Source organism: Rhodococcus sp. I2R (assembly GCF_020889545.1).
Lineage (GTDB): Bacteria > Actinomycetota > Actinomycetes > Mycobacteriales > Mycobacteriaceae > Rhodococcoides.
In genome coordinates this window covers 1-57,420 of the sequence record NZ_JAHUTG010000018.1, presented here as the reverse complement: position 1 = coordinate 57,420, position 57,420 = coordinate 1, and the positions used below count along the sequence as shown (strand labels likewise).

Annotated in this window: 53 protein-coding genes and 3 pseudogenes (1 of these 56 only partly in view); 32 read left to right on the top strand and 24 right to left on the bottom strand. The window is 65.9% G+C overall.

Annotated features, from left to right (window positions below; translation table 11 throughout):
• From KVY23_RS18080 to KVY23_RS18040, 9 genes are all read left to right on the top strand, one after another.
• On the top strand, window positions 1-534 hold the 3' portion of the coding sequence (locus KVY23_RS18080; RefSeq protein WP_230557672.1) for an alpha/beta fold hydrolase. The gene continues 1,272 nt to the left of window position 1, outside the view; 534 of the gene's 1,806 nt are visible here — the last part of the coding sequence; the start codon falls outside the window, past its left edge; it ends in the stop codon at window positions 532-534.
• The gene (locus tag KVY23_RS18075; protein WP_230557671.1) at window positions 531-2,195 is read left to right on the top strand and encodes a lipopolysaccharide biosynthesis protein; all 1,665 of its coding nucleotides are present in this window, start codon (window positions 531-533) and stop codon (window positions 2,193-2,195) included. The genes KVY23_RS18080 and KVY23_RS18075 overlap by 4 nt, the downstream gene beginning before the upstream one ends.
• Window positions 2,192-3,475, top strand: coding sequence for a hypothetical protein (locus KVY23_RS18070; RefSeq protein ID WP_230557670.1), 1,284 nt, complete (start codon window positions 2,192-2,194; stop codon window positions 3,473-3,475). The genes KVY23_RS18075 and KVY23_RS18070 overlap by 4 nt, the downstream gene beginning before the upstream one ends.
• Window positions 3,472-4,170: a DUF998 domain-containing protein gene (locus tag KVY23_RS18065; RefSeq protein WP_230557669.1), complete on the top strand. Its 699-nt coding sequence runs from the start codon at window positions 3,472-3,474 to the stop codon at window positions 4,168-4,170. The genes KVY23_RS18070 and KVY23_RS18065 overlap by 4 nt, the downstream gene beginning before the upstream one ends.
• Window positions 4,163-5,095 carry a glycoside hydrolase family 16 protein gene (locus tag KVY23_RS18060; protein ID WP_230557668.1) on the top strand — a complete coding sequence of 311 codons (933 nt, stop codon included), beginning with the start codon at window positions 4,163-4,165 and terminating at the stop codon, window positions 5,093-5,095. The genes KVY23_RS18065 and KVY23_RS18060 overlap by 8 nt, the downstream gene beginning before the upstream one ends.
• A 59-nt stretch (window positions 5,096-5,154) precedes the next feature.
• A complete protein-coding gene (locus tag KVY23_RS18055; RefSeq protein WP_230557667.1) occupies window positions 5,155-6,456 on the top strand; it encodes a glycosyltransferase family 2 protein in 1,302 nt (433 codons plus the stop codon).
• A complete protein-coding gene (locus KVY23_RS18050) occupies window positions 6,437-8,668 on the top strand; it encodes a hypothetical protein (RefSeq protein ID WP_230557666.1) in 2,232 nt (743 codons plus the stop codon). Before KVY23_RS18055 ends, KVY23_RS18050 begins: the two co-directional genes overlap by 20 nt.
• Before the next feature lie 222 nt (window positions 8,669-8,890).
• Entirely contained in the window at window positions 8,891-9,739 is an 849-nt protein-coding gene (locus KVY23_RS18045; protein ID WP_206511159.1) for a glycosyltransferase family 2 protein, read from the top strand.
• Window positions 9,736-10,734, top strand: coding sequence for a glycosyltransferase family 2 protein (locus KVY23_RS18040; protein WP_230557665.1), 999 nt, complete (start codon window positions 9,736-9,738; stop codon window positions 10,732-10,734). Before KVY23_RS18045 ends, KVY23_RS18040 begins: the two co-directional genes overlap by 4 nt.
• Here the strand turns inward: KVY23_RS18040 and KVY23_RS18035 are convergent.
• Both KVY23_RS18035 and KVY23_RS18030 read right to left on the bottom strand, forming a co-directional pair.
• Window positions 10,731-13,145, bottom strand: a complete 2,415-nt coding sequence (locus KVY23_RS18035; protein ID WP_230557664.1) for a beta-mannosidase — start codon at window positions 13,143-13,145, stop codon at window positions 10,731-10,733. The genes KVY23_RS18040 and KVY23_RS18035 overlap by 4 nt on opposite strands.
• Window positions 13,142-14,164 (bottom strand): DUF1839 family protein, encoded by a 1,023-nt coding sequence (locus KVY23_RS18030; RefSeq protein ID WP_230557663.1) that lies wholly within the window; start codon window positions 14,162-14,164, stop codon window positions 13,142-13,144. The genes KVY23_RS18035 and KVY23_RS18030 overlap by 4 nt, the downstream gene beginning before the upstream one ends.
• 352 nt (window positions 14,165-14,516) lie before the next feature.
• Here KVY23_RS18030 and KVY23_RS18025 point away from each other — a divergent pair, with 352 nt between their 5' ends.
• Complete coding sequence (locus KVY23_RS18025; protein ID WP_230557662.1) at window positions 14,517-15,461, top strand: endonuclease/exonuclease/phosphatase family protein; 945 nt, start codon at window positions 14,517-14,519, stop codon at window positions 15,459-15,461.
• Between the two features lie 5 nt (window positions 15,462-15,466).
• On the opposite strand, the gene KVY23_RS18020 is transcribed toward KVY23_RS18025, so the two are convergent.
• Window positions 15,467-16,882 carry an Hsp70 family protein gene (locus KVY23_RS18020; RefSeq protein WP_230557661.1) on the bottom strand — a complete coding sequence of 472 codons (1,416 nt, stop codon included), beginning with the start codon at window positions 16,880-16,882 and terminating at the stop codon, window positions 15,467-15,469.
• A 135-nt stretch (window positions 16,883-17,017) separates the two neighbouring features.
• On the opposite strand from KVY23_RS18020, the gene KVY23_RS18015 reads away from it, so the two are divergent.
• Window positions 17,018-17,521, top strand: coding sequence for a low molecular weight phosphatase family protein (locus KVY23_RS18015; RefSeq protein WP_075837400.1), 504 nt, complete (start codon window positions 17,018-17,020; stop codon window positions 17,519-17,521).
• 120 nt (window positions 17,522-17,641) lie between these two features.
• Here KVY23_RS18015 and KVY23_RS18010 read toward each other — a convergent pair whose 3' ends face one another.
• The gene (locus KVY23_RS18010) at window positions 17,642-17,965 is read right to left on the bottom strand and encodes a hypothetical protein (RefSeq protein ID WP_230557660.1); all 324 of its coding nucleotides are present in this window, start codon (window positions 17,963-17,965) and stop codon (window positions 17,642-17,644) included.
• Window positions 17,966-18,064: 99 nt separating this feature from the next.
• Here KVY23_RS18010 and KVY23_RS18005 point away from each other — a divergent pair, with 99 nt between their 5' ends.
• On the top strand, window positions 18,065-18,505 hold the full coding sequence (locus KVY23_RS18005; RefSeq protein ID WP_230557659.1) for an SRPBCC family protein: 441 nt from the start codon (window positions 18,065-18,067) through the stop codon (window positions 18,503-18,505).
• Window positions 18,506-18,528: 23 nt separating this feature from the next.
• Here KVY23_RS18005 and KVY23_RS18000 read toward each other — a convergent pair whose 3' ends face one another.
• Window positions 18,529-19,011 carry an ATP-binding protein gene (locus tag KVY23_RS18000; RefSeq protein WP_230557658.1) on the bottom strand — a complete coding sequence of 161 codons (483 nt, stop codon included), beginning with the start codon at window positions 19,009-19,011 and terminating at the stop codon, window positions 18,529-18,531.
• Between the two features lie 18 nt (window positions 19,012-19,029).
• Window positions 19,030-19,410: an STAS domain-containing protein gene (locus KVY23_RS17995; protein ID WP_230557657.1), complete on the bottom strand. Its 381-nt coding sequence runs from the start codon at window positions 19,408-19,410 to the stop codon at window positions 19,030-19,032.
• A 97-nt stretch (window positions 19,411-19,507) separates the two neighbouring features.
• Here KVY23_RS17995 and KVY23_RS17990 point away from each other — a divergent pair, with 97 nt between their 5' ends.
• Window positions 19,508-19,897 (top strand): CrcB family protein, encoded by a 390-nt coding sequence (locus tag KVY23_RS17990; RefSeq protein ID WP_206511155.1) that lies wholly within the window; start codon window positions 19,508-19,510, stop codon window positions 19,895-19,897.
• Window positions 19,894-20,256, top strand: coding sequence for a CrcB family protein (locus tag KVY23_RS17985; RefSeq protein WP_230557656.1), 363 nt, complete (start codon window positions 19,894-19,896; stop codon window positions 20,254-20,256). The genes KVY23_RS17990 and KVY23_RS17985 overlap by 4 nt, the downstream gene beginning before the upstream one ends.
• Here KVY23_RS17985 and KVY23_RS17980 read toward each other — a convergent pair.
• From KVY23_RS17980 to KVY23_RS17970, 3 genes are all read right to left on the bottom strand, one after another.
• Complete coding sequence (locus KVY23_RS17980) at window positions 20,241-20,810, bottom strand: YdcF family protein (RefSeq protein ID WP_206511153.1); 570 nt, start codon at window positions 20,808-20,810, stop codon at window positions 20,241-20,243. The two genes, KVY23_RS17985 and KVY23_RS17980, sit on opposite strands and share 16 nt — an antisense overlap.
• A 220-nt stretch (window positions 20,811-21,030) precedes the next feature.
• On the bottom strand, window positions 21,031-21,231 hold the full coding sequence (locus KVY23_RS17975; protein WP_206511573.1) for a hypothetical protein: 201 nt from the start codon (window positions 21,229-21,231) through the stop codon (window positions 21,031-21,033).
• An 80-nt stretch (window positions 21,232-21,311) separates the two neighbouring features.
• A complete protein-coding gene (locus tag KVY23_RS17970) occupies window positions 21,312-22,664 on the bottom strand; it encodes an MFS transporter (RefSeq protein WP_230557655.1) in 1,353 nt (450 codons plus the stop codon).
• 41 nt (window positions 22,665-22,705) lie between these two features.
• On the opposite strand from KVY23_RS17970, the gene KVY23_RS17965 reads away from it, so the two are divergent.
• Window positions 22,706-23,254 (top strand): hypothetical protein, encoded by a 549-nt coding sequence (locus KVY23_RS17965; RefSeq protein WP_230557654.1) that lies wholly within the window; start codon window positions 22,706-22,708, stop codon window positions 23,252-23,254.
• Here the strand turns inward: KVY23_RS17965 and KVY23_RS17960 are convergent.
• Window positions 23,251-23,550, bottom strand: a complete 300-nt coding sequence (locus KVY23_RS17960; protein ID WP_075838047.1) for a hypothetical protein — start codon at window positions 23,548-23,550, stop codon at window positions 23,251-23,253. The genes KVY23_RS17965 and KVY23_RS17960 overlap by 4 nt on opposite strands.
• Before the next feature lie 119 nt (window positions 23,551-23,669).
• Here KVY23_RS17960 and KVY23_RS17955 point away from each other — a divergent pair, with 119 nt between their 5' ends.
• Window positions 23,670-24,221: a hypothetical protein gene (locus KVY23_RS17955; RefSeq protein ID WP_230557653.1), complete on the top strand. Its 552-nt coding sequence runs from the start codon at window positions 23,670-23,672 to the stop codon at window positions 24,219-24,221.
• Here the strand turns inward: KVY23_RS17955 and KVY23_RS17950 are convergent.
• Window positions 24,218-25,624: a PLP-dependent aminotransferase family protein gene (locus tag KVY23_RS17950; protein ID WP_230557652.1), complete on the bottom strand. Its 1,407-nt coding sequence runs from the start codon at window positions 25,622-25,624 to the stop codon at window positions 24,218-24,220. The genes KVY23_RS17955 and KVY23_RS17950 overlap by 4 nt on opposite strands.
• On the opposite strand from KVY23_RS17950, the gene KVY23_RS17945 reads away from it, so the two are divergent.
• The 10 genes from KVY23_RS17945 (at window position 25,623) to KVY23_RS17905 (ending at window position 29,959) form a co-directional block, all read left to right on the top strand.
• Entirely contained in the window at window positions 25,623-26,570 is a 948-nt protein-coding gene (locus KVY23_RS17945; protein WP_230557651.1) for a DMT family transporter, read from the top strand. The two genes, KVY23_RS17950 and KVY23_RS17945, sit on opposite strands and share 2 nt — an antisense overlap.
• Before the next feature lie 133 nt (window positions 26,571-26,703).
• A complete protein-coding gene (locus KVY23_RS17940) occupies window positions 26,704-27,282 on the top strand; it encodes a hypothetical protein (RefSeq protein ID WP_230557650.1) in 579 nt (192 codons plus the stop codon).
• A 134-nt stretch (window positions 27,283-27,416) separates the two neighbouring features.
• Window positions 27,417-27,542 (top strand): hypothetical protein, encoded by a 126-nt coding sequence (locus KVY23_RS24975; protein WP_268995235.1) that lies wholly within the window; start codon window positions 27,417-27,419, stop codon window positions 27,540-27,542.
• 27 nt (window positions 27,543-27,569) lie between these two features.
• Window positions 27,570-27,908, top strand: coding sequence for a ribosomal protein L7/L12 (locus KVY23_RS17935; RefSeq protein ID WP_230557649.1), 339 nt, complete (start codon window positions 27,570-27,572; stop codon window positions 27,906-27,908).
• Window positions 27,909-28,056: 148 nt separating this feature from the next.
• Entirely contained in the window at window positions 28,057-28,440 is a 384-nt protein-coding gene (locus KVY23_RS17930; RefSeq protein ID WP_206511580.1) for an STAS domain-containing protein, read from the top strand.
• Window positions 28,437-28,589 (top strand): hypothetical protein, encoded by a 153-nt coding sequence (locus tag KVY23_RS17925; protein ID WP_230557648.1) that lies wholly within the window; start codon window positions 28,437-28,439, stop codon window positions 28,587-28,589. Before KVY23_RS17930 ends, KVY23_RS17925 begins: the two co-directional genes overlap by 4 nt.
• 46 nt (window positions 28,590-28,635) lie before the next feature.
• Window positions 28,636-29,043: a hypothetical protein gene (locus KVY23_RS17920; RefSeq protein ID WP_230557647.1), complete on the top strand. Its 408-nt coding sequence runs from the start codon at window positions 28,636-28,638 to the stop codon at window positions 29,041-29,043.
• Window positions 29,044-29,067: 24 nt separating this feature from the next.
• Complete coding sequence (locus KVY23_RS17915; RefSeq protein WP_230557646.1) at window positions 29,068-29,265, top strand: helix-turn-helix transcriptional regulator; 198 nt, start codon at window positions 29,068-29,070, stop codon at window positions 29,263-29,265.
• A gap of 93 nt (window positions 29,266-29,358) precedes the next feature.
• Window positions 29,359-29,529: a CsbD family protein gene (locus tag KVY23_RS17910; RefSeq protein ID WP_206511584.1), complete on the top strand. Its 171-nt coding sequence runs from the start codon at window positions 29,359-29,361 to the stop codon at window positions 29,527-29,529.
• A 79-nt stretch (window positions 29,530-29,608) separates the two neighbouring features.
• On the top strand, window positions 29,609-29,959 hold the full coding sequence (locus KVY23_RS17905; protein WP_230557645.1) for a hypothetical protein: 351 nt from the start codon (window positions 29,609-29,611) through the stop codon (window positions 29,957-29,959).
• Here KVY23_RS17905 and KVY23_RS17900 read toward each other — a convergent pair.
• The 5 genes from KVY23_RS17900 to KVY23_RS17880 all read right to left on the bottom strand — a co-directional run bounded on the left by KVY23_RS17900 (window position 29,943) and on the right by KVY23_RS17880 (window position 43,634).
• The gene (locus KVY23_RS17900; RefSeq protein WP_230557644.1) at window positions 29,943-30,611 is read right to left on the bottom strand and encodes a S1 family peptidase; all 669 of its coding nucleotides are present in this window, start codon (window positions 30,609-30,611) and stop codon (window positions 29,943-29,945) included. The two genes, KVY23_RS17905 and KVY23_RS17900, sit on opposite strands and share 17 nt — an antisense overlap.
• Window positions 30,608-32,218, bottom strand: coding sequence for a polysaccharide biosynthesis tyrosine autokinase (locus KVY23_RS17895; RefSeq protein ID WP_230557643.1), 1,611 nt, complete (start codon window positions 32,216-32,218; stop codon window positions 30,608-30,610). The genes KVY23_RS17900 and KVY23_RS17895 overlap by 4 nt, the downstream gene beginning before the upstream one ends.
• A 68-nt stretch (window positions 32,219-32,286) precedes the next feature.
• Entirely contained in the window at window positions 32,287-33,153 is an 867-nt protein-coding gene (locus KVY23_RS17890; RefSeq protein WP_230557642.1) for a cyclopropane mycolic acid synthase family methyltransferase, read from the bottom strand.
• Window positions 33,150-42,881 (bottom strand): non-ribosomal peptide synthetase, encoded by a 9,732-nt coding sequence (locus tag KVY23_RS17885; RefSeq protein ID WP_230557641.1) that lies wholly within the window; start codon window positions 42,879-42,881, stop codon window positions 33,150-33,152. Before KVY23_RS17885 ends, KVY23_RS17890 begins: the two co-directional genes overlap by 4 nt.
• Window positions 42,882-43,103: 222 nt before the next feature.
• Window positions 43,104-43,634: a sugar transferase gene (locus tag KVY23_RS17880; RefSeq protein ID WP_268995234.1), complete on the bottom strand. Its 531-nt coding sequence runs from the start codon at window positions 43,632-43,634 to the stop codon at window positions 43,104-43,106.
• A gap of 238 nt (window positions 43,635-43,872) precedes the next feature.
• On the opposite strand from KVY23_RS17880, the gene KVY23_RS17875 reads away from it, so the two are divergent.
• Entirely contained in the window at window positions 43,873-45,660 is a 1,788-nt protein-coding gene (locus tag KVY23_RS17875; protein WP_230557640.1) for a DUF4012 domain-containing protein, read from the top strand.
• A 106-nt stretch (window positions 45,661-45,766) separates the two neighbouring features.
• Here the strand turns inward: KVY23_RS17875 and KVY23_RS17870 are convergent, their stop codons facing one another.
• The 6 genes from KVY23_RS17870 to KVY23_RS17845 form a co-directional block, all read right to left on the bottom strand.
• Window positions 45,767-47,311: an HNH endonuclease signature motif containing protein gene (locus tag KVY23_RS17870; protein WP_230557639.1), complete on the bottom strand. Its 1,545-nt coding sequence runs from the start codon at window positions 47,309-47,311 to the stop codon at window positions 45,767-45,769.
• Between the two features lie 54 nt (window positions 47,312-47,365).
• The gene (locus KVY23_RS17865; RefSeq protein WP_230557638.1) at window positions 47,366-47,764 is read right to left on the bottom strand and encodes a YbaB/EbfC family nucleoid-associated protein; all 399 of its coding nucleotides are present in this window, start codon (window positions 47,762-47,764) and stop codon (window positions 47,366-47,368) included.
• Window positions 47,761-48,054 carry a hypothetical protein gene (locus tag KVY23_RS17860; RefSeq protein ID WP_230557637.1) on the bottom strand — a complete coding sequence of 98 codons (294 nt, stop codon included), beginning with the start codon at window positions 48,052-48,054 and terminating at the stop codon, window positions 47,761-47,763. Before KVY23_RS17860 ends, KVY23_RS17865 begins: the two co-directional genes overlap by 4 nt.
• A gap of 25 nt (window positions 48,055-48,079) precedes the next feature.
• Window positions 48,080-48,628 (bottom strand): hypothetical protein, encoded by a 549-nt coding sequence (locus KVY23_RS17855; RefSeq protein ID WP_230557636.1) that lies wholly within the window; start codon window positions 48,626-48,628, stop codon window positions 48,080-48,082.
• 6 nt (window positions 48,629-48,634) lie between these two features.
• Window positions 48,635-50,413: an alpha/beta hydrolase gene (locus KVY23_RS17850; RefSeq protein ID WP_230557635.1), complete on the bottom strand. Its 1,779-nt coding sequence runs from the start codon at window positions 50,411-50,413 to the stop codon at window positions 48,635-48,637.
• Window positions 50,414-50,515: 102 nt separating this feature from the next.
• Window positions 50,516-51,094, bottom strand: a complete 579-nt coding sequence (locus tag KVY23_RS17845) for a TetR/AcrR family transcriptional regulator (protein WP_230557634.1) — start codon at window positions 51,092-51,094, stop codon at window positions 50,516-50,518.
• 67 nt (window positions 51,095-51,161) lie between these two features.
• Here KVY23_RS17845 and KVY23_RS17840 point away from each other — a divergent pair, with 67 nt between their 5' ends.
• Both KVY23_RS17840 and KVY23_RS17835 read left to right on the top strand, forming a co-directional pair.
• On the top strand, window positions 51,162-52,334 hold the full coding sequence (locus tag KVY23_RS17840) for an NADH:flavin oxidoreductase (protein ID WP_230557633.1): 1,173 nt from the start codon (window positions 51,162-51,164) through the stop codon (window positions 52,332-52,334).
• On the top strand, window positions 52,331-53,074 hold the full coding sequence (locus KVY23_RS17835; protein ID WP_206511882.1) for a glucose 1-dehydrogenase: 744 nt from the start codon (window positions 52,331-52,333) through the stop codon (window positions 53,072-53,074). The genes KVY23_RS17840 and KVY23_RS17835 overlap by 4 nt, the downstream gene beginning before the upstream one ends.
• Before the next feature lie 165 nt (window positions 53,075-53,239).
• Here the strand turns inward: KVY23_RS17835 and KVY23_RS17830 are convergent.
• Window positions 53,240-53,839, bottom strand: a pseudogene (locus tag KVY23_RS17830) (ABC transporter ATP-binding protein).
• A gap of 377 nt (window positions 53,840-54,216) precedes the next feature.
• On the opposite strand from KVY23_RS17830, the pseudogene KVY23_RS17825 reads away from it, so the two are divergent.
• The 3 genes and pseudogenes from KVY23_RS17825 to KVY23_RS25300 form a co-directional block, all read left to right on the top strand.
• A pseudogene (locus tag KVY23_RS17825) lies at window positions 54,217-54,309 on the top strand (3-alpha-hydroxysteroid dehydrogenase); the annotation flags it as partial.
• A gap of 471 nt (window positions 54,310-54,780) precedes the next feature.
• Window positions 54,781-55,866 (top strand): sugar phosphate nucleotidyltransferase, encoded by a 1,086-nt coding sequence (locus KVY23_RS17820; RefSeq protein ID WP_206511884.1) that lies wholly within the window; start codon window positions 54,781-54,783, stop codon window positions 55,864-55,866.
• Between the two features lie 295 nt (window positions 55,867-56,161).
• Window positions 56,162-56,527, top strand: a pseudogene (locus tag KVY23_RS25300) (integrase core domain-containing protein); the annotation flags it as partial.
• Window positions 56,528-56,730: 203 nt separating this feature from the next.
• Here KVY23_RS25300 and KVY23_RS17815 read toward each other — a convergent pair.
• On the bottom strand, window positions 56,731-57,150 hold the full coding sequence (locus KVY23_RS17815) for a hypothetical protein (protein ID WP_230557632.1): 420 nt from the start codon (window positions 57,148-57,150) through the stop codon (window positions 56,731-56,733).
• Window positions 57,151-57,420: the final 270 nt, after the last annotated feature.

The following is a 57,420-nucleotide window of genomic DNA, read 5'->3' as shown; positions in this document are numbered from 1 at the left end:
GAGCTCGGTGTGAACTCGGCCGTCCTGCTCAACACCATCGACTGGACCACCCGCCGCCTCGAGTTCGTCAAGCGTTCGTCGATGCATCAGGACGAGGATGCGGGGATGGCGTCAGCGGCGCTGGACCACTTGCACCACGCAGGCGTGAAGGTCAAGAACCGCCTGCAGTCCTCGATGCCGTACCCGCTGTGGTTCTGGCTCGGTACCCGCGGTCTCATTCAGGTCCCCGAGATCTCGCTCCGCGCACTGGCGGCCAAGAACGTACGGACGACGGTGCTGCTGTCACCGAAGGACACCGAGTGGTTCGTCGAGAATCGCGGGCCCGAGGGAATGCGGCGACTCCGCAAGCGGAGCCGCGGCAACACCGGAGCAGGCCCGGTGGTCAAGTCTTTCGCCGGAGGCGACCACTCCCTGTACGGCCGCGATCTGCGCGAGACCGTTCGACACGAATTGCTGCTGGCCGTCTCGGAGGCCTTCGACGTCGAGATCAGCGCACCGGCGCCACCGGTACCGATCACCTGGACTACTTGGTGAAGCACCGCGCCCCCAGGATCGCCCCTCCGCGGCATCGCAGCCTCGAACGGCTCGAGCGGTATCCACTCGAGCCGGTTCGCTGGGACATGGGTCTGACGGAGCCGATCAAGGGGATCCAGGCCGAGAACCCGTATATCGCATCACGTATCACCCCGACCGGTCCCGACGATGATGCCGATCCTGACGCCGACGCCGACACGAAGAGCTCCGACCGAAACCTGGCGTTGAACTCGCTGGCATTGATGCTCTCCACGGTCGTCACCGGTGGCCTCGGACTACTGTTCTGGGCCGCGGCGGGCAGGCTGTACCCGGTCGCCGAGGTCGGCAGCGCTTCAGCGGTCATCACCTCCGCGGTGATGCTCTCGACGCTGTCGAATCTGAGCCTCGGCTCGATGTACGAACGTTTCCTCCCGGTGTCGGGGTGGATGGCCCGATCGTTCGTCATCCGGGGCTATCTGACCATCACCGTCTTCGCGCTCGTTCTCGGTTCCGGTTTCCTGTTGGTCGCGCCGGTCAGCGAGATGTTCACCAGCACCGCCGAGATCGTGTCCTTTCCGTTCTTCGTCGCAGTCCTCGCAGTGTTTGCGCTACAGGATCAAACCTCGTCCGGCCTCGGCGTCGCCCGATGGGCAGCGGCCAAGAACGTCTTCCATGCCGTGGTGAAATTCGTTCTTCTCCTTGCGCTTTTCGCGACCGCGCAGAGTACTGCCATCATCGCTGCATGGGCGATACCCGCCGTCCTCGCCTCGGTCGTCGTGCTGCGATCGATCCTGCGCGCGCTGCGCACCGAGGCCCGCTACAAGCTCGCCCCCGATCTGCCGCCGCGGCGGGAACTGTGGTCGTACTTCGGTTCGGCGTACGGCATCACGGCGCTCGGATCGCTCGCGCCCCTGTTGGTTCCGATGATCGTGGTCGCGACCCTCGGCGCCGAAGCCAACGCGTACTTCGCGCTCACCTGGTCGATCGTGAGTGCCCTGTACATTCTCATCAGCGTCCTCGTCGGCCCATTCGTGGCGGAGGTCGCCGGCAATCCGGAGCAGTTCAGCCGCCTGACCAAACGCTTCATGACGATGGTGTGCATCGTCGCGTTGGGCGGGTCGTTCTTCCTCGCATTCCTCGCACCGTTCGGACTGGGTCTCATCGGCGAGGGGTACCGCGAGAACGGCACGATCATCGTCCATCTCGCCGCGCTCACCATTCCACTGTCGGTCATCGGCTCGCTGTACGACGGTCTCGCGCGGGTTCAGCGGCGCATGCGTCTGGCGGTGATAGTGCAGGTCATCGCCACCACGATCATCATCACCGGATCGTTGGCACTGTCCGATTCGCTCGGTATCGCCGCCGTCGCATGGGCGTACCTCGCTGCCGAGGCCTTCGGCGCGGTGGTACTCATCATCCCGTTGATTCGGTGGATCAGGGAGCTTTCGCGACGCGGGCAGGCCCCGCCCACGGACGGCCCCACTCCACCGGGGCCGCCGGATCCCCCGTCACCGTTGGAAGATCCGAGCCGCTATCCGGTTCCCGACGCCGCGGCACGCCCACCCGCCCGGGAGTATGCCGGCGCCAACCATATTCGCAACACACCACCCGATGCCGGGCCATGGGGCGTGCATCCGCTCCACCGCGGACCCGCACCCGCTCCCGGAAGGAACACGCCATGAGCCCGTCATCCGAGGTTGTCGCGAGCCGGGGCACCTACAAGGCAAGCGCCATCGACATGTTGCGCTCGAACGCGCGCATAATCTGCGCCCTGGGGCCCGCAGATTTCGGCGGCCTCGACCGAGTGCGGGCCCGCCTGCTGCAACTGGCTTCGGCCGGTCCGGCGGCACGTCTCGGCTTGCATGCCACGTCCACTTCGCAGCATTGGGATTATCGACCTGAGGACATCTGCGCAGACGTCACCGCGATCGACCCGCTCTGTCAGTCCGATCTCGCCAGCGTGATGATCGACTTGGCCACCAACCCGACGGATGCCCCGTTCCGCGCTCGGCTGGGCGGCAACTACCTGATCATCGATCTCTCCCATGGACTCAGCGACGCTGTACTGCCCGTGGCGATCGTCGCCGCGCTCGCCGACCCGTCCGCCGACACCGAGCTACCCGAGTGGGCTACCGTGCGCTCGATTCGAGACCCGCTACCAGGGGCTCTTGGAGGCTGGTTGGTCCGCAACCCCCGCAAGGTCGCAGAAATCCTGCTCGGCAAATTCCATCGCGCTGCACCGGCCGAAACATCCGCCGCGACAACGGAGACGATGGCCTGGACGCGGTCGCCTGCGTTGGCCGTCGCCACGTCCGCGAACGGCGCGACAACGGCTCTGCGCCGATGGCGAGATCGACATGCTCCGGGCATATCGATCAGCGCACTCCAATGTGGTGCGATAGCGCGCGCCCTCAACGAACGCGGCGTCGCCACCACCGACACCACGGGGTTTCTGTTCGATTGCCGGCGCTATCTGAAGGCGGGCACGCCGGTGCTGGGCAATTTCGCCGTCGGAGTCGATTTCGTCGGAGTCGATCCGACGTCACCCGAGGCGGTACACCGTGCCGTCAACAACGCGGTCGAGATGGGTCGCCCCCTCGCTGCCGGCACGCTGAGCACGTTGAAGTATCTGCGGACTCGTTCGGCCCTGCCTTCGAGTGCGGCAACGACCACGACTCCCAACCCCGTTGCCCAACTGACCTTCTCGGATATCGGGCGCATACCCCAGCTCGAAGACATTGCCTGGCGCAGCGACAATCCCTCCCAGTGCGGGTTCTTCACGATCAGTGAACCGACCAGACCTGATTCCATCGTGGTCACCTCCATGCAGATCCGCGGCACCTTCCAGGTGTCGGTTTCCTTTCACGACAACGTCTTCGACGCCGAGACGATCTCTTCGGCGCTCGAGCTCGCACTCACCGACCCGTTCACGTTGCTCAACCCCCAGGAGATGTCGCGATGAGTACGCAGGTCCAGCAGGTCAAGTCGGCGTTGCGGGGCAAACCGACGACGGGTCCCGACGCCTCGCTGTGGGCCCGTATCGGCTACTGGGCCGGCATTTCCGTCGTGCAGTTGCTGGTGGTGGAGTATGTCGTCTCGGCGACGTGGCGCGGCCTCTACAGCTACCGGAGAAATTTCGTCAGCGAGCTCGGTGTGCAGTTCTGCGGCCCTACCGGCAACTGGCCGTGCAGTGCTCTCTACCCGGCCATGAACGTCTCGATCGCGTTGTTCGGTCTCGCGTTGATCGTGGCGGCGCTGTGCTGGCTCGTCACGGGTTGTCTGGATGCGCGCGGTGGAGTTCTGCTCATCGTCGCGGGCATCGGCGGGGTTGTGGCGGGTGTGGTCAGCCAGTCCGCGAACTACGAGATTCACTCGTTCGGCGCGACCGTGATGTTCGTCGTCGGATCGCTGGGAATGATGGTGGCCGGGGGGCACAGGACACTCCCGCGAACCATCCGCATCGCGGTGACAACACTCGGCGGGCTCGGTCTTGCCGCTGGGCTCTTCTATATCAGCGGGCATGAGTTCGGCCTCGGAAGCGGCACCATCGAGCGAGTCGTCGTCTACTCCATCCTCGTCGCGACGGTACTGCTGGCCGTTGCTCACCGTGCGACGGCTCGTCGCCTGAAGATACTGGCCGGCGCCAGAAATGAATGAGCGCCTCCACACCGTGGAGATCTCACGGTTGCCTTCATCGGGACGGCTCCCTCAGTCAGAGCCCGAGCCCCAGCCAGAGCCGAAGCCGCGGAAGATCTGGCCGCAATTGCTGAGCATCGCCGTCGTCGCGGCCACCTTCGCGGTGTCGGGGCTCGTCGCTTATCAGGAGCTGTGGCCGGAGCCTGATCCCGAGCCGGTCGAGACGGTGGACGGGTTCACCGTGTACGACCAGTTCGATCGCGCCGAGGGCACCGCGCTCGATCCGGCCAGGTGGAGTTTCGACACCGGCAAGACCGGGTGGGGCAACGAAGAACAGCAGGACTACACCGATTCGATCGAGAACTCGTATCACGACGGGTCGGGCAATCTCTCGATCTCGGCGCTGCGCTCGCCGGAGGGCTACACCTCCGCGCGTGTGACCACCGAGGACAAGTTCGAGTTCTTGTACGGCCGCGTCGAGGCACGGATCAAGATGCCGTCCGGTCAGGGTCTGCATCCGGCGTTCTGGCTGCTCGGAACCGATATGGACGAGGTCGGGTGGCCCATCTCGGGCGAAATCGACGTCATCGAGACGCTCAACCAGACGGACAACTTCCACACCGGAGTCCACGCCCCGCAGGCAGGCAGTCTGACCAGTCAGAAAGCGGGAGCCTCCGGATACCTCGGCACCCCACTGTCCGAGGGCTATCACGTCTACTGGGTGGAGCGCAGCCCTGGCCGGATCGTCACCGGCATGGACGATACGACGCTGGCGACCATCACACCTGCCGACCTGACCGGCGGCCCCGAATACTGGGTGTTCGACAAGCCCGCCTACCTCCTGTTCAACGTGGCCGTTGCGGGCGAGTGGCCCGGCCCGACCACCGAGGACACCGAGTTCCCCGCCACGATGTCCATCGACTGGGTTCGCTACCGAACCGACTGACAGAGCCCAAGAACCAGCACCCGAAGCACTACCTGGCAGTACCGAAAGGACCCACCGACGTGTTGAAGCCCGCACTGACCAGCCCGCAGCTGCCCGACTGGGACGGCGCCGTCTGGATCGGCCACATCGACATCAGTGAGTCGGGCGCCGCGGCAGGCACGGGTTCTCTCACCCTGGCCGATGCCGACGGGTATTCACGAGCGCGCCTTCTGGTGCGGCGTGGATTGGATCCGCTCGGTTTCGTCGAGTTGCCGATCGTGTCCCACGGCGTCGACATCGCCGAGCTCCTCGCTGCCGTCGGAACGCTCGAGATACCCCAGCAGTATGCAGGCACCGACTCTGCGAACCTTGCAGCGCAGCCGCCGATCTCGGTGGTGATCTGCACACGGGACCGGATCGATCACCTCCGCGGCGCGTTGGCGTCGGTGCTGGCGGTGGACTACCCGGACTTCGAGGTGGTCGTCGTCGACAATGCGTCACCGACCGACGCGACGCGCTCCTACGTTGCCGGCCTGAGTGATCCGCGCGTGCGGGTGGTGTCGGAGCCGATCGCGGGACTCTCGCGTGCACGCAACACCGGACTGCGGGCTGCTCGTCACTCGATCGTGGCGTTCACCGACGACGACGTCTGCGTGGACCCGAGGTGGTTGACGTCCATCGCGCGCGGTTTCGGCCGAGGCGAACGCGTCACCTGCGTATCGGGCATCGTGCCCAGCGGTGAGATCCGCACGCACGCACAGGCATATTTCGATCGGCGTGTCGGCTGGGCGAGTTCGGTGACGCCGCGCATCTACGACCTCGCCCACCCGCCCGCAGACGTTCCGCTGTTTCCGTTCCAGGTGGGCATCTACGGCACCGGTGCGAATTTCGCTGTCGACCGGGAGCGCATGTTCGATCTGGGTGGTTTCGACGAGGCACTGGGCGTCGGGTCACCCACCAACGGCGGCGAGGACCTGGACATGTTCTTCCGCGTGCTCATGGCCGGCGACGAACTGGTCTACGAGCCCGCGGCCATCGTCTGGCACCGCCACCGTGCGGATTCCGACGCGCTTGCGGTGCAGGCGCGTGGGTACGGGCTGGGGCTGGGTGCGTGGCTGACGACGGTGGCCACGAATCGGCGGTCCGCGACGCTCGCCGCGCGGGTGGCGGTGCGCCGGCTCGGCAGTGCTGTCCGGTTGTCCGCGAAGATGAGCCGGGTGGCCTCGCCTCCCGACGACCTGGCCGCCGACCTTCCCGACGGAATCGGCCGTATGGAACTGCTGTCCATCGCCAAAGGTCCTGCTGCCCTGCGCCGTAGCCGGCGCGAAGGTCGACGACGGAGTCCCCTGTCGGAGGTGAGCCGTGAGCCTGTCCTCGACTGACTTCCGCAGCGCTCCCACCGAGCAGCAGCCCGCCCCGCACCCACAACCACAGCAGCAGCAGCCGACCGTGCGTGAGGCGATACCGGCGCCGATTCGTCCGCGTGTACGTTTCGCAGATCTCGCGGTGCTGGCGTCGATCACGGCGTTGGCGGCGATGCTGCCGCTGCCCGCACCGCTACGGGCGGTTCTGTTGGCGTTCACCGTGTTCACCGGTCCGGGCTCGGCGATCATGACCTGGGTCTATGTGCCGCCGCGGGCGCGGTTGGCTGCGGTGCCGATCCTCGGTCTGTCCTCGCTCACCCTCGTGACGCTGGCCGCGATGTGGGGTTATCAGTGGGCACCGCGGTCGATCACCGTCGTCGTCGTGCTCGCCCAGTTGGGTTCCTCGGTGCTGTGGTTCCGCCGACACGACGAGTGGCCGGCTCTGGGCCGCTGGCTCAGCTGGGCGCAGTACGCGTTCTCCCGCGCGCGCATCACGCAACGATTGACGTCCTCGGCCACCACGGTCTGGGACCGCGAGTTCCTCCGCCGCCACGTGGCCGCACTGCTGCTGGCGCTGGCGCTCGTGCTGTGGCTCCCCTCGCTCCCTGGGCTGGAGCGGGCCGGTTACTCGCAGTTCGGGTTGCTTTCGGCCGGCACCGGACCGGTTCTCGTCATCTGCATGGCGTTGATCGTCGGGGCATTCCTGACGGCCATCCGACGCGGGCAGCTCCGCACCGCCGTCGCCGCCATCGGCGCTGCCATTGTCGTACAGCGGCTCACGATCCCCCTCGTCACCGAAGCGCCGGTGTACGAGTGGACGTACAAGCATGTCGCGGTCACCGAGTACATCCTCTCGTTCGGTGCATTGCCCCCCAACGGGATCGACATCTACGCGCAGTGGCCGGGATTCTTCGTCGTGACCGCGTGGTTCAGCGAGGTCACCGGTCTAGGAATCCTGCCAATGGCGCACGTTTTCGCGCCCATGACGCACATCCTGACGGCAGTGTTCGTCTACAGCCTCGCGCGGGTGTTGAAGCTGCGTCCCCGTGTTGCGATCACCGCCGCGATGCTCGCCGAACTCGTCAACTGGGTGGGCCAGGACTACTACGCCCCGCAGGGGTTCGGCTTCGTGCTCGCGGCCGGATTCCTCGTGCTGCTGCTTGCGTCGACGCAGCTGCGCTCGGCCGGTTTCCTCGCCATCCTCCCCTTCGCGGCCTTGGTCCCCAGCCATCAGCTGACGCCGTACTGGCTCTTCGCTGTCGCCGGTGTCCTTCTTGTCACCGGGCGCGCCAAGCCGTGGTGGCTGATGTTTCCTCTGGCACTGGTCCTCTTCGGCTATCTCTATCCGCGATTGAGCATCGTGGCGCCGTACGGTCTGCTGTCCGGGTTCGATCCGGTCGAGAATGCCGCGAGCAACGTCCAGACGGAAGGCATTCTGGGTAAGCAGGTGACTTCGTTGATCTGTCGGTCACTCTCGGCCGGTGTGTTCGGGTTGGCGCTGATCTCTGTCGTGTACGCCTGGCGCACCAAGAAGACGTTCTGGGCTCCGATGGTCATGGCGTTCGGTTCGATCGGTCTGCTCGCCGGACAGAGTTACGGCGGCGAGGCAATCTTCCGTGTCTACCTCTACGCCATCCCAGGATGCGTGCTGTTGATCGCGCCGATGCTCCTGGCAGCGCTGGACGCCGAGCCGGGTGCGGCGAGCTCCGCGTTGCGCCGGGTGGGCGCACGAATCGCGTTCGCGTGCGCAGCCCTGGGCACCATCGGGGCAGCGACGTTCGGGCTGCAGGGTTACTACGGCCTGTGGCCGTTGATCATCGAAAGAGAAGCTCAGATCGAGTTGACGCACGAACTGGTCGCCGATGCACCGGCCGGGTCCGCCTTCACCATGCTCTATCCGGCCGGCTTTCCCATCAGATCGACGGCGAAGTACGTCGAGCAGGCCGAGGCGAACGAGCTCTTCGACGCCCCGTTGAACTACTACGGGCCCGAATACATGCTCGAGTTCCCCACTCCCGTGCAACTCGAGGCGTTCGAGTGGGAGGCCTCCCAGCGGGATACGCCGTCCTACGTGATTCTGACCCGTCAATCGCTCGAGGCCATGAACTACTACGGCTTCATGCGGGACGGCGCGGCCGAGACGTTCGAGCGGTGGTTGATTGCCAATCCGACGTGGTCACTGCTCTATCAGGACGCCGACACCATCGTCTACGAGCGTCCGCTTGCATGAAACCTCGTTGGGTATGACCAAGATCTCCAAACATCCTTGGAGTTTGTTTCAAAGCAGCTTGACAAACTTGTAGCTTCTTTTAAGGTTGTACTCAGTCGATGAAACAGGATCTAGCCGCTAAAGCCGGTTACAGATACTGCCATCCATGGTATTGGCGGGGGTCACGCCATGGATGTTCTGAGATCAGTCGGACTCACTGCACTCTTACCGTCTGGAATGGATATGTTGAACTCCCAAAACCCGCGCATCAGCATTGTCATCCCGACCTTGAACGAGGCCGCCAACCTTCGCCACGTTCTCCCACTACTGTCACACGACTACGAACTCGTTCTGGTCGACGGCGGATCCATCGACGGCACCATCGATGCCGCTCGTGAGATCCGTGGTGACATCCGCATCATCAAGCAAACCCGCAAGGGCAAGGGCAATGCACTGGCCTGCGGCTTCGAGGCCGCCACCGGTGACATCATCGTCATGTTCGACGCCGACGGATCGGCCGAAGCGGACGAGATCCCGCGTTTCGTCGACGCCCTGCTCGCCGGCGCGGACTTCGCCAAGGGCAGCCGCTTCACCGAGGGTGGCGGCAGCCACGACATCACGCCGCTGCGGCGTGCGGGCAACGGCGGTCTGCACCTCGTCGCCAACACACTCTTCGGCACCAAGTTCTCCGATCTCTGCTACGGCTACAACGCATTCTGGCGCGATCTGGTGCCGGTGCTCGACCTGCCTGCAGTGGATCAGGCCGGCGCCGAGGGCGAGATGCTCTGGGGCGACGGCTTCGAGATCGAAACAATCATCAACTGCCGCTTCGCCGAGGCGAATGTACGCATCCAGGAAGTGCCGAGCGTCGAGCTCGCCCGCATCTACGGCCAGAGCAACCTGCGTACCTTCTCCGACGGGTTCCGCGTGCTGCGTACCCTCTTCACCGAGCGGTTGCGTGCACGCCGGTTGGCCAAGAACTCGATCCCGCGCCCCGATCGCCGCACCAACACCGCACGCACCGACATGGACCTCGAGTTCGAGACCTTCGAGGTTCTCGACAACATGCACTGGCAAGAAAAAACGGCGTGACACAGCAGGACTCGCTCGCCGGCAGCAGTTCGAGCGCTCTGTCGTCCACGGTGGTGGTGTGTGCCTACACCCTCGATCGTTGGGATGATCTGAGCGCCGCGGTGGATGCTGTGCTCGATCAGTCGATCGCAGCCTCGGAGTTGATCCTCGTCATCGATCACAACGACGAGCTGGCCGAGCGCGCACGCGCCGAGTTCTCGCCTCGAAGTTCTTCCGTCACTGTCGTCGAGAACCGCCATCCCCGTGGGTTGTCCGGGGCACGTAATACCTCGCTCGATATGGCCACCGGCGACATCGTCGTATTCTTGGACGACGACGCCAGACCGCGTTCGACGCAGTGGCTTTCGTCGATTCTCCACCATTACACCGATCGCGCCGTCTACGCGGTGGGCGGGTCGGCCTACCCGGTGTGGCCTCATACGCGTCCAGCTTTTCTTCCCACTGCGGTGACGGGAGAACCGGGCGAACTGGATTGGATCGTGGGCTGTACATACAGGGGGCAGCCCACGACCACTTCAGCAGTACGCAACCTGATGGGCGCCAACATGTCCTTCCGCCGCGAGCCGGTTGCCGCCCTCGGTGGGTTCGTCTCCGGTATCGGCCGAATCGGACGCATTCCGCTCGGGTGCGAGGAAACGGAGCTGTGCATCCGTCTACGCCAGAATCACCCTGATGCCGAGATCGTGTTCGACCCATCGATCATCGTGGACCACACCGTCAGTGCAGATCGAACGCGGCCCCGCTACCTCCTCACACGCAGCTATGCGGAGGGTGTGTCGAAGGCTGCTATTTCACGGCTCATCGGCGCCGAGGATGCACTTTCGTCGGAGCGTGCGTACACGGCCAAGGTGCTGCCCCGCGCAGTGGGACGTGAAACCTCCGCCGCTGCCCGGGGAAACCCGGTGCGCATGTGGGGTGCCGTCGCCGTCGTCGCCAGTGTGGGTGCAGCCGGAATGGGCTACGCACGCGGTAGGCTCAGCCGTATCTCGAACTAGCGAATCTGGGCCCGCTTGGTCGAGTTGAGTGCTCGCACATGACCTGACGGCTTCGCCGAGCCGGTGAGGGTGAGCGTTCGACTCGCTCCTGGCGCGAGGTGGAACCACGAGTCGCTGATCTCGAAGCCGGCCACATCCACGCAGACGTAGTGCGCTGCCCACTGCGTCGACACGGTCAGCGTCCACGTGCACGGATCCAGCTGCTCGGCCTCGGCCGCCAACCCCACATCGTGCTGACGTGGATGCTGCTCGCCGATGAGGTGAGTGGCCTCGGCCGCTGCCTGCCCCTGCGCGTCGATCAGTTCGGCCACCACCGCCGCATAAGTCTGCGACCCGAATCGGTAAGAGTGGTTGACGTCGGTGAACGAACCGATGATCCGACCGAGCGAGACGCTGACTGCGCTGTGCGGTTCCATCGCGACGGAATGGAAGTGCACCTCGGCTACGGCATCGGCCACGCCGTACAGGCTCACGCGTAGTGTTCCGCGAAACTCCTCGGCGGTGTCGTCGACGAGTTCCACGCGTAGCCCGTCGAGACCGTCGTCGACGAGAAAGACCGTCACCGGACGGCTCAGACGCGCGAGGCTGTACCACGGCGCCTTGGGCAGTCCTGCTGAGTCCAGCAGCCCCCAGCCCGCCCCGGGTACGAGGTCCCGCAGGGTCAGTACGAGTGCGCCGGCGCATTCGGATCCGGCTCTGCGCCAGTGCATGTACGAGGACGTGACGGCCTCGCACACTGCTGCCCGGCCGTAGTCGAGATACAGTTCGGCGTCGTCGCGCCGCACCTGGTGCGGGTCGACGGCGAAGATCTCTTTCACGTAGTGGTCGCGGACGTCCTCGAAATCCCAGGACGAGCCGCGGTCGCGCGGCACGGCAGTTTTCCAGTCCGGGTGATGGCCGGCAACGTTCGCGGTGCCGAACATCGCGTCGACGGCTCGGCGCTCCGGCGGGATGGCGAAGGCGAGGCATTCGGCTGCGAAACGTACTCGCGCCGAGCGCACATCGGACAGCGGCCGCAGATAGCCGCCGACACCGAAGTAGTGGGCGATACCGTCGCCGACATGGGTGTGCAGTTCACCAGTCGAGGACGAGGGGCTGGATGTGACGTACGGGGTACCGGGAATCTCCTCCGCGAGATAGCCGGGAATACCGCTCTCCAGCAGCGGCATTCGCTGGCCCTCGGCGGGTATACCGAGCATCGTCGGCTGCTGCTGCGTCTCACTTCCCCCGCTGATGACAGCCAGCGCTGGATTGCCCCCGACCAGCCGCGTCAGTGCAGCCAGTTCGCCTTCGACTGCGTGGACGAAGCCTTCGTCCTCCGGCGGATCGGTGGTCGCGAACATGATGTCCTGCCACACCAGGATGCCCAGTTCGGCGCACAGTGACCAGAATTCGGGCTGCTCGTACACCAGGGTGCCGACGACGCGGATCATGTTCAGCCCGGCGCCGCGGACACGTTCGAGCTCGGACCGCATCTGCTCGGCGTCGATCCACAGCCGGATCGGATCCGGCGGCACCCAACACCCGCCACGGGCGAAGACGCGAACACCGTTGACCTCGAACGTCACCGAGGAGCCGGTCCGGTTCAGCGCCACGGTGCGGAAGCCGACCTGCCCTGTGCACTGCTGCCGCCCGTCCACCGCGAGTGTCCACGTGTGCAGCGTCGGGTCACCGTGGGTGTGCGGCCACCAGAGCTCCGCGTTCGGAACCTGCACGGTCACCTCGATCGGTCCGGCGTCGGCGGCGACCGACACGCTCTCGTCGCCGATGCTCACAGTGACCGTGGCTGGGCCGTCGAGTTCGCCTCTCAGGCGCAACAATCCGTGGCCGTCCTCGACGGTCGTGTGTGCGCGCACGTCACGCACTGCGGCATGCGGTCGCAGTATCACCGGCCGCCACAGTCCCACAGGCACCGGAAGGTCACCGTAGACGGGGGCGCGGCCGAGCAGGGTGGCGCGTTCGTGCCGGAGCCCCTGCTGGGCGATCAACGACGAACGCCACCGACCTCGTGGTCGTCTGCCCTGCAGCTGAGCGCTCATCGATTCGACGCGCACCGCGATGGACACCTCGCCGCTGCCCTCGGGAAGTGCGATGCCCTCGGCGAGTTCGATCACCTCCGGGCAGAACATCGAGCGGATGCGCGCCACCTCGGTATCGTTGATCCACACCGTCGCCCGGGTCGCCACACCGTCGAAGGTGAGGGTGTGGGCAGGCCCTGCGGGGAGGACGACGGTGGTGACGAACCACCAGTCCAGGTCGTCGATACCCAGCCGGTCGGCCACAGGTAGCGCCGAGGCCACCGTGCCCGGAACCGTCGCCGGTAGCCACTGCGCATCCTCGGGCAGATCGCGCGGGTGCGCGCAGGTCCCGGGGGCCGTCGAGGACAGCCGCCACGAGGTCAGGTCGGTCACAGAGCTGTCGACACGATGTCCATGGCAGCCGCCCAGCTCGACGCCATCTCGGCGAGCGGTTCATCGACGGAGACGGTGCGTCCGCGGGCTGCTCTCGCCATCCGGAACTGGACCGCTTTGGCGCCCTGCGCCACCTGCATGAAGTGCGGGATCGCGGCCTCGATTCCATCCACACCCCGGCCGTGCAGGTAGCCGACGAGATCGGCGGCCAGTTCGGCTGTGGCGCCGCACTGACGCAGCAGCCCGAAGGACCAGAGGTGGAAGGCGTCGGGACCCGAGGTCTGCACGAGCGGGATGTCGGCGACGACGCGGCGCGCGAGCGTCTCCACCGGGTTACCGGAGGGGCGTCGAGCCGCGTGAGCGCGGGCGACGGCTAGGTCGCGGTCTCCGATACCGTCGGCGATCGCGCTGCGGCTCAGGCGGATCTGCTCGACGTACGGGAGCAGCACTTCCGCGTGCGGCGCAGGTGCGAGGTTGAACACGCCGTCGAAGTCGGCACCGGACAGTTCGAAGTAGCCACGATTGTGGAAGTACCCGAGCACCTTCTCACCGTCGTCGACGAAGTTCGGGACGATGGTGGTCTTGGTGTGCTGGTTTCGGTAGCTTGTGCCCGCGGTGTCCGGGAGCCAGAAGCCGTCCACCTCGACGGTGAGCAGTACGCCATCGCCGATGGCTTCGAGGACGTGGGGCAGGACGGGACGCCAGACGTTCATTTCGCCGACCTCGAGGCCGTAGAGAATACGTAGATCCTCCGACTGCATCTTCACGAAGTCCCATTGGCGACCATCGCAGTCCGCACTGAGCACGAACGCGAGCGCCGGAATCGGATCGGCTCCCAGCGAATGCAGAAGCTCGATCCACAGATCGACGTAGCAGTTGGTTTCGGTCCACACACGATCGTGGGCGTGGATCGCGTGCGTGGAGTACCCGTCGGGTGCGATGTCGAGCACACGCTGAGCGGTGGTTGCCGATTCTTCGTCAGTGGTTCGTCCGGTGGCCAGGGTCGCGCTATTCGCCATGACTGCGCCTTTCGTCACTCTTCGAACTCACGGTCCCCACGCCGATTTGCCCGTATTGCCTGATTCAACCACTCATTCTAACCAATTGGTTTGTTTGATGCTCAATTTCCGACGGTACGATCAATTTGAACCGTTCGACTGTCGACTGACCCGCTTTACGAGCAACTTCAGTATCGAGCGGCGGAAACGAGCGCATTCACACAGCGAACATTCGGTTCCCCGGCGGTAATGCTGATGCGCGGTTCGCGGGTGGTCGCATTTACAAACTGCGTCTGAGCTGGGCATATGCCGAGTCTAGTCACCCCATATCCACCTGAACGCCGAGAACGACTCGAACAGAATCGGAGAAAATGTGCGACGGCTGATTCGCCTCTGCGCCATCGCGCTCGGCTGGACGATCGTGATTCTGGCGGCAGGTCTACTCACGGCCCGCCAGTTCGGTGTGACGCAGATCACGCTGGTGGCGTTTCTGGTGGGCATCCCGTTCGCCGCGCTACCCACCGCGCTCGCCACCGCACTCTTCGCCGGCGCACGTTCGCGCGTCGGCTTCATCACCGCTCTCGCACTCACCCTGATCCTCGCGGGCATCCAGGTACCGCAGTTCGTGGCCGAGGGACGCACCGCGAACGGGCCCGAGATCACCGTCATGACCATCAACGCCGCCCACGGCGAGGCCGACGCCGACGCGATCGTCGACCAGGTCAGAACCAGCGGCGCAGATATCCTCGCCGTTCAGGAGCTGACCGGTGCCCAGGTAGAGGCGCTCACCAGCGCGGGCATCGACGAACTGCTGCCCTACAACTCCACCGAGCCACGACCCGTCGCCGACGGCTCAGGACTGTGGAGCCGAACACCGCTGACCGACGCCACCACCCTGTCGGGTTTCGAGTTCGCCCAGGTGCAGGCGAACACCACCGTCGACGGGGTGGACCTCACCGTCGTCTCGTTCCACGCGATGTCGCCGGCCACCCCCCGCCACACCGTCCAGTGGGCCGAGGATCTCGCTCGCATGCGCGGGCTGATGGATTCATACCCGGGAACGGTCATCGTCGCGGGAGATTTCAATGCCACCTCCGACCACCGTCAGTTTCGTGACCTCGCGAGCGACGGCTTCGTCGACTCGGCCGACGTAGCGGGCTCCGGGCTGTATCGCACGTTCCCGTCGCAGCGACCGCTCGCCCGCCTCGACCACGTCGTCACCAGCGATACCGTCGATGCCACGGAGGTAGGCCCGGTGGCGATTCCGGATTCCGATCACCTCGCTGTCACCGCGCGGCTGCAACTGCCGGCGGCCTGACCTCTCTAGAACCGGGGCAGCTCGAACACAGGAGGCGGCGGCAGCTGGATCTGCGGGAGCTCGATCTGTGGCAGCCCGGGGATCAGCGGCGGCGGAGGCGGTGGGGGCGGGGCGGGCGCCGGCGCGGGCTGCCTGGTGAAGGGTGCCTGTTGCGTTTCGACGGGGGCGGGCGCGGGCTCGGGTTCCACAGGCGGCGGGGGCGGCAGTTCGGTCGTGGTGACGGGCGCCGGACGCGAGGTCGACGGCGCCACGGTCGCGGACTCCTCGGCATCGGCGGGCGCGCCGGTGGCGCCCTCCGATCCGCCGTAGCCCAGTGTCAGTCCCAGCGCTGCGATCGCGGCGAGGCCACCGGCAACGAGGGCGGCTCCGCGGATCTTGCGCTTCGAGGTGGCCGGTTTCTCCGTGGGTTCGGGGCTGAGCCAGTCGGGCGCGCCGCTCAGAGCGGCACCCGTCGCGGCACCGCCCACAGGGCCGACAGGGCCAACAGGGCCAGCCGGTACAGGCGCTGCAACGCGGCGCTCCGCCGGTCGACCGCCCGTGCCGCGGCCGGCTTCGCCCTCGACCGGGGTGGCGAGCAGTGCGGCGCCTTTGGCCGCCACCGATTCGGGGTCCGCCGGCGTCACGACGGGAAGCCCCGTCCAGGACCGCAATATCGATTCCACCAGCGGGATACGCGCGCCGCCGCCGATGAGGAACAGCGCGTCGACGTGCTGGGGCGAGCGGGTGATGACGTCGCGAACCAGCCGCGCCGAGTACTCGATGGGCACGGTCACCAACGCTTCGAACGACTCACGGGAGATGAGGATGACGCCACTCTCTCCCGGCAGGCACACGGCCCCGGACGTCGAGAGTTGTTCCTTGGCGATGCGGCAGCGGGTGGTGAACTCGTCGAGGCCGTAGGCATTGTTCGGGTCGAGGCCCTGCTTGGCCAGTTGGTTGTCGCAGATGAGGCGGTCGAAGTCGGATCCGCTGATGTCGGTGGTGCGTTCGGCGAGGATGACGTTTCCGCTCGCGCGGTCGACCACGCTGATGGTCAGGCCCGAACTACCCAGATCGTAGAGGGCGATGGTCGAGAAGTCGCCGATCTCGCCGGTCGCCTCGAGGTACGCCAAGGCTGCGCGCGCCTCGGGAACCAGTCTGTAGTTGTGCAGGCTCTGCTCGTGCATCGCCTGCTGCAGATCGCCGAACTGCTGCTGGTCGCGGTAGGCGACACCGGTCGCCTCGACATGGCCTTCACCGCTGCCCTGAGCCAGCACGACGCCGATCGACTCGGCCGCCACCTCCTCGGCCCGATCCCAGTGCGCGTCGACGGTGTCGTTGCGGAAATCCAACCGGGATTCGCCGGAAGTGTGCAGGCGAAGATCGGGCCGCGCCATACGAACAGCGCTCGCCCCCACCGACACACCGAGAACCTCAGTCATGACCTGCCTAACTTGGACGCGCGAAGGGACTCGCCGTGAAAGAGATAACGATCGAATCTCGAAGCCCCCGCTCGGCAACACTGTAGCGCGAGCGCCGCCCGAATGCGATCAACGGTGACCGTTACTGTGACTGCTGTGCATGTCCTCTTCATCTGTACCGGGAACATTTGCCGATCTCCGACGGCCGAGAGGTTGTTGCGGGCCTACGCGGCGGAGGGCGGCCACGAGGTGACGGCATCGAGCGCGGGCACGCACGGACTGGTCGGGCATCCGATGGATCCGACGGCTGCGACGGTGCTACAGCAGCTCGGCGGTGAGTCCGACGGTTTCGTTGCGCGGCGCATCTCGGCTCGTATCGCGGAGGACGCGGACATCGTGTTGACGATGACTGCTCGGCACCGAGACGAGGTTCTCGCGATCGCGCCCCGAAAGCTGAGGACCACGTTCACGCTGCTGGAAGCTGCCGCTTTGGTCGACGCCGCCGGTGCGAGGACGGTCGAGGAGATGGCCGATGCCCGCCCGCGCCACGTCGTCGATGTTCTCGATATCGAAGATCCGTATCGGCAGGATCACGGCAGGTACGAGGAGATCGGGCAGCAGATCGCGGACGCGTTGCCGATCGTTCTTCGGGTGCTCTGACGGCACCGACACGGCGTCGTCGAGCAGATTTCTCGGCTGGGCGGCCTCGACGGGTCTGAGGTAACGTTCTCGCATCATTGCCGTCGATGCCGATGCGGCATCCGTGAGATGAGGGCTGAACTACATGCGAGACAGGGTCATCGCTGGTTCGGCGGTGGCAATAGCCGGGCTAGCCGTCGCGACGGGGTTGACGATCGGAGCCCTGGGCGGGGCGTTCGACGACTCGAGCGAGAAGGTGCGGCCGCCGGCGTTGCACAACAATCTCAGTACTGCGGTCAGCGCGACGAGTTCTTCGATGATCACGGTGCCGCCGTCGCCGACATGGGAGGTGGCCGTGCCCACGACGCCACGCGCGACGACGACTGTTACCGAATCGACGACCAGGGATTCCACGGAATCGACCACTCGGTCCTCGCGCCGGTCCACGACCTCCGCCGAGCGCACCACAACAGAATCGAACTCGGATGACTCCGATGACGAGGACTCGACGACGACCACATCCCGTTAGACACCGCACTTCACTACGACAGAATTGGCGCCCGCATGCCCGTCATCGAACACTCAGCCGTGACCGAAGCCCCGCGCGAGCGGGCCTTCGCGTATCTGGACGACTATCGAACCGTGCCCAGCTGGATGTTCGGGATTCGCTCGTTCGTCCCCGTCAGCGATGTGGTGCAGGGTCTCGGCGCGGTGTACGACGCCGAGATGCAGATCGGGCCGAAGGTGCTGCGATCGACTCTGGAGGTCACCGATTGGATCGAGAATCAGTCGCTGACGTTGTCCTCGGTCGAGGGCTTGGCGACGACGTCCACCTGGTCTTTTTCGGATACGGACGACGGAGGCACACGGCTCGACGTCGAGTTCTCGTACAGTTTTCCGGGCGGTCTGGCCGGGCGCGCTCTCGGCGCACTCGTCGAGCCGGTGGTGGGCCAAGCTATTCGCCACACCGAGTCCTCACTCAGGAAGGAACTTCGGAAGCTGTGAGCGGGTGAATCCTTCGATGTGGCTCACTCCGCAGTGAGTGCGTTCCACACCATTCGGACGGTTGTGCCGCGGGAATCGGTCGTCACCGCGGTGCTGTCGGCGAGGGCATGCATGAGGGGAACACCTTTGCCGCGAGTGGAGTCGGGAGGGTGCACGGCCCACTCGCCCCGGTCGGCGACGGTCACCTCGACCCATCCCGTCGTCGGAACACACTGCGCGTGCAGATCGAGGGTGCCGGGTTCACTGTCGGATTCGTAGGCGTGTTCGACGGCGTTGGCCATTGCCTCGTACGCAGCCAGCACCACGTCGTACGCCCTGTCCGGGCTTATGTCGAGATCTGTCAGCCACTTGCTGAGCGCTACCCTCAGTGCCGATGCACGCTCGGCGATGGCAGATTCGCCAGCGAATTCGATGTGCATTGTTACCTCGACAGGTTGCTGTGTTCCTTCACGGGTAGTTCCGGCAGCCAGTGCGTCGTCACCACCGAATGCAGTTGCCATCATCATCCCGTCATACCCAGTAGTTCAGGAATTACCCGTCGTCAACGAACTCAACGCTTCCCCGACGGTGGCGAAGATCCCGAATACCTCGTTCAAGCCCACCATGGCCAGCGGACGACCCGTCGACGGACCATCTGCGACCACAGCGAATCCGGCCGATCCGTTCAACTTCTGATGCGTCGATGCAAGCAGCGACATCCCAGCCGAGGCCAGGAAACTCACGTTCGTCAGATCTACCACCACTGCTGCGGGGGACTTGCCCAGCACGAGCTCGACGGACTCCGATAGTTGAGGGGCGGTGACCAGGTCCAGCTCGCCCGATACCGTCACCACGACCACATCGTCGCGCCAATGAACTGTCACGTCGAAATGCTGAGGGCCGAGGCCCGATTCGTCTGGCGTCACGCGTGCCAACATACCCGAGGGCCGGTCGGCGGCAGTGCCAGTACCCAGCAGCTCCGCCGCACTGCCACCCAGCGTGCAGGCCGTTAGGCTTCATTGGGTGACATCATCCCGCCTTGCCGAGAGCATCACGGTCGGCGTCGGCGGCGCGGTCGGCGCGGTAGTCCGGTTCGAGATCTGGCAGTGGCGCGATTCGCCGAAGTGGCTGCTGGTCAACACGTTCGGCATCAACGCGTTCGGCTGTCTCGTACTCGGTGCGGCGCTCGGCTATCTGTCGGGGACACGGACGCCGGTGCTCCGTGCCGCCGCAATCGGGCTGGCCTGCGGTTTCACGAGTTTCAGCTTCTACGCGCTGCAGGGGGTCACCTACGACGGAGCCTGGAATTCGGTGGTGTACATCCTCGTCACACCCGTGGTGGCGGTCACCGCGTTGGCGGCCGGGGCCCTCATCACGCGCCCGCACACACGCCCGGTCGAAGCGCTCCGGTGACGCCTGTCCTTCTCGTCGCGTTCGGTGGTGCCGCCGGTGCGCTCGTGCACTACCAGCTCACGCATGCCGTCACCGATCCGCGGCGGGCTGCACTGACTACGGTTCTTGCGTGCGCGGTGCTGGGGTTCGTCACCGCGGCTTCGCCGCCGCAGTGGTTTCTGACGTTGGTGTGCTTCGGGTTTCTGGGCGCGCTCGCGCCGATGACGTCAGTGGCGTTGCTGACTGTGACGCAGGTGCGCTGCGGCCGGTACCGCAAGGCCGCGGTGTTTCTCCTGGCGACGGTGGTCGGCGGCATCGCGTGCACGATGCTGGGGTTTCTGCTCTACAGCTCGGGGTTGACGCTCTACCGCAAGTTCTGACAGTCACCCTGGATCGCCGCTTTGGTGAAGCCGGCCAGCTGGTAGAGGTAGGTGTACTCCCAGTGGACCAGCGAGAAGTCGTAGGTACGCGGAACGGCCTGCATGGTGACCTCGCCGGCGAAGCACTGATCGAAGATGTAGCGGGCACGCGGTAGGTGATACCGCCAGCTGACGACGACGACGTGATCCCATCCCCGCTCCTCGGCGAGCTGCTGGGTGAAGATTGCCTCCCCGCGCGTCGTACTCGGTTCGGGTTCTTCGCACAGGACACTGTAGGTGTCGGTTTCGACGCCGCAGTACTTCTTCATGGTCGGGTCGGCAGCGCCGTACGGGTTGGACAGCACGACGGTGTCGGCGACGCCTCGCTCGGCGAGGGATATCCCGTAGGCCTCCCGGCCGTCGTGTTCGCCGCCGAGGACGATGATCGCGTCCGCGGGAGTGATGGGATCGACCGGCGCCTTCGTGAACGCAACGTAGCCCCCGACACCGACAGCCGAAACCAGCAGCACCGGCAGCACGATGGCCAGCACCAGAAGTAGGTTTCGGCGGATCACCCGACAAGCGTAGGCAGGATGGCCGGCCAATGCCGACGCCAGCGACCAACGTCACCCCACCCGCCTACCTACCTACCTACCTACCCGCCCGCCTACCTACCTCCCCACCCACCCGCCTACCGCATGAATGGACCATTCATGCCGCTGGGCCGTTGCAATGGTCCATTCATGCCGCTGGGGCGGGGGGCGGGCGGGCGAACGAGCGAGCGAACAACAGCCCCTACTCGCTCGGCTGGGGCAGGTTGCACTCCTCGATTTCAGGGTTGACGCCGAAGTAGTTCAGCGGCCCGGCCACCACGGTCAGGGCGATGGTCCCGACGCCTGCGCAGTTCTCCGGCGCGCTCGAGGCGTACCCGCGCTGGAACACCGCGAAGGCTCCGATGATGAGCCAGACGACGATGATGAAGGTGATGATTCTCATGGCGTTACCCCTCCCCGCGGCCGCCGATCGGCCACGCGCTGGCCAGCTGGTTACCCCGGGATCGTCGGTGACAAACCCGTTCAGGCGTCGGCCTTCTCGGTCAGCGTGTCCAGTTCGCGTCCCTTGGTTTCGGGCGCCGCGTAGGCCATCCACACCACTGCGAGGACGACGAATGCGGTGACCATCGCGAAGGTCAGCGGCAGCCCGAGGATCGGCCACATCACCGAGCCGAACAGCAGCGGACCGAAACCGGTGGCGATGCGGCTGACCGAGGATGCGTAGCCGAAGCCCGACGCCCGCAGCGGTGTCGGGTACAGCTCGGAGACGTAGCAGTACAGAACGGGGATGGCGACTTGGATGACGAACCCGAATACCGCCAGCCACAGCAGCACACCCGATCCGACGTCGAGCATCACCGCGAACAGCACGAGCGCGCCGCCGGCGAGCGGGGCGGAGATGCCGATGACCCATTTCCGTCCGACGACCTCCACCAGGTACGCCGACAGCGCGACACCGAGGATCCCGACCGCCGTCATCAACGTCGTCCCCGCGAAAGCGGCGAAATCGTCGTAGCCCTGCTCGCGCAGAATCGACGGCATCCAGCTCAGCGCCGCGTAGTACAGCAGCATGATCGAGACGAACAGCAGCCAGGACGCGGAGGTGATGCGCGGGCTGTAACTCCACAGCAATTTCAGCTGGGTCAGCGGAGACCCTGTTGCTCTGGTTTCGGCGAGGATCACGTAGTCCTGCGGCGGCGCGGCGGTGCGGGCGACCATGTCGTCGATGACCGCTCGCGCTTCCGCTTCGCGGCCGGCTTTGGCGAGGTAGATCGGCGATTCGGGGATGCCGCGTCGTACCCAGAACAGCAGCAGGGCCGGCAGGATCATGAACAGCAGCATGATGCGCCAGCGGATGTCGCCGTCGATGGGCACCAGCAGGGTCGCGACGACGCCGCAGAGGGTGGCGCCGATCGGCCACCATCCGTCCATCGCGGAGAGCACCTTCCCGCGGATCCGACGCGGCGAGAACTCACTGACCAGCGCGTAGTCGACGGGGATACAGCCGCCGAGCCCGAATCCGGCACAGAACCGCAGCAGTACGAATATTTCGAAGTTCGGGGAGAATGCCCCGAGCACCGAGAACAGCGCAAAGATCAGCAGTGTTGTCGCGAATGCGCGTTTGCGGCCGAACCGGTCGGCGATCGTCCCCCATACGACGGCGCCCACCGCCATGCCGATGAGGTTGCCCGTGGCGACGAGACCACGTTCGGTTTGTGACAGATCCCAGTAGGTGCCGAGCAGCGGCGTCAGGAAACCGTTGAGTGCCACGTCCCAGGCGTCGAACATGAATCCGAGGCCGCCGATGATGAAGATGCGGCCCTGCACGGCCCATTTCCACGGGAGCTCCTGGACGATCTGTTCACCGGTCTTCACTGGCGAATCCTCTCACCGGGTATCCCTATAGTGTCGTCGACATGCGAACCCCGGTGACGCTGCTACTGGCGGCGAGCCTCGTACTCGGCAGTTGCGCGAGCGATCCGCTGCCCGAGGCGCCGACGAGTCCGCAGGAGGTCCGGTTCGCATCGGGGTCGATCGGCGTCGGAACATCCACCTCGCCGCCGGAGACCCATGATGCCCGCCTGGACGCGGTGCGGATCGACGACGGACAGGTGGTGCTGACGTTCGCCGGGGACGGGACGGTCAACTACGTCGGGTGGTACGTCGACGAGGCCCGCCCCTACAACGACACAGCCCAGACCCACAACGACACAGCCCGGCCCCTCGACACAGCCCGGCCCCTCGAGGTGCCCGGCGCGTCGATTCTGCAGCTCGATCTCATCTCCTCGGCCGCACCGTCCGAGGCCGAGAAGGCAGTGCGGCCCACGTCGGACGGGGACATCTCGGTGCGCGTCGCGGCGCCGCAGGACGGCGTCGTCCAAGTCTTCGTGGGGATCGCGGCGGATCGACCGGAGTTCACGGTGAGCACGGGACCGGATGAACTCACCGCCACTTTCGCGAACTAGTGCAGCCGTTTGAGCACCCGGCTCGGCACCCAGTGCGTCACGGTTTCGCAGCGGTCCTTGGACATGAGCTGGTACGTGACGCGCCCGATCCAGTCGCCGTCGACGGTCATCGACCATTCGGTGAGGTCACCGGGTACGACGGTGCGCACGTCGAAGCCCTCGGCGGTGTAGCGACCGCTGTGGTGCGGCGGGTGCGGGTAGAGCACCGACAGGTCGATCAGTACTTTCACCGCGGGTGTGAGCACCTTGAAGGGACGGCGCGAGTCCGCACCTCCGTTCGAACCATTCACCCTCACTGTTCGACCATACGTTCGAATGACTGCAGACTCAACGCGGCCTCGAACTCGACATCGCGGCACAGAGCTGTGACTGTGTATACCGACCCGCCCGCCCGTCAGTTTGGAGACCACTCACCATGAAGCCCCAGCGTCGCCCGATCATCGTTTTCGCCGCCGCCCTCACCCTGGGCCTCGCAGGCTGTGGATCGGACGGCGGATCGGACGGCGGATCGGACGAGGGTGCCGAGGCCGCGAGTGGCGGCGACCTGTGCGCGCAGCTCGAGAACATCTCCAACTTCGAGATGGAGTCGCAGTCCTCGGCGGCGATCGATCCCGGCGACTGGCCGGCGATGCAGGCGATACTGCAGGAGTACGGGGACGGGCTCTCCGAGCACTACGACCCGGCCATCGAAGCGGCCGAGGATGATCTCGCCGCCGATCTGACCACTGTGCGCGACGCCAGCGCCCAGGTGACCGAGCTGGTCACCGAGTCGCCCTCGTTCGAGGAATACCAGCAGCAGACCGAGGCGAGCATCGACGTCGAAACATTCACCGCGGCAACCGATGCCAGTGCTCGCATCGATCAGTACACACGGGCGAACTGTGATTTCGCCAAGCAGCAAGAGCCGCTCGACGCCGAGCTCGAGGAACTCCCCGGCCAGCAGGTACCGGAGCAGCCGGCGGGCTAGCAGCGAGCGATGATCTCGCCCAGCGCTCGCGCCGCGTCGGGAAAGGTGCCGGGGTTGGGGCCCGCGTAGGTCAACCGGAGGTATTTTCCGGTGGCCTCGGCGGGGAACCAGTCGCTGCCTGCGCCGATGATGACACCGGCCGATCGGCTTTCATGAACGACCCGGTCCATGTCCACGGCGTCCGGGAGCTGCACCCACAGGTTGATCCCGCCGCGCGGGACCGCCTCGATGTGCACCAGCGGTGCGTACTCACGGAGCGAGTCCACGAGCAGGTCCCGACGGCTCTGCAACTGGTGACGAAGGTTGCGCAGGTGCGTCTTCCACGACGGGTGGGTGACGACGTCCAGCGCGACGGCCTGCAGGATCCCGCTGACGTACATCGAGTGGACCTGCGTGTCGGCGAGGATTCTCTCGTGCGCGGGTCCGCGGGCGATCACCGCCCCCACCCGCACCGCAGGTGAGACGCTCTTGGCCAGCGATCGGATGTAAACGACGTGGCCGGCGTCGTCGCGGGCGGCCAGTGGCGTCGAATCGGCGGTGATCCCGAAGTCGTGCATCGCGTCGTCCTCGATGAGAAACGCGGAATGCTCGCGCATGATGCCCAAAACCTGCTCACACAAAGCATCGGACCACTGCGCTCCAGTCGGGCTCGCGAAGTTCGGTTGCGCGTAGAAGGCGCGGGCACCGGTGCGCTCGAAGGCCCGCGCGAGCTCGTCGGGGTCGGGGCCGCTGAACCCACTCGACACCGGAATTACTTCCACCCCAGCTTGTTCCGCGGCCAGAATGGCACCCCAGTAGGTTGGTGATTCGATCAGCAGGGGCCGTCCGATGCCGACGAGCGTACGAAATACCGTGCTCAACCCGGCTTGGCTTCCCGGTTGCACGACGACATCGCCGGGCGCGGGCGGTGTGACTCCGAGCGGTACGGCCGATCCGAGTTCGGTTGCGAACCATGCCTGTAGCTCTCCGAGGCCGGCGGCGGGAGGTCGGTTGATGACTGCGTCGGATCGGGCTGCGCGTGTGAATGCCGCGCGAACGAGGCGTTCGGGCAACAGTTCTCGGTCCGGGTAGCCCGAGTGCAGTGCAATGACGTCGTTGGGCGCGCTCTGCAGCGCGGCGGGCATCTTCGGCATTCGGTGGCCCGGCGTGGCGAGTGCGCCGGTCTGCCAGCCGTAGTCGTTGGGTCGCGCGGTGCGCACTGTTCGAACGAATGTCCCGACGCCCGGCCGGCTTTCGACCAGCCCTGCCGTGGCGAGTGTCCGCAGCGCCTTCTGCACGGTGACGGGGCTGGCTGCGTGCCGCTCGACGAGGGATCTGGTCGACGGCAGTTTCGCCCCGGGTGGTGCTGTGGATATCCAGCTCCGCAGCTCTGCCGCAATACGCGAACTGCTATCGTCATACATGACACAGCAGAGTAGCGCTACTCTCCCGCAGGCGCCAGTGGTACTGCAGCGCTCCGGCCTCGCCTGGGGACTCCTGGGCGTCACCGCCTTCTCTTTCACCCTCCCTTTCACCAGCATGGCCGTCGCCGGTGGCATGTCGCCGATGTTCGTCGGGTCGGCGCGAGCCGTCCTCGCCGCTGCACTGGCCGCGGCCGCCTTGGCGCTCACCCGCCAGCACCTGCCCCAAGGAGTCCAGTGGCTGCGACTCGCCGTTGTCGCAGCAGGCGTGGTCGCGGGCTTTCCGCTGCTGACCTCCTTCGCGCTGGAGACGGCACCGGCGGGTCACGGCGCCGTGGTCATCGGGCTCCTCCCCGCCGCCACTGCCGTCGCCGTGGTGATCCGCACCCGTGAGCAGCCGCCGCGGGCGTTCTGGGTCGCGGCAGGTGTCGGCGCCCTGGCCGCCATGCTGTTCGCTCTCGCTGCCAGGGGCGGCGTGAGCGGGCTGCACTGGTCGGATCTGCTGCTCTTCCTCGCCGTTGTCGCCGGCGCCGTCGGGTACGCCGAGGGAGGGTTGCTCTCCCGCGAGCTCGGCGCCTGGCAGACCATCTCCTGGGCGCTGGTCGTCGCAGCACCGTTGATGGTCGTGCTTGCCGGCACCTCCGTCCTCGGCCGGACCCCCACCGGCACCCCGGGCACGTGGGCCGCGTTCGCGTACCTCGGGGTCGTCAGCATGTTCCTCGGCTTCTTCGCGTGGTACCGCGGACTGTCGATCGGCCCGATGACGCGGGTCAGCCAAGTGCAGCTGGTCCAGCCGGTGATGACGATCTGCTGGGCAGCACTACTGCTCGACGAGCGAGTGACCTGGCTGACGGTGGTGGGCGGCGTGACCGTGATCGCCTGCGCAGCCGGGGCCGTCGTGGTGCGGTCGTCCAACCGTGACGCACGCAGGGAATCGACATCGAAATGATCCGTCAGGACGTATATCGCGGCGGAAACAGCGCCAACGACCGGAAAGTCCCTGACGAGAACGGCTTTGACGTGATGTAGATCCCAGGAGAGTGTGCTCGCGTAAACCTCCGATCGGGTATCGTAACCACATCGTGACAACCGGTCGGTTCGGCCGGGGAGGGCATATGGAGAACCACTTCTTCCGACATCGTTCGGCCGCAGCGCTCGCTGTGCTGGCAGCTGCCGCGATGCTCGTGGGGGCCTGCAGTCCCGACGCCGACGGCCCGGCCTCCCCCACCCGTGTCCCGACGACCGCTGCGACAACGACGGTTGCGACGAGCGTTCCGCCGACCGAGCCGGTGCGGAATTCGCCGCCACTGATTCCGCCGAGCAGCGTCGCCTCGCCCGAGCCGACGGGTGCCATCTACGTCCCGCCCGAGACGCCCGGCCCGGTCACCTGCATCGATTGTCAGCCGACGGTGGAGCCTGTCGCCCCCACCGCGACCGCCCCGCCGCGCGCGGTCGACTCGCGCGGGTTTCCGCTGGGCACGACGTGCGGGCCCGTATCGTGCACGTCACCCGATGGCGTGATCTTCGGCAATCCCGACGTGATCCCACGCCTCGGCACGGAGGACTATCTGTGCACCAGTCCAGAGTGCTCGCCGTTTTCAATCGTGCCCGGCCCGATGCTTCCGTCCACAGGCAGCATGACCGAGATGGATATCAACTGATCCATGCCCGGTAATGATGTGCGTCACGCAGCAAAGCGCCCGTAGCGCCGCTGACGTTGCACATCCGGCCGCGCGTGGGCAGCCGGTCCAGTTTTCGGCCAGCACATTTCGGGGCCGAGCGGGATCATGTTGCAGTGAACAATCACGGCGCCCCTCGCCCTCCCGGTTCGAATCATCCAGCTGAGATCGCCGCCGTCGCCGTACTGGTGGTGCTCGTCGTGTCCGCTCTGGCCGCAGCTGCCGCGACCGGGCGTCTGTAGCGCTGGCCCACTGCTAGGGTCGGGCGCGTGTTCAGCCGCCAACATCCAGTACTGAGACGAATCATCCTCGCCGTCGTATCGATCTGCGCGGTGTTCTTGTTCATCAACGGGCTGATCGAGGGCGACTGGCTCTCGGTCGGACTCAGTGTGGTGGGTGCAGGGTTCCTGCTCGACAGCATGCGCCCAGGCCGCAGACGCAAGGATCTGGCGCGGGTGGATCCCGAGACGGTGCCGTGGGATGCAGTCGCGTCGGCGATCGCGGCAACCGACAGCCGCATCCCGGCCATCAAGTTGCTGCGCCAGCACTACCCCGGCCTGGGCTTGAAGGACGCGAAAGACCTGGTCGACGCCCAACTCCCGACCTGAACCGAGTAGGCAATTCACCGTTGCCATTCCGTGATCGATAGGTGACATTTCCGAGATCTTCTCATTCTGGCGAAGTTACCTTGCGCTGACACAGTTGCTGTCAGTCGGCATTTGACCGACAGCACGTTCTCGACGCAAGGAGTGCACGATGATCACTGCAGCCAACCCCCTGTCTTTCGGCTCTACAGCGATGTCATTGGACGAAGCTCCCCGCTACACGGTCGAGGTCGAGTCCTACTCACCGAGCTACTCCATCCTCCGCGCGTCCGGTGATCTGGATATGAGCTCGAAAGGCGAGCTGCTGTTCGAGGTGGACCGCGCCCTGTCTTCCGGCACCGACGTCGTACTGGATCTGTCCGCTGTGTCGTTCATGTACTCCGGGGCCGCAAACGCGGTCATCGACGCCGCCTCGGCTTCCGATGGGCGCGTGCACATCTTCGCCCCCACCCGCCCGGTAAGGATGATTCTCGACGTCCTCGGTGCAGCCGATCTTGTCGTCGATCACCTCCCCACGCGCGGGAGGTCGTTGTGAGCGCCCCGAGCCCGGACCGCATGCCCGACAACACCGGGCACGAGAATCACCGGGAACCCGAAACCCTCGACCGCGCGCCCAGGTCTTCGTTTCTGCAGATGTTCCTCGAGGCGCGGCCCCCGCGCGAGGAGTCTCGATCCACCGATTGATCCGCACACCGCCGATGTATAGCGTCCTATACATCAAGGAGGCGGTATGACGGTTCGTTGGATTGCGGCGTGCGCGGTGGGGTTCGCCGTCGCGCTGGTGGTCTCGGTGTCGGCGTGGCTGTTCTCGCCTGTCGCTCCCGCCGTTTCCGCTGTCGTTTTCGGAGCCTGCGCGCTACCGCCCGGCCTCGCGCTCGGGTGGCTTCTCTGCGTTGCACCCACCAACTCCGCCTATCGCGCCGATTCCGACGGTGATGTCGAAACCCACTGGATCACAGAAGCTCTCAGCGGAACCGCTACCGACCTGATCGTCGTCATGGGTCTCTGCCTGGTGGCCGTGTCGATCACACGAGCCGATATCCCGACGGTTCTGCTTCTGACCGCGTTGATACTGCTGGCGTTCGCCTCCTGCACGATGCGCTACGCGGTCCAGCGTCACCGCGCACTATCTGCATGAAAAACCCCGCGTGAAAAGCCCCGCATGAGAAACGATGTACGACGCCGGCGCATCGAAAAGGGCTGGTCTCAGGTAGAATTGGCCGAACGTATAGGCGTGACCCGCCTGACGGTCATCTCCATCGAAAAGGAACGCTTCGACCCCAGCCTGCCGGTCGCGTTCCGCATCGCATCGGCTTTCGCCTGCTCCATCGAGGACGTCTTCCAGCCGAACACCGAGTAAGCGTGACTCGCCCCACATCGGCGTTTGTTTTCGGCGCCGAGGACCGACTTACAGTGTGCAAGTTGCATTCACACAATACGGAGAGGTGCAGACATGAGCTTCATCGACAAGGCGAAGAACACCGCAGAGGACGCACTCGGCAAGGCCAAGGAAGTTGTCGGCGACATCACCGACAACAAGGACCTCGAGGCCGAGGGCAAGGGCGATCAGGGCTCGGCGTCCATCAAGAAGGTCGGCGAGAACATCAAGGACACCTTCAAGTAGTTCTCGCCCTCGAACGGGCCACCGGCCGCACCGCCGACAAGCACCACCCAGTCGGCCTCGGGGTGAGAGAATCGGCGCCATGAGTATGTTCCAGCGTGGCGCCGGTATGTTCAACACCCTGCTGCGGCCGGTGCTCGGGGCACCCGTCGTCGGGAAGTTTCTCTCGGGCTCGCTGGCGGAGGTGACCTATGTCGGCCGTAAGTCGGGCCGTCGGGTCGAGCTACTCGTCGCCTACAAGCGGCGCAGCGACGAAGTCCTCATCGCCGTTGCCATGCCCGACAAGAAGACCTGGTGGCGCAACTTCTACCCCGACGGCGGCCAGATCGGCATCGTGCTGGACGGTGTCTTGCGAACCGGACGCGCGCTCGCCCACAAGGACGGCAAGCGTGTCACCGTGAAAGTCGAGCTCGACCCTATCGAACAGGCGTGAAGCCTGCCCCCACCCCGCCTCTGGCGTTCAACCGCGCCAACGACTCCGACGCCGACGCGTACACCGTCGGACCCACCACGGGCACGGTATCTGCGTGGCTGGCGATCCCGACGAGCGTCGTCCCACTCACCAACGCCCCACCCGAGTCGGCCCACAGCGTGGGCGTCGCGGTGACGATGTCGGTGTCGGTGCGGACCTCGAGCACGCTCCCGCAGGTGATCGACGTCGCAGCGCCGCTCTTGCACACCTGTTGTCCGGGCGCTGCGGGTCCGATGTCGGTGACCGTGACGCCGCCGGTCGATGCCACCGGGATCACTTTTTCGGGGTCGAGTTCGATGACCCCGTAGTCGGGTCCCCAGTGACCGATGACGGTTTTTCCCACCGGCCCGGCCGCGGGGCTGCCGATCAGCGTGACCGGCAGGCCGGGTGCGAGCACGCAGTGCCCGGCCGTCAGTCCGACCAGCCGCCCGCCCGAGTCGTAGCCGACCGCGGCGAACGAGCACGCCGTGAGATCGTCGATTCCCCCTGTCGTGACGTATCCAGTGCCGGGGCCGACGAGAACGCTCGGCGCCGCAGCGGCGGGCGCGGCACCTGCCAACCCCAACCCCAACCCCAACCCCAGCGAAACTCCCAGAACGATCCCAACTCTCACTTGCGGTACCGTCGACCGCCCGGCGCAGCACCCGGAGTGCTTTCAGGAGTGCTCGTCTCGGGTGCGGTCGTCTCGGGTGCGCTCGTCTCGGGCGGCGGCGTTGTTGTTGCGCCGTACGTCGGCCGCGCGCTGATGCCGTTCCCGTTCCTGTTGCCGTTCACGGGCGGCGGCGCCGAAGCCGGTGCCGTCGGTTCGGAACCGTTCCAGGCCGTCGAACCGGGAACAACAGGGTTCGGCGTCTGACGCGGAATCGTCTTGTCGGTCTCGTAGTAGTACGAGTAGTTGTCGCTGCCCTTGCGTCCGCTGGGAGTCATGGTGAACACCGCCCCGAGGACGTGGGCGCCGATCTTCTCGAGGTTCTCCACCGAGCGGGTCACCTCGGCTTCGCTGGTGTGACCGAACCGCGCGATGACGAGTGCGCCGTCGCTGTGGGTGGTCAGCAGCGCCGAGTCGGTCACCGGGAGCAGCGGTGCGCCGTCGATGATGACGTAGTCGAACTTGCCGCGGAGTTCGTCGATGACGCGGCGCGAGGCCTCCGACCCGAGCAGCTCGGACGGGTTCGGCGGCAGTGGTCCCGAGGCGAGCACCTCGAGTCCTTCGAAGCTCGACGGCTGCAGCACATCGGACAGTTCGGCCTGCCCGGCGAGGATGGTCGAGAGTCCGACGGAGCCGATGAGGCCGAGGTACTTCGACACTCGTGGGCGGCGCAGATCGCCCTCGACGAGCGCGACGTGGTGACCGGCCTCGGCCAGTACCAGTGCGAGGTTGACCGCGACGGTCGTCTTGCCTTCCATCGGCACGGCGCTGGTGACGACGATGACCCGCGGCGGGTGGTCCACTTCGAGGAACTGCAGGTTGGTGCGCAGTTCGCGGAACGCTTCCGCGCTGGAGGATCGCGCCGTGTCGAACGAGACCACCGCGCTCTCCTTGAACGACTTGTCGAACGGGATGGATCCGACGACTGCGGTCCTGGCGGCAACTTCCAGCCGCGCCCGGCTCTTGATGGTGTTGTCGAGCCGGTCACGCAGCACTGCCAGGGCGATGCCGAGGAGCAGGCCGACGGCTGCACCGAGGGCGAGGTTGCGGGTCGTTTTCGGGCTGATCGGCGTCGAGGATTCCTGGGCCTGCTCCACCACACGCACACCGGCAGCAGGGGCGCCGCCGTCCTCGGGAGTTTCGAGTTCGCGCACCAGCGTCGTCAGCTGCGTCGCGAGGGAGTTCGCGATGTCGCGGGCGAGCGCGGGTGAGTCGTCGACGACACACGTGTCGAGCAGGACGGTGTCCGGCGTCGAGGTCGCGGTCACTCTTGCAGAGAGTTGACCTGGCGTCAGGTCGAGGCCCAGATCGTCGATCGTCCGCGCCGCGAGGGTGTCCCCGGTGACGAGTTCGGAATACGAGGCCACGCGCTGCTGGGAGAACAGGTTGCCCTGGTAGCTCTCACTCACCGAGGATCCGCCCGAGGTGGAGACGAACACGCGGCTGCACGACTCGTACGTCGGTGTCGTCAGCAGGGACACGGCTAGCGCCCCCAGCACTGCGACGGCGACGGTGACGACGATGATCATCCACCGTGCGCGCAGGATGTGAAGGTAGTCCTGGATTTCCACGTGGGCTCCCTAATCTTTTCGGTGACGCTGTAGAGAAATTGGTGTGGTGCTCGGGCTGTCGGGGGCGGTCATGGCGGACTCGCTGTCAACGTGAACTGCACGACGTCGATCCGTTTGTCCTTGAATCTCGAGGAGCATCCGGTGAGGTAGTGAATGTACCGGTCGTAGTTTTCCTCGGAGGACACCTCGATCGCTCGGTCGCGGGCGGCGAGGAGCCGGTCGGTCCATTCGTCGAGCGTGCGCGCGTAGTGCGGTCCGAGGGCGTGTACGCGTTCGACATGGAACCCGGCCTCGGTGGCACGGGTCATCACCATCTCCGATTGCGGTAGCTGCCCGCCGGGGAAGATCTCGCGCATGATGAAGCGGACGAAGTGTGCGTCCTCGCGGGTGAAGACGACACCGCTCGCGAGCACCTCGGCCAGTGGCCGCATGACGATGGTGTGCAACAACATTCGACCATCCGCAGGCAGCGCCGCGTGGAACCGGTCGAAGAACGCCGAATACCGTTGCCGGCGGAAATGTTCGAATGCTCCGATGCTGACGATGCGGTCCACGGGTTCGTCGAATTCCTCCCAGCCCTGCAGCCGGATCTCGACGCCGGGTAGGTCGGCGACGAGCTCTCGTGCGTGGTCGTACTGGTTGCGGCTCAGCGTCAGTCCGATGACCTCGACGTCATGATTGCGCGCCGCGCGTCTGGCGAGAGCGCCCCAGCCACAACCGATATCGAGCAATCTCATGCCGGGTTCGAGGTCGAGCTTGCCGAGCGCAAGATCGATCTTGGCAGTCTGCGCCTGCGCGAGGGTCATATCCTCGCGCTCGAAGTACGCGCAGCTGTAGGTCATCGACTCGTCGAGGAAGAGCTGGAAGAACTCGTCGGAGAGGTCGTAGTGTGCGCGCACCTTGTCGACGTACGGCATCAGTTTCTCGGTGTTCATGAGGCGACACCTTCCCTGACCTGCGTGCCGATCACACGGCCCAGTGCGCGGGCGCCGGCGGTGCCCAGCATGTCCTCGTGGGCGGCGTCGATCTCGCGCACCGAGATATGCCCGCCGATGAAGCGTTCCCACCCTGTGAGAGGTGCCGACCCACGAGCGGCGATGTACACCACATCACCGTCGAAGACCCGCGGGGAGTACTGCGCAACCCACCGGGACGCCATGGTGACCGGGTGGAACATGCGGGTCAGATGCTCGACCGTCAGGAACGCCAGTTCACTGCCGCCGGAACGTACTCCGGAGACGATGTCCTCGAACGTCGACCCGGCGGCCCCGAGCTGACGGCCCAGATCCTCGACGCTGAACTCGGCGGCGTCGGTGGGGGCGGACAGGTGGGCGTCGACGAGTACGAGCTGCGCGACATCCTGCAACCGGGCGGCGACGGCGTGCGCGATGACGCCGCCGAGCGACCACCCGAGCAGGTGATACGGACCCCGAGGTTGCACGGCTCGGATTTCGGCGGCGTAGCGGTCGGCGAACTCGTCGATCGAATCGGGCGGGGTTTCACCGTCCGCGATCCCCGGCAGCTGCAGGCCGTACACGGGCCGATCGGTCTCGGCGAGCAGCGAGTAGTAGCTCCACGCGATGCCGATGGCCGGGTGGATGCAGAACAGCGGTTCCCGGTTGCCGTCACCGCGCAGCGGCAGCATCACGTCGAAAACACCGGCTGCGCTGCCGATCTCGGAGTCCGAGTCCAGTTGCGCCGCGAGCGAGCGCACCGTCGGGAACTGCAGTAGCCACCGGATCGGCACAGTCCGCCCCAGCTGCTCGCTGAGCGCATCCATCACCCGCACCACCGACAGTGAATGCCCACCGAGGTCGAAGAAGTTGTCCTCGGCGCCGATCCGATCGGCGTCCAGTTCCAGTACCGCCGCGAACGCTGCCCGGACGGCGAATTCCAGCTGGGTCGACGGCCGTTCCGGAGTCACCGAGGGCGGCGTCGGAGCGGGCAACCGGCTGGCATCGATCTTCCCGGACATCGACACCGGCAGCGCGTCGACTCTGGTCACCGTGCTCGGCACCATGAACGAGGGGATGGCGCGCGCGAGCCGCTCCCGGACCGCGCGGGGATCGACGTCCCCGACTACGTAGGCGGCCAGCGAATCCTCCCGCCCCACCACACATGCCTGTTCGACGCCGGTGCTGCGCAGCAGTTGAGCTTGGACCTCGGCCAGTTCGACGCGGTGGCCGCGGATCTTGACCTGCGAGTCGACCCGTCCGAGGAATTCCAGTTCGCCGCCGCTCCAGCGGACCAGGTCGCCCGTCCGGTAGAGACGCCCCGCCCCGGTGGCGATATCGGGGACGAACCGCGCCGCGGTCGCACCGGGTTGCCCCAGGTATCCCTCGGCGAGTCCGGGGCCGCCGAGGTAGAGCTCGCCGACGACGTTCTCGTGTACCGGCCGCAACCGGGCGTCGAGCACCACGGCAGTGAAGCCGCTGACCGGGCCGCCGATCGTCACCGTGTCTTGTCCATCGAATTGTTCGGTGGTGCAGGTGCTCATGATGGTGGCCTCGGTGGGACCGTAGGCGTTGAACACTGCATGCCCGTCCGACCAGCGTTGCAGCAGTTCGGAATTGGCTGCTTCCCCGGCCATGATGACCACCTCCACCGACGGCGTCGCCGACGGGTCGGTGATCTGCAGGACTGTCGGCGTCAGGCACACGTGCGTCACCGCAGTCTCGGCGATGAAGGTCTCGAGTTCGCGTCCGGCGTAGATGCCGGGCGGCACCACCACCATGGTGGCCCCGGCACCGAACGCGAGGAACATCTCGAACAGCGAGGCATCGAACCCGGGCGACGCGAACTGCAGTACCCGCGAACCGGTCCGGACCCCGAACAGCTCCCGCTGGCTGTGTACCAGGTCGGCGAGGCCGCGGTGGGTGACCCGAACACCTTTGGGCACCCCGGTCGATCCGGAGGTGTAGATGACGTAGGCGGTGTCGTCGAGGTGACCAGGGTCGTCGAGGTGTGCCGCCTGCACGCGAGAAGTCGAAGCTCCCTCGGTCTCCGAGATACCGGTGATGGTGGTGACGGGCACTGCGCGGGTGATCATCTCCTCGATCCGCTCGGTAGGCAGCGTAGGGTCGATCGGCAGGTACGCGGCGCCGCTCTTCGCGACGGCCCACAGTGCGGTGACGAGATCCGCCGACCGCGGCAGTACTACGGCCACCACCGTTCCCGGCTCGGCACCCTCGCGAAGGATCGTCTCCAGCAACATGTTCGAGCGTCGGTCCAGATCCCGGTAGGTGAGCTCGGTCGTACCGTCGACGACGGCGGTGGCGTCCGGCCACTGCTGCGCGGCCCGCTCGAGCAGGGTGCGCAGGGTGTACTGCTCTGCGACTCCCTCGCGGGATACCCCGCCGCTGCCGGTGCCCAGGAACTCTCGGCTTCCCAGTGCCGCGGTCGGCTGCTGGGCCGCGAGGTGCAGCACCTCGGTGAGCCGCTCGGCGAGGCCGACGCACACCGAACGTTCGAATCGGTCAGCCGCATAGGAGATTCGGCCCGTGAGTCCGTCGATACTGTCGTCGACGACAACCTCGAGATCGAACTGGTTCTCCCCGGTCTCGATGCGCTTCGGTGTCGCCGCACCGGCGCCGAGGTCGAAGGACGGCGACTCGGTGCCGCCGACGGCGAGGAGCACCTGGAACAGCGGGTGGGCGTCGACGGTCCGCGTCGGCGCCGCGGCGTCGACGACCCACTCGAACGGCACCGCAGAGTGCGCGAAGGCGTCCAGGTCGCGGCCGAGCACCAGGGCGACGAACTGCTCGAATGTCAGCGACGGGTCCACCGGGGTGCGTAGCACGACGGTGCCGACGAACATGCCGACGAGCTCATCGAGTGCGGGGTCGGTGCGTCCGGAAACCGGTGTGCCGATGGCGATATCGGCGGTACCGCTGGCCTCGGCCAGCACCGCGGCCAGCGCTGCGTGAACCACGACGAACACGGTCGCGCCGAGGCGGTGCGCGAGGGCGCGGAGTTCGGTCAGCGTGGCGGCATCGATCTCGAACTGCACCGGCACCGTCGGCTCATCCGGCGTCGGAGTGCCCTGGGGCAGGTCGAGGTAGTCGGGCATCCCGGCCAGCGCGGTGCGCCAGTAGTCGAGCTGACGTGCGCCGACGGCCGCGAGGACCTCGTGCTGCCACATCCGGTAGTCGGCGTAATCGATTGCCAGTGGCGCAAATTGGGGCGCGAGACCGGCGCGTCGTGCGGTCACCGCGGTCTCGATGTCGCGGGCGAGCGGGCCCACCGACAGGCCGTCGACGGCGATGTGGTGCGCGACCACCAGCAGCCGCTTCCCGCCGGCGATGCTCAGCCGCAACGGCGGTTCGAGGGTCAGGTCGAAGCCCTCGGTGGCTGAGGTGTTCGTGTGCCGTTCGTCGAGCGAGGACACGACGATCTCGGCGTCGACGAGTGTCGCGACCGGGCCGTCGGCGCTCGATCGGTACACCGTCCGCAGCGGCAGGTGCCGGTCGATGACATCGGTGATCGCCGCGCGCAGCACGGCCCGGTCGGCATCCTCGGGTAGCGGCAGCGTGAACGCGATGTTGTAGGCCGCCGACTCGGGATCGAATCTGTTCTGCAGCCAGATCCGACGCTCCGCCGGGGACACCTGCGTGTATTGGCGCGCCTGCGGCCGGTGGATCAGCGGAGGCAGGATATCGGGCTCGGTCAGGGTTTCGATCGCGGCGACGAGGCGGCGCGGTGTCGGTGCCTCGAACACCGTCCGCACCGGCACGTGCCTGCCGAGTGCAGCGCCGACGCGTGCCGCCGCGCGGGTCGCGGTCAGCGAGTCGCCGCCGAGGACGAAGAAGTTCGACTCGGCGGTGACGTCCGCACCGAGGATGTCGGAGAACAGGCCCACTACGACGTCCTCGGCGAGGGTCCGCGCGGCGCCCGCACCGGGGAGCTCGGCGGGGTCGGGTAGCGCAGCGGTGTCGACCTTGCCGTTCGCGGTGACGGGGATGCGGTCGATCACGGTCAGCGTCGCCGGCACCATCGACAGCGGTAGCCGATCCAGCAGCCACTCGCGCAGTTCACGATCCTCGCCGACCACCCAGGCGAGGAGCCTGCCGTCCCGCGCGTCGACCACGGCCTCGCGCACGTCGGGGTGCGCGAGCAGCGCCGCTCGTACGTCGCCGAGTTCCACGCGTACACCGCGGATCTGAACCTGGGCGTCGCTGCGCCCGACAAATTCCAGCTCGCCCGATTCGCCGAGCCGCACGAGGTCACCGGTCCGGTACATGCGCCGGCCACCCTCGGCGGCGACGAAGCGTTCGGCAGTCAGTCCGGCGCGAGCGCGGTACGCCCGGGCCAGCCCGGCCCCGCCGAGGTACAGCTCGCCGATGCCGCCGACGGGGACTCCGCGCAGCCGGGCGTCGAGCACGAGGGTGTCGACGTGGTCCAGGGAGCGGCCGATCGTGACGGGGCCGCCCGGGACGAGCGGATCGGTCAGGGTCGCGAGAACGGTCGCCTCCGAAGGCCCGTACGCGTTGAGCATGCGGCGCCCGGGTGACCACTGCTCGACGACGGCGCCGCCGAGGACATCCCCGCCGACTGCGACCGTCGTGACGCAGGCAACGGGTGGCACGGTGGCGAGCACTGCGGGCGTCGAAAGATAGTGCGTGACGGCATGTTCGGTGAGGAACTGCGCGATATCGTTGCCGTCGGTCAGCGAGGTCGGCGCGATCACCATCGTCGCCCCGGCACCGAACGCGAGCACCAGCTCGAGCACCGCGGCGTCGAAGTTCACCGAATAGCCGTGCAGTACCCGTGAGCTCGGCTCTACGGCGTACCGCGGGATCACCTGCTTCGCCAGCAGGTACACGCTGGCGTGGGTGACGGTCACCGGTTTGGGTGCGCCGGTGGAACCGGAGGTGTGGATGACGTAGGCGGGGTGCTCGGGCAGCAACACTCCGATGCGGTCGGCGTCGGTCACCGGGGCGTCGCTGTGGGACTGGGCCTCCGATTCCTGCAGCCAGAGGGTGCCATCCTGATCCCCCGTGCCGATTCCCAGTGCCGTACCAGCGAGCATCTGCTGCCTGCGCAGCGCCGGGTAGTTCGGGTCTACGGGGACGAACGCGGCCCCGGCCTTCGCAACAGCCCACAGGGAGACGATGTAGTCGGCGGAGCGTTCCATCGACAACGCGACGGTCACCTCCGGTCCCGCGCCGTGGGAGATGAGCAACCGCGCCAACCGGTTCGACCGCGCCTCGAGCTCCTGATAGGTCATCGCGGTCTCGCCGTCGATCGCCAACTCCCCGCGCGCTGCCGAGCCGAGGACGTCGAGCAGCGTCCCGGCCTCACCCGCCTCGGAAAACGGTTGCGGCGGCGCGAGCGCGATATCGCCCACCACCACCGACGGATCGTCCACGGCGGCGCGAAGAATGGTCAAGAAGGCGTCGGCGAAGCGCTCGACGGTATCCCGGTCGTAGAGGTCCAGGGCGTACTCCACGCACCCTGTGATCCCGTCGGCCGTCTCGGTCAACACCACGGTGAGGTCGAACTCCGAGGAGTTCGTCGACACCGGCATCACATCCACCGGGAGGCCGTCGACCCGCTCGTGCTGGGCGTTGTCGAAGGCGAGCATCACCTGAAACAGGGGGTGCCGGTCCAGGGATCGGTCCGTGGCGAGGGCGTCGACGATCCGCTCGAACGGCAGATCGGAGCGGGCGAACGCGTCGAGGTCCGCGCGCCGCACCGCCGCGACGAGGTCGGTGAACCGGGCGCCGAGATCGACGTCCACAGCCAAGGGCACCGTCCCGACGAACATGCCGACCATCTCGTCGAGCGCTGCATGCCCGCGCCCGGCGGACGGCGACCCGACGACGGTCCTCGCCACCTTGGACCCACCCGATGTCCCGAACCGGCTCAGCGTCACCGCGAGCGCGGCGTGCACGATCATGAACGTTGTCTCGTTGGCCTGCCGCGCCATTCGCGTGATGCGTTGGTGCAGTTCGGCGTCGATGCTGACCGGGATGTCGGCGGTTCTCATCGACTGCACCGGCGGGCGCGGCCGGTCCGCGGGCAGCGCGGCGGGTGGGATATCGGAGTCGAGGAGGCCGGTCCAGTAGCTCGTTTGCGCGCCGGCGACGGCATCGACGAACGCACGGTTCCACACCGCGTACTGGCTGTACTGGGCCTGTAGCCGCGGCCACGTCGGCGCGTGCCCGGCGGACCGCGCCTCGTACGCGACGGAAAAGTCCCGCACCAGCGGATCGATCGACCATCCGTCGACGCTGATGTGATGCAACGCGATGGCGACGACGGTGTCCCCGGAGGGTTCCACCGTCAGCACTGCTGCCCGCATCGGCACCCCGGTGGCAACGTCGAACCCGGTTGCGGCGAGCCGGGCAATCACGGCGTCGAGATCGCTCTCGGTGACGGTGCTACGTGAAATATTCGGCAGCACAGCGTCCGTCGGCACCACCACCTGCCTCGGGCCGGCGCCGTCGTCGGGGAAGTAGGTGCGGAGCGATTCGTGCCGTTCGAGTACGTCGCGGAGCGCGGTGACGACGAGTTCGGGGTCGGTGCCCTCAGTCAGCTGCAGTGCAACGGGCATGGTGTAGGCCGTCGACGCCGAGTCGAACTGGTTGAGGAACCACATCCGCTGCTGCGCGTAGGACAGTGGCACGCGGTCGGGCACCACGGTTTCGAGCAGGTCCAGCGAGGTGGGTTGCACTGCGGCTGAGTCGATGTGGCTGGCCAACTCGGCCACGGTCGGCGCGTCGAAGAGCACCGGCAGCGTCACCCCCGACCCCAGACGGGCGACCACGCGGGTGGCGCTGAGCGAGTCGCCGCCGAGTTCGAAGAAACTGTGCAGACGCCCGACGTCGGCAACGCCGAGCACATCGGCGAACACCGCGGCCACCCGAGCTTCGGTATCCCCTACCGGCGCAACATAACCGGTATCGGCGACGGTCGGCGGAGACGGTAGCGCGCGCCGGTCCAGTTTGCCGCCGGGTGTCATCGGAAGCTCGTTCAGTTCGATGATCCGCTCGGGCACCATCCACCCAGGCAGCCGGTGTCGCAGCTGCACGTCGAGGCCCGCAGCCGATCCGGTGGTGTAGCCGACCAGCCGGTCGTCACGTACGGCAACGGCGAAGCCGGTACCGGCGGCAATTTCGATTTCCCCGAGCTCGACGCGTCGGCCGCGAAGCTGCACCTGCTGATCGCGGCGGCCGAGGTATTCGAGCTCCCCGCCGATCAGCGTGCGCACCACATCACCGGTGCGGTACAGCCGCCTGCCATCCGCATCTGGGTCTGGGTCCGCGACGAACGCGGCCGCCGTGAGGCCGGGCTGCCCCGAGTAGCCGCGGGCGAGACCGTCACCGCCGAGGTAGAGCTCGCCGATCCCACCGGCCGGCACCACCCGCAACCGGGTATCGAGCACCACGGCGCGCACACCTGGCAACGCCGACCCGATGGTGACGGGCTCGCCGGGGGTCATCGGGTCGGACAGCGTTGCGAGAACAGTGGTTTCGGTGGGGCCGTAGGCGTTGAGCATTCGGCTGGTGGGCGCACCGCCGGCGAACCGGTCGCGCAGGTCCGGCGGGCACGCTTCACCGCCGACATCGAACACCTCCACCCCGGCGAGGTCGCGGGGTTCGAGTGTCGCGAGCACGGTCGGCGAGGTGATGAGGTGGGTGATGCGTTCAGCGGCGAGCAGTTCGGCCAGAGCGGGTCCGGCGTACACGTCCGCCGGGGCGACCACGAGCGTCGCCCCCGTCGTCACGGCAGCGAGAATCTCCTGGATCGATGCGTCGAACACCGGGGATGCCAGCTGCAGCACGCGGGAGGTGCTGGTGATCGAGTACTTCTCCACCACCGCGGCAGCCAGTCCGGCGAGCCCGCGGTGAGTGATGCTGACGGCCTTGGGTTTTCCGGTGGAACCGGAGGTGTGGATGACGTAGGCCTCGTTGTCCAGGTGCGCCGGTGTGGTTTCGAACTGTGGACCGACTTCGAGGTCCTCGACCGCTACCCACTCGATCACGGCTGGGAGCGTCGGTATCGCGGATCGCTCGGCGATACCGAAAGCCACCCCTCCGAGCATGTCCGCGAGCCTGGGCGAGGGCTCGCGCGGGTCCACCGGCACGAACGATCCCCCGGCTGCGGAGACTGCCAACGTGGCCAGCACCGACAGGTGCGAGCGGCCCAGCGCGAGCGCGACCCGCACCTCGGGCCCCACGCCGCGGGCGGCCAGATCGGCGGCCATCGTATTCGAGATGGGGTAGTCGATTCCGTCGTACCGAATCACCGCACCCGGATGCACCAGCTCCGGCAGCGGCGCCGGCCTCGCAGAGGATGGCTCGAACGACGCCCGCTCGGTCGGGGCGAGGGCGTCGATATCGCCGAGGTGCGTCCCGTCCTCGGCGGCGACGAGGGTGCGGAGCAGGTCGAGGAAACGTGCGTGGTGCGTGGCCAGGTCGGCGGTGCTGTAGAGCGCCGGGTTGCCGAGGAAGTCGACGCGGGTGCTGGCCCCGGCGACCCCCGGGTAGACGTTGACCATCATGTCGTCGATGGGCCCGCTGGAGAGCACGCGGTACTCGCCGATCACCTCGCCGAGCCGAATTGTGCTGTCGTACATCATGATATTGACGGTCGGGCCGAACGCGCCCCGCCCCGCCGCGCTACTCACACCGCCGCCGGCAGCGCGCTGCATGTCCTCCACACGGAACCGCTGGTGTCGCAGCGCGCCGGTGAGTTCCACCTGGATGCGGCGCAGCAGTTCCTCCACAGTCGCGTCGGTCCCGGCGTCGATGCGCAGCGGCACGATGTTGGACATCATCCCCGACGACGCCCGCAGCCGGGTCGTCGCGCGGCCCGATACTGGGAGGCTGAGCATGACGTCCTCGGTATCGGTCATCCGGGCGAGGTAGAGAGCGAATGCCGCGAGTACGACGGGCACATCGGAGGAGTTGTACCGGCGTGCCAATTCGGCCATCGCGGAGGTGATACCGGCGTCGAGCTCGGCGCCGACGCTCACCGACACATCGCTCGGGGCCTCGGACTGCCCGCCCGCCAACCGGGGCATATCGGCGTGGCCGTCGAGGCGGCCCAGCCAGTACTCGCGGTCGGACTCGTAGCGAGAGGAACCGGGGTAAGCGGCCTCGTAGTCGTAGATCTCCCGGACGGTGACGGCTTTGGTTTTCGGCAGGTCATTGCCGGTCAGTAGCGCGGTGTAGGCGGCGGCGGTGCGTTCCTGGACGGAGATGGCGCCGAGCCCGTCCATCACCACGTGATGTGCACGGCTGTACCAGAAGTAGTGCGTCTCGCCGACCTGAATGATCTCCGACGCGATGAGCTGGTCGCGGACCAAGTCGACGGGCTTGCGGTACTGCTCGTCCATGTAGGCGTGGGCGGTACCGACTGGGTCGGTGTCACCGCGGAGGTCCCGGTAGATCAAGGCGTAAGGAACGTTTCCGTCGTACCGCTGGTAGGGGCGGCCGTCGATCTCGACGATGCGGACACCGGGTGATTGGAGTTCCCGGCACGCGATATCGGTGGCGCGGATCAGAATCGATGGGTCGATGTGTCCGCGGATCTCGACATACTGGGCGATGGTGAACGGAACATGAGGTGCAAGTTTCTGGGCGAAGTAGATGTTCATCTGGGCAGCGGACAGCGGAAAGAAGCCCTGTCCACCGGGCGCCCCTTCCACTGAAAACATCTGTTCCCCTCCTCGACGGACCGACACGTGGCCGGCACCGTCGGTTTACAGCGCGCCCCAACTACAAACTAGTGGACCAGTTGTATTTGCTCTACTCGTAGCGACATTTTCGACGGGGCGGTTTCTGTAATCACAGTTCGATATCGGTTGATTTCCCGAGTCCGAGAATGAAAAAACTCAGAAGGCCTGTTTCGCCTTCATCACAAGAATCGAAGGAGCATTTCAGAGCTTGTAACGAACCGCGGCAATCGTGCGCGCCAGGATGGCGATGTCGCCCCCGATCGACCACGTCCGGGCGTACCTGCGTTCGATGTCTGGCCACTCCTCGCTCGTGCCCGTGGACAGCGACCACAGTCCGGTCAGTCCCGGCCTGAGACCGGGGTTGACGTCGTGCGCCTTGTGCAGCGTGCGGGGCCGCGGACCGACCAGGCTCATGTCTCCGCGGAGCACGTTGAGCAGCTCGGGTAGGTGGTTGAGGTTGTGCTTCTCGATGAGAGCTCCCACCTGCCCACCAGCGGGAATACGGAATCTGAGGAGCTCGAATGCTGTTCCACGATGGTCCAGCCTCGCCTCGGTCTCGAGCACGGGCTCACCGCCGCCCGCGCACTTGATCATCGCCGCACATCCCAGCAGCACCGGCGCGAGGGCGACGAGCAACACGGCGGCGACGAGCGTGTCGAACACAGCTTTCGCCGCCGACTTCGCCGGACCCAGACCACCGTCCACTTGAATTTCCTCCGCCTTGTTCTTCAACCAACTAACGTTTTCACCGCGGACAAGTGTTACCTCTGTGTAATCACCGTCACATTAGCGGGTATTTCCTGCTTCAAGAACCCCATCATTCGGACGGACTAACGTACGACTTGTCTGCACTTTCCGCGGAAGACACACTACTGTTCCCCCGAGCGCGCAACACCAGCGATCATCGCAATCGATCACCACCCGAGTGGGTTACCAAGCGGGTTTTCGCAGAAACGAGGAGTCCGGGCGCATGACCGACAGCACCGACACCCACTCGACCGACCGTCGAGGAAACACCAGCCGCAAGCGACCGATCCTGCTGATCGTCGGGGTCGTCCTGGTGATCGTGGTGGCATTCGTGGCCTGGCTCGCCTACGAGGCGGTGTCCGCGAAGTCCAGCTTGGAGACAACGCGCGACGCCGCCAACCGGGCGAAGGACGCACTTCTCGACGGCGATGTGGCGGGCGCGCAGGCCGCGGCCGCCGACGCGGCCGAGTCCGCGAACGATGCGCAGAGCTCGGCGTCCTCGCTGCCGTTCACCATCGCCGGCGCCATCCCCGTGCTCGGCAGCCCGCTGGCTACGGTCTCCGAAATATCCGATGTGGTGCAGGGACTCGCGGTCGACGTTCTCGAGCCCGCGTCCGCGGCCAGCGCATCGATCTCGCCCAACAGTCTCCTCGAGGGCGGTGGCCGGGTGAACCTGCAGGCCCTCGTCGACGCCGAGCCGATCCTCGCCGAGACGTCCGCGGCTGCCGAGGCCCTGTATGCGCAGGCCCAGGCCATCGAGGACCCGGCGTACCTCGGCGTCGTCCAGGACGCGCGTGTCCAGCTGGAGAACCAGACGCACAACCTCGCCGGGTTGCTCACCAACACGTACACGGCGAGCCGGATCGTCCCGACAATGATGGGCGCGGACGGCCCCCGCTCGTACTTCCTGGCTTTCCAGACCAACGCTGAGGCCCGCGGCACCGGTGGGTTGCTGGGTGGTTTCGGCATCCTCCGCGCCGAGGACGGTACCGCGCGGGTGGACACGCTCGGCAGTAACAGTGACTTGGATTTCGCGGAGCAGCCCATCGATCTCGGGCCTGAGTACAACGCGCTGTGGGGCCCCCGCAACACCACGGTCGATTTCCGCAATTCCAATGCGAGCCCGCACTTTCCGTATGCGGGCCAGATCTGGTCCTCGATGTGGACGGAGCAGACGGGTGAGCAGCTCGATGGTGCTATCGCCACCGATCCGATCGCGTTGAGCTACATCCTCGACGCGACGGGGCCCATCACTCTCCCCGACGGCGAGGTGATCTCCAGCGACAATGTGGTCGAGGTGACGTTGTCGACGGCGTATGCGCGTTTCGGTGATGATCAGTTGGCGCGCAAGGCATATCTGCAGGAGATCGCGGCTGCGGTAGTCAACGAGATGACGACGGGTGTTGCCCCGACCCGCGAGCTGCTCGACGCCGTGGGCCGCGCAGGCAGCGAGGGACGTATCTCGGTGTGGAGCGCGGATCCGGCTGTGCAGGATGTGTTGGCGCCGACGAAGGTCGGGCACACATTGCCCGTCGATCCGGTTCCGTATGCCAATGTGATCGTCAACAATGCTGGCGGCAACAAGTTGGATTACTATCTGGCGCGCGATATTTCGTACACTGCGCAGTCCTGTGACGGCGATGTGCGGACGTCGACGGTGACGGCGACGCTCACCAACAATGTCAATGCGGACGGTTTGACGCCGTACGTGGCGAGCACGTTCCAGCCGGGTGTTCCGTACGGCACCAATGAGGCGATCGTGTATCTGTATGGGACGCAGGGTGCGTCGATTACGTCGATGCAGGTCGATGGCGTGACTGCTTTCTCGGTGCAGGGCGGGGTGGAGTTGGGTCATCCGGTTCGAGCGGCGTACGTGACTATCCCTCCGGGTGAGTCCTCGACGGTGACGTGGGAGCTCGAGGAGCCGACCGTCGCCGGGGAGGCTGTGGTCCCGGTGCAGCCGTTGGTCGATGATCCGACTGTCACTGTCGATGTGCCGGTGTGCTCGTAGCAGCTGCGACTGATCCCCGGGGGCTCATGGGAGCCCCCGGTACGTGCCGCAGTTGTGCTGCGGCGGTGCGTGACTCGCGCGGGCGAGTGTGGCGCGTCGGCCGACGCTAGGCGCTGTGTTTTCGTACTCGGTGTTTTCGTCTTCGGTGGTAGCTGGGGATGGGTTGTTGTTCGGGATCGGTTTCGGCGGGCGGGATGACCTGCGGGTGGCCGTCTTCTCCCATCGCGAGTTGCCAGTCGGTGTTGTGGATCTGCCGGTGGCATTCGGTGCAGAGGAGGGCGAGGTTGTTCAGGTCTGTCGCGCCGCCGTTCTGCCAATACGTGACGTGGTGGACTTCGCACCATTGCGCTGGGCGTCCGCACATGACGCAGCAGTGGTCGCGGATGGTGACAGCGTCGCGTTGGGCTGGTGTGGCGAGTCGGATGGTGCGTCCGAGTGCGAGTGGGACGCCGTGTGCGTCGACGATGACCGGTGTGAGGTCGGCGTCGCAGGTGAGTAGTTCGGCGAGGTGGCGGCTGATGGGGCCGGTCCAGTCGAGGCGGAACGGCCAACGCGGGTCGTCGGGTGTCGGCGGGCCACCCGCGCGGTCACCGGCCGTGCGTTCATCAGCGGCCCGGCCATCGCCACCGCCATCTCCCGCCCGGTCGCCTCGGCCACCGTCTCCTCCACCGCCCGGTCCGTCCCCGGACTGCTTCTCATCGGGCGGGCCGTGGGGCGGGCCGTGAGGCGGTTTTTTCATCAACTCTGCGAGCGGGACGATCAGCTTCACGTTGGTGCTGCTGGGTCCGGTGTTGTGGTGTCCGTTGAGGTACCGGTCGAGGAGTTCGGCGAGTCCGTCGGCGTTGCGTTTGTTGGGGGTTCGGGGGTCGCGGGTGCCATCAGCGGAAGGCGTGGGTGCGGTCAGGGGTGAGAGGGCTGTTTTGAGTTTTTCGGTGGTGAGTTTGTCGAGGTTGCCGTCGATTTTGCTGCGCCCGTTGGCGAGTGGGTAGATGCCGAGGGTGTTGAGGGCGGTGTTCTCGGCGACCGGCACAGGCGGTGGGCCGGGCGGCGGCGCAGGTGAGGCAGGTGGCGCAGGTGGTTGGTCGCCGGGCTTGCTGTCGGGACGGGAGTTCTTGTCAGCGGCCTGTTGGCGTTGTTCTTCTTCGCGGCGTCGTCGTTCGGGTTCGTGCCGGGCTCGGGCATCGCAAGCGGCTTGGTGGGCGAGTTCGTGGGCGCGGTCGGTGACTGTTCTGGGCAGGGATCGGGTGGCGATGTCGAGCAGTACTGTTACGGCATCAGCTTGGTGTGTGTCGGTGAGGGTGGGGTTGGCGGTGAGGATGGTGGAGTGTCCGTCGGCGATGGCTTTGGCGTGTAATTGGTGGATGGTGCCGTCGGAGAGTGCTTCTGCCACGGATGGGTGGGCGCCGAGCCAGTAGCCGAGGGCGATTTGGTGGGCGGCGTTGCCTTCGGGGATGCGGACGGCGTTGCTGTACCAGCGTTTGATGGAGGAGTGTCCGAGTTTGAGGGCGAGTCCTCGGCGTTCGGCTTCGGCGAGTAGGGCGAGTCGGGATGCGGCCAAGCTGGTTTCGGTGGTGTGGATGCGCGCGAGTGCGGTCACGATGTCCTGGTCGGACAGCGTGTGTGCTGTGGTGAAGCCCCCAACTTCTTCCATGCCACGAAAGGTACAACGAGGCACCGACAAGAACTCGAATCGACAGGCAGCCCGCTACCACCGCTCATAAATCGACGTCGGCTGCAGTGGCTCCTCATCCCGCACAACAACGCTCCCGGCCGGTGAATCCGGCTCCGCCACTACGGTGTCGACGAGCCTTCCGACACGTGGGTCGTCCAGCAGCTCGCGTCGGATGCTCTGGGCGGCGCGCGTAGCGTCGTCGAGTGCCGCCGCGTGGGTGCGTGCGATCAGACCCTCGGCGGCATCCGGTTCCAGTTGCGAAAAGTGCTGACTCAGTGCGATATCGGTGATTCGGCCGTCGATACCGACTTCGATGCGCACGTGTGCGCCGTCGGATCTCGCGTGGCCCCGAACCGATTGCAGGGCCAGCTGGACGCGTGCGGCTTTGGCGGTCAGTTCCTCGATCGCCACGGCATCGGGGCGAGGACTCACTGTGTGCCCCGGAGCTGTTCACGGAATGCGGCTTCCGCCTCGTCGTAGCTGTGGGCACTCGCCAGCGCGGCCTCCCCCATGTGCCGGATGCGGTCTGCTGTGGCCCGGTAGGCCGCGAGTATCGGTTCTGCGGATGCAGCAGCGGCTGCACCGAAGGCCGAGTCGGGCATAGCCGCCGCGCCCGCCGCCGCTGGAGGTGTCGGGTTAAACGATGCGACTGCTTCCGATGTATCGCGTAGCGAGGTCGACAACGCGCGCAACGATTCCGAGTCGGCTTCGAGCATCTTCATCCCTTTCCGTTCGATGAATCCGGTCTCACGGCTGCTCGATCACCCCGGGACCTTGTGCGTCGAGATCGGTCCCGTTCTCGAACGGGAAGCACGGCGAGGATCCACTGAGGCTCAGGTACCCGCTGGTGCTGAGTTGTGCGGTCAGCGTGTACTCGTCGGGCGAGGTTCGCTGTGCGTACCGGTCGCCGTCGGGGGCTCGATCGTCGCCCGTCCAACCCCACTCGGTCCACCGCTCCACCACACTTTTCAACCCTGCCGGTCCGTCACCGCCGTCGACCACCCAAAAGCCGACACCGAAGTACTCGGGCCCTTCGACGACGGTGTTGCTGTCGTAGCAGGGCGCGAACCCGCCGTACCCGAGATCCCCCACAGGCAGTTCGGGGTGGACGCGGTCCAACCTCCCCCCGGCCGGCAAAGCGGCCAGCGACTCTTCGAGATGTTCGAGGGTGCGGTTCATGCTTTCATCGGACGTCAAAGACTCGTTCACGCTCTTACCTGCGGTATACGAGCACCCGAGCACCAACACTGCAACCATGAACAGCCCGGCCACTGCCCGGCGATACGACGACATCATCGTCTCCTACCTCGTTCCCGCGACGATTTGGGCCATTCCCAGGAGGGACTGGCTCTCCTCGACGAAATAGTTGCTGTGCGTGGACGGAGAGAACCCGATGTCCACGCCCACGATGTTGACGCTGGGCCCCGGGTGACTGTCGAATACCGTCGCACCGAAGGATGGGTTCGTGGGGTCGGCGCCGTGCCCGAGCTCGCCCGTGGGAAGGCCGAACACCGAGGCCGCCACGCGGATGCCGTCCACGCCGTCGCCTATCCAGGTCACGGGATCAGAGGATGCAGCCGTCGCGAAGATCCGTTCGTTGTTGGACGTCGGGTCGACGTTGTCGAGGCTCAGTTCGCCGACCCCGTTCACTCCGTGTCCGACGCCCGGGCTCCCGGCGAACACCACGTTGTCCACGGCCAGCGAGTTGCCGTCGCTCATGGCGTGCCCGATGACGGTGCTGCCGTAGCTGTGCCCGATCACGGTGTTGAGTGACGGTGCACCCTCGTGCGCGGCGCGCAACCCGTCCTGGAAGCTGTCCAGCCGCGGTGCGCCCGCCTCGGCGTAGACGGCCGATGCCGCATCGGGCAACTCGGGTGGGGCGTTGTAGCCCACCCATGTCACGACCGCGTTGTCACCGTCGTTCAACCTGTTGGCGGCGGTGAGCAGAAATTCGGCCCGCTCCATGTCCCCTCCCAGTGACGGCAACCCCGAGCTCGTGCCGGGCACGTATGTCGCGACGTGGCCGGCAATGTCGGGGTTGCCCAATGCAATAGCGCCGCGGCCTTCGGCATCGATGTTCATCAGCAACCGCTGTGGCCCGTCCTTGTCGAGCTGCGTCCGGACTTCGTCGTATCCGAATGCGGACTTCTCCGCGTCGGCGCGCTCGTCGAGCCACCGGTCCAGCTCACGCTGGTTGGCGCTGTCCTCGTCGGTGAGGATGCCGTCGGTAGGTGGCAGGTTCTCACCGTTCATCCAATCCGGGTGACGCGCTTCGATGGCGTCGAGGTCGGCGTGTGCGTTGTCGCGCAACGTCTCCAGCAGTTCTTGGTTGTAGCGCGACTTGTCGATTGCGGGTAGGCCGTCGCGGTTGCCGATGGTGGGATCCCATGCTGCCAGGCCGTCCTTCTCGGCCGGGGACAGTCCATCCCAGAACTCTGCGAGCGCGACGGGATTATCGGGGAGGAACGCCTCGCCGTCGAGGATCGCGCGCACCTCGGGCCCGTAAGAGGCTGCGGCGGGGGCCGAGGTGGTGATGTCGGCGAGGTCGCCGAGTGCGTTCTGCAGTGTTCTCGCGCAGGTCCGGTCGGCCTCGGCCGCAGCAGCGAGAAGTGGCAGCAGGCGGGCCTCGATGGTTCTTGCCTGTTCGTCGAAACTCGACTGCAACAACATGTCGACGACGATCTCGCCGGTGGAGCTGATGGGTGCGATCACGGCGCCGACATCGTGGACGGTGAAGCCCGCCGCTACCGCGGAGTCGACGACGGCCAGCGCCGGTTCCCGTATCGCGCCGAGCTCACCGGCCGCTTTCGCGAAGGATTCACTGATGACGGCGACGGCGGTGACGATGTGGTTTTCTGCGATTCGGTCGGCCAACGAGCGGGCCATCGCGGCTGCGGCGGCATCTCCCTGCCAGGCTGCGAAAGCGTCGTCGGTTCGGCGTGCCATCTGCGACATCTGCTCGTCGAACTCGTCGTTGATGCCGGCCACCTCGGCTGCGACACCGGCCAGTGACCGCGGCGTCCAGGCGCGCAACTGCGAGACCAGTACGGCCATCAGCGTTCTCGCCTCGGTTGTGCGCACCGTTCACCGCTTGCGCGTACGCAACCGCCCCCGATGTCCCCCATGGACCGCTTCCCTCCCCCGGGCGCCCTCCCCGGCGCGTGGGCCAGAATAGCAGCGTCGTCAGACTCGCCGGATCGATGCGAGCAGGAGCTCACCGATGCGGGCGTGCACGGCATCGGTATCGTCCTCTGTCGCAACGGTGCTCAAGAACAGCGATGCCCCGGCCGCCATCGCGAGCAATGCCCGCGCGTCGAGCTCGGCATCTTCCGAGTCGCGCGGCGAATCAGCCGAGAACAGTTCTGCCGGTGGGCCGCTGAAGCTGAGCCAGAGCTGGCGACGCAGGTCCTCGTTGCGGGCGAAGGTGCTGAGCAGTCCGGGCACGGCCGCACGCACCTCGGGCTGGGCGAACAGTTCGCGGCTGCCGGTGGCGACCCACTGCACCCACCCGGCGGGGTCGGTGCCGTCGAACGGTGTGAGGTCGGGCGTCCTACCGAGGATCGCGTGCAGCACCAGTTCGGCTTTCGACGACCATCGCCGGTCGATGGTGGTTCGGCCCACCCCGGCGCGTGCTGCGACTCCGCGCACGCTGAGGTCATCCCATCCGAGTTCCATCAGCAGTTCGCGGGTTGCGCTCAGCACCCGGTCGTCGATGCTGGTGTCGCGGGGTCGACCGGATCTGCCCGCGCTCGGTTTCGTCATTTCAGTCACGCACCTCGTCCGTTCCTCCTATTGTGATGCCACTGGCATCGAAAACATAGGTGATGACGTGAGAGTATTCGAATCTGCAGCTCTGGGTCCCTTAACGCTGCGCAATCGCGTCATCAAGGCGGCGACGTTCGAGGGCCGCACTCCCGAGGCCCTGGTCACCGATGACCTCATCGAGTTCCATCGCACTGTCGCCGCGGGTGGCGTCGGGATGACGACGGTGGCCTACTGCGCGTGCTCCCCCGAGGGGCGCACCGACCGCCACCAAATGTGGATGCGCCCCGAAGCCGTGCCCGGCCTGACGCGTCTGACGGACGCCATCCACGCCGAGGGCGCCGCCGTTTCCGCGCAGATCGGTCACGCGGGACCCGTCGCGAACTCGGTGTCCAACCGCGCGACCGCATTGGCACCGTCCTGGCAGATCAGTCCGCTGAGCCTGCGGCTGACGAGGACTGCGACCGTCTCGGACATCACTCGCATCGTCGCCGATCATGCCCGGGCGGCACGGATCGCCGCGGATTCCGGGTTCGATGCCGTCGAACTGCACTTCGGCCACAACTATTTCGTCAGTTCGTTCCTCAGCCCGGCACTCAATCGCAGATCCGACGGGTTCGGCGGCTCTCTCGTCAATCGTGCGCGGGTGGCGCGGGCAGTCGCGGACGCCGTGCGCGCCGAGGTCGGCACCGATCTCGCCGTAATCGCGAAACTCAACATGGACGACGGTGTACCAGGCGGGTTCTGGCTCGATGAAAGCCTGGCGGTGGCACAGTGGTTGGAGTCCGACGGTTCGCTCGATGCAATCGAATTGACCGCTGGCAGTTCACTGAAGAACCCGATGTACCTCTTCCGCGGTGATGCGCCGCTACGCGAGTTCGCGGCGTCGTTCCCGCAGCCGCAGCGCGCCGGCATCCGGATGGTCGGCAGCAAGTTCCTCCGTGCCTACCCGTACCGCGAGGCGTATCTGCTCGATTCTGCGCGCCAGTTCCGTGACGCGGTCCGCATGCCGCTCATCCTGCTGGGCGGCATCTCGAACAGGTCGACGATGGATCTGGCGATGGCCGAGGGGTTCGAGTTCGTGGCGATGGCACGTGCGCTACTGCGTGAGCCGGACCTGATCAACTCCATGCAGAAGGAAGACCGCTCCACCTCACTGTGCATCCACTGCAATCGGTGCATGCCGACGATCTACAGCGGCACGCGCTGTGTGCTGACACCCTCGGGGAGTCTCGGATGAATCGACTGCAGGGACGAGTGGCTCTGGTGAGCGGCGCCGCACGTGGGATGGGACTGAGTCATTGCCGCGCGATGGTGGCCGAGGGCGCGCAGGTTGTCCTCGGTGACATTCTCGACGACGAGGGCGCCGCGGCCGCTGAGGAGTTCGGCGACGCCGCGCTGTACGTGCACCTCGACGTCACCTCACCGGAAAGCTGGGCCGACGCCGTGCAGCAGACCACTCAGAAGTTCGGGCCCGTCTCCGTACTGGTCAACAACGCTGGGATAGTCAACGGCAATCTGATCACGGCCTACGAGTTCGAGGATTGGCAGCGCATCGTCGACATCAACCTCACCGGAACGTTTCTTGGTATGCAGGCATGCGCTCAATCGATGATCGACGCCGGTGGCGGCTCGATCATCAACATTTCCTCGGTCGAAGGGTTCCGCGGCAGCCCAGGCCTACACGGTTACACCGCAACGAAGTTCGCAGTGCGGGGCCTCACCAAATCGGTCGCCCTCGAACTCGCGCCCCACAAGGTGCGGGTCAATTCGATCCACCCCGGGTTCGTGCGCACTCCCATGACTGAGAACATCCCCGAGGACTTCCTACAGATTCCGCTGGGCAGAGGCGCCGACCCATCCGAAGTGGCCGCCATGGTCGTCTTCCTCGCCAGCGACGAATCCTCCTACTCGACAGGTTCCGAGTTCATCATCGACGGCGGACTGATGGCGGGCGTCCCGCATCGGACGTTCGACTAGTAGACAGAGCCAGAGAACAAGATTGGCGCCACGTACGTTCGATAGCGTGTCAGCGGCCCGCGAGAACTCGCCTGTCGAAAACGAGCAGGGCAACCCCGAGCAGAACCACGGCCATCGCGGCCAGCACTGCCGCTTCCGTGAGCACTGACGCAAGCCCGTTTTCAGTCAGTTCTCGACGCCTGTGAGGATGGCATCGCGACTCTGCGGATCCACACCGACAGCCGGCTCGTCGAGAATGATCAGGTCGGGCTCGTGCAACAGGCCGGCACCGATGTTGCTGCGACGCTTCATACCTCCGGAGTAGGTATCGATTCGATCGTCGGCACGATCGGTCAGGCCGACGAGTTCGAGAACTTCCTCGATCCGCGTTCGAAGACGGACTCGGCCCAGCCCGTACAGGCGGCCGAAGAACCGTAGACTTTCGCGCGCCTACAGTTCGGGGTAGACCGCAATTTCCTGGGGTACGTAGCCGATTCGCTTCTTGGCTTCGCGAGGGTTCTCCGCCATGTCGATGTCTCCGACGTAGACCTCGCCGGAGTCGGGTTCGACCAAACCGACCATCATGCCGATGGCCGTGGACCTACCTGCACCGTTCGGTCCGAGCAGTCCGTATGCCTCGCCTCGTCGAACCTGCAAGCTGACTCCGCTGACGGCAGCTTTCTCGCCGTAACTCTTGGTCAGGTCGACGCATCGCAGAGCAAATTCCTGCGATGCGATCTGAGGCGAGTTGCTGACGGCGGCTGCGGAAACGGCCGGCCGACTCACAGGGTACTTTCGAAGGCACTCTTCGGCCTCGCGTCGAGCATGTACATCTCCGTTCGATGTGTAGACCCATGTCGCCAATAGCATTGTCCAGAATCGACTTCGGCCTGCGCCGCCCTCATCGGACCGTGACTGCACCCCATCGGGGCTGCCCCGTTTGGCGCGAGTCATGATCACTCCCCGTCACGCGTACCCCGTCACGACTGCGACTCACCGCCTCCATCTGAAGGTCAGAATAAGCCGACCGCGAAGAATTTCAAATGGCGTATATCTCTCCGCCAACGAGAGGACCAATGGGTCGGTTTCTGTTGTACACTGCCGATTCGTTTCGGTCGCGCTAGCGCTTGCAGGCTTCGAGCGTGCTGAGGAGGCGGCGTTAGTTGAACCAAGGACGAGTGACTCTCGTGAGCGGCGCCGCGCGTGGGATGGGACTGAGTCAATGCCGAGCAATGGTGGCCGAGGGCGCGCAGGTTGTCCATTGTCCTCGGCGATTCGCGACGAGGAAGGCGCCCCGGTCGCTGAGGAGTTCGGAGGCCTACGAGTTCGAGAATCGGCAGCGCACCGTCGACATCAACCTCACCGGAACGTTTCTCGACATGCAGGCGTGCGCTCAGGTGCGGGGCCATGCCGGTGCCAAGGCGGTGATGCCGGCTAGGTCGGCCATGGCGTCGGTCAAATGCGGCGGCGCAGACACCACCCAACTTCCGCTACCGACTCGAAACGTGGCATGAGATTGGCCTGGAACGTTCTGGCTGTCGATCCGAACTCCGCGTTATTACCGTCTGCCAGTAGCGCCACACTCGCCAACCCAAATCTTTGGCAGGCCCCCTACGATGAGCTCTGCGCACAGGGTTCGCGGCGCGCTTGAGGTGGTTGCGGCTTCATCACTTCGACAGTGACAGATCGACGATCGGGAACAAACGATGCCAACAGAGAGGCCGACAATGCCGATTGACACGAGCAAGACGACCGACGCTGTAATACTCGTGGGAGGTAAAGGCACTCGACTCCGGCCTCTAACCCTGTCGGCGCCGAAACCGATGCTACCCACTGCCGGTCTACCATTCCTGCATCACCTGCTCGCGCGGATCAAGGCGGCGGGCATAAGTCACGTCGTTCTCGGCACGTCGTTCAAGGCCGAAGTGTTCGAAGCGCATTTCGGCGACGGTTCCGCGCTTGGAATCGAACTCGAATACGTCACCGAGACCGAGCCCATGGGTACGGGCGGCGGCATTCGCAACGTACTACCCAAGCTCCGTGCCGACAACGTCGTCGTGTTCAACGGTGATGTCCTCGGGGGTACCGACCTGACAACCGTGCTCGATACCCACACCAGAACCAATGCAGATGTCACCCTTCATCTCGTTAGAGTTGGTGACCCCCGAGCCTTCGGCTGCGTACCCACCGACGAGGACGGCCGCGTCACCGCCTTCCTCGAGAAGACGCAGGACCCACCGACAGACCAGATCAATGCCGGATGTTACGTATTCAAACGCGAGATCATCGAGACCATCCCACACGATCGGCCGGTGTCCGTCGAACGTGAAGTCTTTCCAGCACTTCTAGCCGAAGAAAAGCGAGTGTACGGTCACGTTGACAGTGCCTACTGGCGCGATATGGGTACACCTGAGGACTTTGTCAAAGGCTCAGCCGATCTCGTTCGTGGGATTGCACCGTCTACGGCGTTAAGCGGTACACGCGGCGAATCGCTCGTGCACCCGAGTGCCGGTGTTGCTCCCGGTGCGCTCCTCATAGGCGGCACGGTAATCGGACGCGGTGCCGAAATCGGCGCGGGCGCGAGACTCGATGGCGCGGTCGTGTTCGACGGGGCAGTGATCGAGGCCGGTGCTGTGGTGGAACGATCCATAATCGGATTCGGAACTCGTATCGGCCCACGCGCACTCGTTCGTGACGGTGTCATCGGTGACGGTGCCGACATCGGAGCGCGCTGTGAACTTCTGCGCGGCGCGAGAGTGTGGCCGGGGGTCAAAATTCCCGACGGTGGAGTGCGATTCTCGACCGACGTCTAAGCGGCTTTGGTCATCGGGGACGAGCTCTCGGTCTACGAACATCAGTCTGCTCGGCTCGCTTGGCCGATGCTGCTCACGGACATGCACGGCTTGGACTGGCGTGTCCCCGGTGAACAAGACTAAGGTGCACCGACTCTGGAAAGAGGAAGGGCTGCAGGTGAGGATCCATCACCCTCGCACACGCGCCGGTATCTGTTCCAGTCCGCAGATCGACACCGATGCACCGAAACTAGTATGGGCACTTGATTTTCAGTTCGACACGACCGTCGACGGGAAGGCCACCAAGACCGCGTCGATGATCGACGAGCACACCCGGTTGTCAGTGCTGAACATCGTCGAGCTGTCGATCACCGCTCAGCGGCTGACGGAGGAGTTGGAGAAGGCGTTCGCATTGTGGGACGGACCATCGTTGGTGTTGCGGATGGACAACGGTCCGGAGTTCATATTGCAAGTGCTGCAACAGTTCTGCCGTGGTCGGGTCGGGATCTGTTATATCCCGCCGGGGACACCACGGAACAACGGCCACATCGAATCCTTCAACAACCGGCTACGGAAGGAGTGCCTGAACCGGAACTACTGGACGAGCCTGCTCGAGGCGAAGGTGGTGATCGAGGACTTCAAGGACGACCACAACCACCGGCACCGCCACTCGTCGCTGAGCTACCTCACCCCGTCCTGGGGGTGCCTCCCGCTTGCGGGGGCGTACGCTGCGAGATGGCTGCCACACCCACCAACCGGTGGATGGCTTCGAGATCGACTGACATCAATCAGAACCGGCTTCAGAACGATGTGGTCAGACTATCGGGGACCTGCCAAGACCTCTACAACGAGACCACGCGGAACAGGCTACTCCGGGGTGACTACCTACGCTTCACCCACGAGGTTGCGGATGCCACACACCAGTCCTGATCTGAGTATCGTCGCGCGGCGGCAACGACCAGACCAATCCGGCACCAGTGCATGCCAAAAGCGGCCCGGTTGTGCTCCGACCTGAATCAGGTCGCACCGAGCGCGCAGAGGCGGGAAGGATCGAGCTCTCTCGCGAAGAATCGATGCCGATTTCGAGATATCGTCGGCTTCGTTGGGATCTCGGTTCTCGCGCTCGAACTCCTTGATGCGCTGCAGCTTGTCGCTCATTGCACCGGAAACCTGTTTCGCATCGATATGAGCCTGCCTGGTCCAGTTCCCCATCGACTCCGAGCCGATGTCGACCTTCGGGCCGATCGCCTGACATGCGCCGTACAGGGAGCTGAATCCGCGCGGGTGGTCGAGGACCACCTTCACTGCACCACGCTTCTGGACAAGTTTAAGCTTCACCCTTCACAAAGACGCGAAGCGGCATCAAGCCCGAGACGGTTCGGAGAGTAGAGCGCATATCTCTTGGGGAAAGTTCTACCTGCTTCATACACACCCGCGTGTGCCAGTACGCGGTATCGGTGGACGACCTCACGTGTCGGTCTGTGTACGACCTGATGTGTCGGTGTCCGGCAGGTTCATGATGCCGGTGCTTCGACCGGTGTGACAAGTCCTTGCCGGTCTTTGAGCCGGTAGCTG

What these genes read in the sequence shown, in the direction of transcription:
- KVY23_RS18070 (WP_230557670.1), top strand. Translation starts at nt 2,192, where the DNA reads ATGAGCCCGTCATCCGAGGTTGTCGCGAGCCGGGGCACCTACAAGGCA.
- KVY23_RS18065 (WP_230557669.1), top strand. Translation starts at nt 3,472, where the DNA reads ATGAGTACGCAGGTCCAGCAGGTCAAGTCGGCGTTGCGGGGCAAACCG.
- KVY23_RS18060 (WP_230557668.1), top strand. Translation starts at nt 4,163, where the DNA reads ATGAATGAGCGCCTCCACACCGTGGAGATCTCACGGTTGCCTTCATCG.
- KVY23_RS18045 (WP_206511159.1), top strand. Translation starts at nt 8,891, where the DNA reads ATGTTGAACTCCCAAAACCCGCGCATCAGCATTGTCATCCCGACCTTG.
- KVY23_RS18030 (WP_230557663.1), bottom strand. Translation starts at nt 14,164, where the DNA reads ATGGCGAATAGCGCGACCCTGGCCACCGGACGAACCACTGACGAAGAA.
- KVY23_RS18020 (WP_230557661.1), bottom strand. Translation starts at nt 16,882, where the DNA reads ATGACTGAGGTTCTCGGTGTGTCGGTGGGGGCGAGCGCTGTTCGTATG.
- KVY23_RS18005 (WP_230557659.1), top strand. Translation starts at nt 18,065, where the DNA reads ATGCCCGTCATCGAACACTCAGCCGTGACCGAAGCCCCGCGCGAGCGG.
- KVY23_RS18000 (WP_230557658.1), bottom strand. Translation starts at nt 19,011, where the DNA reads ATGATGATGGCAACTGCATTCGGTGGTGACGACGCACTGGCTGCCGGA.
- KVY23_RS17975 (WP_206511573.1), bottom strand. Translation starts at nt 21,231, where the DNA reads ATGAGAATCATCACCTTCATCATCGTCGTCTGGCTCATCATCGGAGCC.
- KVY23_RS17965 (WP_230557654.1), top strand. Translation starts at nt 22,706, where the DNA reads ATGCGAACCCCGGTGACGCTGCTACTGGCGGCGAGCCTCGTACTCGGC.
- KVY23_RS17955 (WP_230557653.1), top strand. Translation starts at nt 23,670, where the DNA reads ATGAAGCCCCAGCGTCGCCCGATCATCGTTTTCGCCGCCGCCCTCACC.
- KVY23_RS17945 (WP_230557651.1), top strand. Translation starts at nt 25,623, where the DNA reads ATGACACAGCAGAGTAGCGCTACTCTCCCGCAGGCGCCAGTGGTACTG.
- KVY23_RS17950 (WP_230557652.1), bottom strand. Translation starts at nt 25,624, where the DNA reads ATGTATGACGATAGCAGTTCGCGTATTGCGGCAGAGCTGCGGAGCTGG.
- KVY23_RS17930 (WP_206511580.1), top strand. Translation starts at nt 28,057, where the DNA reads ATGATCACTGCAGCCAACCCCCTGTCTTTCGGCTCTACAGCGATGTCA.
- KVY23_RS17920 (WP_230557647.1), top strand. Translation starts at nt 28,636, where the DNA reads ATGACGGTTCGTTGGATTGCGGCGTGCGCGGTGGGGTTCGCCGTCGCG.
- KVY23_RS17915 (WP_230557646.1), top strand. Translation starts at nt 29,068, where the DNA reads ATGAGAAACGATGTACGACGCCGGCGCATCGAAAAGGGCTGGTCTCAG.
- KVY23_RS17910 (WP_206511584.1), top strand. Translation starts at nt 29,359, where the DNA reads ATGAGCTTCATCGACAAGGCGAAGAACACCGCAGAGGACGCACTCGGC.
- KVY23_RS17905 (WP_230557645.1), top strand. Translation starts at nt 29,609, where the DNA reads ATGAGTATGTTCCAGCGTGGCGCCGGTATGTTCAACACCCTGCTGCGG.
- KVY23_RS17890 (WP_230557642.1), bottom strand. Translation starts at nt 33,153, where the DNA reads ATGAACACCGAGAAACTGATGCCGTACGTCGACAAGGTGCGCGCACAC.
- KVY23_RS17885 (WP_230557641.1), bottom strand. Translation starts at nt 42,881, where the DNA reads ATGTTTTCAGTGGAAGGGGCGCCCGGTGGACAGGGCTTCTTTCCGCTG.
- KVY23_RS17875 (WP_230557640.1), top strand. Translation starts at nt 43,873, where the DNA reads ATGACCGACAGCACCGACACCCACTCGACCGACCGTCGAGGAAACACC.
- KVY23_RS17870 (WP_230557639.1), bottom strand. Translation starts at nt 47,311, where the DNA reads ATGGAAGAAGTTGGGGGCTTCACCACAGCACACACGCTGTCCGACCAG.
- KVY23_RS17860 (WP_230557637.1), bottom strand. Translation starts at nt 48,054, where the DNA reads ATGAAGATGCTCGAAGCCGACTCGGAATCGTTGCGCGCGTTGTCGACC.
- KVY23_RS17855 (WP_230557636.1), bottom strand. Translation starts at nt 48,628, where the DNA reads ATGATGTCGTCGTATCGCCGGGCAGTGGCCGGGCTGTTCATGGTTGCA.
- KVY23_RS17845 (WP_230557634.1), bottom strand. Translation starts at nt 51,094, where the DNA reads ATGACGAAACCGAGCGCGGGCAGATCCGGTCGACCCCGCGACACCAGC.
- KVY23_RS17835 (WP_206511882.1), top strand. Translation starts at nt 52,331, where the DNA reads ATGAATCGACTGCAGGGACGAGTGGCTCTGGTGAGCGGCGCCGCACGT.
- KVY23_RS17820 (WP_206511884.1), top strand. Translation starts at nt 54,781, where the DNA reads ATGCCGATTGACACGAGCAAGACGACCGACGCTGTAATACTCGTGGGA.